The sequence below is a fragment of the Lacrimispora sp. genome, assembly GCF_031982545.1.
Lineage (GTDB): Bacteria > Bacillota > Clostridia > Lachnospirales > Lachnospiraceae > Lacrimispora.
On sequence record NZ_DALYXB010000004.1, the window covers coordinates 1 to 57,671 of the forward strand.

46 protein-coding genes and 1 pseudogene (1 of these 47 running past the window's edge) are annotated in these 57,671 nt (G+C 37.4%); 6 read left to right on the forward strand and 41 right to left on the reverse strand.

The window, feature by feature from the left end; translation table 11 throughout:
• Positions 1–343, forward strand: a 343-nt coding sequence (locus ABS301_RS07705; RefSeq protein WP_349671665.1) for a transposase, incomplete at its 5' end; no start/stop codon positions are given.
• A 170-nt stretch (positions 344–513) separates the two neighbouring features.
• On the opposite strand, the gene ABS301_RS07710 is transcribed toward ABS301_RS07705, so the two are convergent.
• Positions 514–1,905 (reverse strand): YveK family protein, encoded by a 1,392-nt coding sequence (locus ABS301_RS07710; protein ID WP_349671666.1) that lies wholly within the window; start codon positions 1,903–1,905, stop codon positions 514–516.
• A gap of 36 nt (positions 1,906–1,941) precedes the next feature.
• Positions 1,942–3,360: a sugar transferase gene (locus ABS301_RS07715; protein WP_349671667.1), complete on the reverse strand. Its 1,419-nt coding sequence runs from the start codon at positions 3,358–3,360 to the stop codon at positions 1,942–1,944.
• Positions 3,361–3,713: 353 nt separating this feature from the next.
• Here ABS301_RS07715 and ABS301_RS07720 point away from each other — a divergent pair.
• Positions 3,714–4,056: pseudogene (locus ABS301_RS07720) on the forward strand (transposase); the annotation flags it as partial.
• Between the two features lie 107 nt (positions 4,057–4,163).
• On the opposite strand, the gene ABS301_RS07725 reads toward ABS301_RS07720, so the two are convergent.
• From ABS301_RS07725 to gmd, 13 genes are all read right to left on the reverse strand, one after another.
• Positions 4,164–4,988, reverse strand: a complete 825-nt coding sequence (locus tag ABS301_RS07725; RefSeq protein ID WP_349671668.1) for an HAD-IIA family hydrolase — start codon at positions 4,986–4,988, stop codon at positions 4,164–4,166.
• A gap of 28 nt (positions 4,989–5,016) precedes the next feature.
• On the reverse strand, positions 5,017–5,724 hold the full coding sequence (locus tag ABS301_RS07730) for a phosphocholine cytidylyltransferase family protein (protein ID WP_349671669.1): 708 nt from the start codon (positions 5,722–5,724) through the stop codon (positions 5,017–5,019).
• Position 5,725: 1 nt separating this feature from the next.
• Complete coding sequence (locus ABS301_RS07735) at positions 5,726–6,754, reverse strand: iron-containing alcohol dehydrogenase family protein (protein WP_349671670.1); 1,029 nt, start codon at positions 6,752–6,754, stop codon at positions 5,726–5,728.
• Between the two features lie 37 nt (positions 6,755–6,791).
• The gene (locus ABS301_RS07740) at positions 6,792–8,249 is read right to left on the reverse strand and encodes a lipopolysaccharide biosynthesis protein (RefSeq protein WP_349671671.1); all 1,458 of its coding nucleotides are present in this window, start codon (positions 8,247–8,249) and stop codon (positions 6,792–6,794) included.
• Positions 8,246–9,409, reverse strand: a complete 1,164-nt coding sequence (locus ABS301_RS07745; RefSeq protein WP_349671672.1) for a CDP-glycerol glycerophosphotransferase family protein — start codon at positions 9,407–9,409, stop codon at positions 8,246–8,248. Before ABS301_RS07745 ends, ABS301_RS07740 begins: the two co-directional genes overlap by 4 nt.
• Positions 9,410–9,475: 66 nt before the next feature.
• Entirely contained in the window at positions 9,476–10,765 is a 1,290-nt protein-coding gene (locus ABS301_RS07750) for an O-antigen ligase family protein (RefSeq protein WP_349671673.1), read from the reverse strand.
• A 100-nt stretch (positions 10,766–10,865) separates the two neighbouring features.
• Positions 10,866–11,729, reverse strand: coding sequence for a glycosyltransferase (locus ABS301_RS07755; protein WP_349671674.1), 864 nt, complete (start codon positions 11,727–11,729; stop codon positions 10,866–10,868).
• A 101-nt stretch (positions 11,730–11,830) separates the two neighbouring features.
• Positions 11,831–13,171, reverse strand: coding sequence for a glycosyltransferase (locus ABS301_RS07760; RefSeq protein ID WP_349671675.1), 1,341 nt, complete (start codon positions 13,169–13,171; stop codon positions 11,831–11,833).
• A 32-nt stretch (positions 13,172–13,203) separates the two neighbouring features.
• Positions 13,204–14,367 (reverse strand): beta 1-4 rhamnosyltransferase Cps2T, encoded by a 1,164-nt coding sequence (cps2T, locus tag ABS301_RS07765; protein ID WP_349671676.1) that lies wholly within the window; start codon positions 14,365–14,367, stop codon positions 13,204–13,206.
• 701 nt (positions 14,368–15,068) lie between these two features.
• Positions 15,069–16,838: a phospho-sugar mutase gene (locus ABS301_RS07770; RefSeq protein ID WP_349671677.1), complete on the reverse strand. Its 1,770-nt coding sequence runs from the start codon at positions 16,836–16,838 to the stop codon at positions 15,069–15,071.
• Between the two features lie 20 nt (positions 16,839–16,858).
• On the reverse strand, positions 16,859–18,193 hold the full coding sequence (locus tag ABS301_RS07775) for a sugar phosphate nucleotidyltransferase (RefSeq protein ID WP_349671678.1): 1,335 nt from the start codon (positions 18,191–18,193) through the stop codon (positions 16,859–16,861).
• A gap of 11 nt (positions 18,194–18,204) precedes the next feature.
• The gene (locus ABS301_RS07780; RefSeq protein WP_349671679.1) at positions 18,205–19,146 is read right to left on the reverse strand and encodes a GDP-L-fucose synthase family protein; all 942 of its coding nucleotides are present in this window, start codon (positions 19,144–19,146) and stop codon (positions 18,205–18,207) included.
• A gap of 33 nt (positions 19,147–19,179) precedes the next feature.
• Positions 19,180–20,199 carry a GDP-mannose 4,6-dehydratase gene (gene gmd, locus ABS301_RS07785; RefSeq protein WP_349671680.1) on the reverse strand — a complete coding sequence of 340 codons (1,020 nt, stop codon included), beginning with the start codon at positions 20,197–20,199 and terminating at the stop codon, positions 19,180–19,182.
• Between the two features lie 216 nt (positions 20,200–20,415).
• Between gmd and ABS301_RS07790 the strand changes: the two genes are divergently transcribed.
• The gene (locus tag ABS301_RS07790; protein WP_349671681.1) at positions 20,416–21,291 is read left to right on the forward strand and encodes a helix-turn-helix transcriptional regulator; all 876 of its coding nucleotides are present in this window, start codon (positions 20,416–20,418) and stop codon (positions 21,289–21,291) included.
• Here the strand turns inward: ABS301_RS07790 and ABS301_RS07795 are convergent.
• From ABS301_RS07795 to ABS301_RS07830, 8 genes are all read right to left on the reverse strand, one after another.
• On the reverse strand, positions 21,274–22,401 hold the full coding sequence (locus ABS301_RS07795) for a hypothetical protein (protein WP_349671682.1): 1,128 nt from the start codon (positions 22,399–22,401) through the stop codon (positions 21,274–21,276). The genes ABS301_RS07790 and ABS301_RS07795 overlap by 18 nt on opposite strands.
• Before the next feature lie 7 nt (positions 22,402–22,408).
• Positions 22,409–23,932: a lipopolysaccharide biosynthesis protein gene (locus ABS301_RS07800; RefSeq protein ID WP_349671683.1), complete on the reverse strand. Its 1,524-nt coding sequence runs from the start codon at positions 23,930–23,932 to the stop codon at positions 22,409–22,411.
• A gap of 14 nt (positions 23,933–23,946) precedes the next feature.
• Positions 23,947–25,044 (reverse strand): glycosyltransferase family 4 protein, encoded by a 1,098-nt coding sequence (locus ABS301_RS07805; RefSeq protein WP_349671684.1) that lies wholly within the window; start codon positions 25,042–25,044, stop codon positions 23,947–23,949.
• Complete coding sequence (locus tag ABS301_RS07810; RefSeq protein ID WP_349671685.1) at positions 25,041–26,138, reverse strand: glycosyltransferase family 4 protein; 1,098 nt, start codon at positions 26,136–26,138, stop codon at positions 25,041–25,043. Before ABS301_RS07810 ends, ABS301_RS07805 begins: the two co-directional genes overlap by 4 nt.
• A gap of 14 nt (positions 26,139–26,152) precedes the next feature.
• Positions 26,153–26,920 carry a glycosyltransferase family 2 protein gene (locus tag ABS301_RS07815; RefSeq protein ID WP_349671686.1) on the reverse strand — a complete coding sequence of 256 codons (768 nt, stop codon included), beginning with the start codon at positions 26,918–26,920 and terminating at the stop codon, positions 26,153–26,155.
• Positions 26,898–28,283: a sugar transferase gene (locus tag ABS301_RS07820; protein WP_349671687.1), complete on the reverse strand. Its 1,386-nt coding sequence runs from the start codon at positions 28,281–28,283 to the stop codon at positions 26,898–26,900. Before ABS301_RS07820 ends, ABS301_RS07815 begins: the two co-directional genes overlap by 23 nt.
• On the reverse strand, positions 28,283–29,860 hold the full coding sequence (locus tag ABS301_RS07825; protein ID WP_349671688.1) for an O-antigen ligase family protein: 1,578 nt from the start codon (positions 29,858–29,860) through the stop codon (positions 28,283–28,285). The genes ABS301_RS07820 and ABS301_RS07825 overlap by 1 nt, the downstream gene beginning before the upstream one ends.
• Positions 29,861–30,030: 170 nt before the next feature.
• Positions 30,031–31,719, reverse strand: coding sequence for a cell wall-binding protein (locus ABS301_RS07830; protein WP_349671689.1), 1,689 nt, complete (start codon positions 31,717–31,719; stop codon positions 30,031–30,033).
• A 468-nt stretch (positions 31,720–32,187) separates the two neighbouring features.
• Here ABS301_RS07830 and ABS301_RS07835 point away from each other — a divergent pair, with 468 nt between their 5' ends.
• From ABS301_RS07835 to ABS301_RS07845, 3 genes are all read left to right on the forward strand, one after another.
• Positions 32,188–34,014: a phosphotransferase gene (locus ABS301_RS07835; protein ID WP_349671690.1), complete on the forward strand. Its 1,827-nt coding sequence runs from the start codon at positions 32,188–32,190 to the stop codon at positions 34,012–34,014.
• A 118-nt stretch (positions 34,015–34,132) separates the two neighbouring features.
• Positions 34,133–35,224, forward strand: a complete 1,092-nt coding sequence (locus tag ABS301_RS07840; RefSeq protein ID WP_349671691.1) for a PspC-like choline-binding domain-containing protein — start codon at positions 34,133–34,135, stop codon at positions 35,222–35,224.
• 129 nt (positions 35,225–35,353) lie between these two features.
• Positions 35,354–37,180: a GH25 family lysozyme gene (locus ABS301_RS07845; protein WP_349671692.1), complete on the forward strand. Its 1,827-nt coding sequence runs from the start codon at positions 35,354–35,356 to the stop codon at positions 37,178–37,180.
• A 68-nt stretch (positions 37,181–37,248) separates the two neighbouring features.
• Here ABS301_RS07845 and ABS301_RS07850 read toward each other — a convergent pair whose 3' ends face one another.
• The 18 genes from ABS301_RS07850 to ABS301_RS07935 all read right to left on the reverse strand — a co-directional run.
• Positions 37,249–38,157 (reverse strand): Rpn family recombination-promoting nuclease/putative transposase, encoded by a 909-nt coding sequence (locus ABS301_RS07850; RefSeq protein WP_349671693.1) that lies wholly within the window; start codon positions 38,155–38,157, stop codon positions 37,249–37,251.
• A 64-nt stretch (positions 38,158–38,221) separates the two neighbouring features.
• On the reverse strand, positions 38,222–39,154 hold the full coding sequence (locus ABS301_RS07855) for a glycosyltransferase family 2 protein (RefSeq protein WP_349671694.1): 933 nt from the start codon (positions 39,152–39,154) through the stop codon (positions 38,222–38,224).
• A 15-nt stretch (positions 39,155–39,169) separates the two neighbouring features.
• Positions 39,170–40,546, reverse strand: a complete 1,377-nt coding sequence (locus ABS301_RS07860; RefSeq protein ID WP_502877958.1) for a hypothetical protein — start codon at positions 40,544–40,546, stop codon at positions 39,170–39,172.
• A gap of 17 nt (positions 40,547–40,563) precedes the next feature.
• Positions 40,564–42,396: a putative glycosyltransferase family protein gene (locus tag ABS301_RS07865; RefSeq protein ID WP_349671696.1), complete on the reverse strand. Its 1,833-nt coding sequence runs from the start codon at positions 42,394–42,396 to the stop codon at positions 40,564–40,566.
• Positions 42,397–42,420: 24 nt separating this feature from the next.
• Positions 42,421–43,056 carry a D-sedoheptulose-7-phosphate isomerase gene (locus ABS301_RS07870; RefSeq protein WP_349671979.1) on the reverse strand — a complete coding sequence of 212 codons (636 nt, stop codon included), beginning with the start codon at positions 43,054–43,056 and terminating at the stop codon, positions 42,421–42,423.
• 5 nt (positions 43,057–43,061) lie between these two features.
• Positions 43,062–43,640, reverse strand: a complete 579-nt coding sequence (gmhB, locus tag ABS301_RS07875) for a D-glycero-beta-D-manno-heptose 1,7-bisphosphate 7-phosphatase (protein WP_349671697.1) — start codon at positions 43,638–43,640, stop codon at positions 43,062–43,064.
• A 36-nt stretch (positions 43,641–43,676) separates the two neighbouring features.
• Positions 43,677–44,750, reverse strand: a complete 1,074-nt coding sequence (locus ABS301_RS07880) for a GHMP family kinase ATP-binding protein (protein WP_104434365.1) — start codon at positions 44,748–44,750, stop codon at positions 43,677–43,679.
• Positions 44,747–45,454, reverse strand: a complete 708-nt coding sequence (locus ABS301_RS07885) for a nucleotidyltransferase family protein (RefSeq protein ID WP_349671698.1) — start codon at positions 45,452–45,454, stop codon at positions 44,747–44,749. Before ABS301_RS07885 ends, ABS301_RS07880 begins: the two co-directional genes overlap by 4 nt.
• A 24-nt stretch (positions 45,455–45,478) precedes the next feature.
• Positions 45,479–48,592, reverse strand: a complete 3,114-nt coding sequence (locus tag ABS301_RS07890; RefSeq protein WP_349671699.1) for a glycosyltransferase — start codon at positions 48,590–48,592, stop codon at positions 45,479–45,481.
• Entirely contained in the window at positions 48,579–49,361 is a 783-nt protein-coding gene (locus ABS301_RS07895) for a class I SAM-dependent methyltransferase (RefSeq protein ID WP_349671700.1), read from the reverse strand. Before ABS301_RS07895 ends, ABS301_RS07890 begins: the two co-directional genes overlap by 14 nt.
• 13 nt (positions 49,362–49,374) lie before the next feature.
• Positions 49,375–50,712, reverse strand: a complete 1,338-nt coding sequence (locus ABS301_RS07900) for an ABC transporter ATP-binding protein (protein WP_349671701.1) — start codon at positions 50,710–50,712, stop codon at positions 49,375–49,377.
• A gap of 21 nt (positions 50,713–50,733) precedes the next feature.
• A complete protein-coding gene (locus tag ABS301_RS07905; RefSeq protein WP_349671702.1) occupies positions 50,734–51,546 on the reverse strand; it encodes an ABC transporter permease in 813 nt (270 codons plus the stop codon).
• A 15-nt stretch (positions 51,547–51,561) separates the two neighbouring features.
• On the reverse strand, positions 51,562–52,116 hold the full coding sequence (gene rfbC / locus ABS301_RS07910) for a dTDP-4-dehydrorhamnose 3,5-epimerase (protein WP_349671703.1): 555 nt from the start codon (positions 52,114–52,116) through the stop codon (positions 51,562–51,564).
• A gap of 206 nt (positions 52,117–52,322) precedes the next feature.
• Entirely contained in the window at positions 52,323–53,333 is a 1,011-nt protein-coding gene (locus tag ABS301_RS07915) for a hypothetical protein (RefSeq protein ID WP_502877956.1), read from the reverse strand.
• A 174-nt stretch (positions 53,334–53,507) separates the two neighbouring features.
• A complete protein-coding gene (gene mmsB, locus ABS301_RS07920; protein ID WP_349671704.1) occupies positions 53,508–54,683 on the reverse strand; it encodes a multiple monosaccharide ABC transporter permease in 1,176 nt (391 codons plus the stop codon).
• Positions 54,673–56,277 (reverse strand): multiple monosaccharide ABC transporter ATP-binding protein, encoded by a 1,605-nt coding sequence (gene mmsA / locus ABS301_RS07925; protein ID WP_349671705.1) that lies wholly within the window; start codon positions 56,275–56,277, stop codon positions 54,673–54,675. Before mmsA ends, mmsB begins: the two co-directional genes overlap by 11 nt.
• Positions 56,278–56,355: 78 nt before the next feature.
• Entirely contained in the window at positions 56,356–57,519 is a 1,164-nt protein-coding gene (chvE, locus tag ABS301_RS07930; RefSeq protein WP_349671706.1) for a multiple monosaccharide ABC transporter substrate-binding protein, read from the reverse strand.
• A gap of 144 nt (positions 57,520–57,663) precedes the next feature.
• Positions 57,664–57,671: the final stretch of a substrate-binding domain-containing protein gene (locus ABS301_RS07935; protein ID WP_349671707.1), read on the reverse strand. The gene runs 1,045 nt beyond the window's last position; only the last 8 of its 1,053 coding nucleotides appear in the window; its start codon lies beyond the right edge, outside the window; its stop codon occupies positions 57,664–57,666.

Consider the following 57,671-nt stretch of genomic DNA (forward strand, 5'->3'; position numbering starts at 1 on the left):
TGTTATAACTGATCCTGTTTTTATTTTTAAAGGCACTCTTTTATTAAGCGCTTACGCTAAAAAGGTCGAAGATGGAATCGAGGAAACCCTAACATATATGGATTTTCCCAGCCAACACTGGACTAGAATCCGCACTAACAATACCATTGAACGTCTGAACCGGGAAATCAAACGTAGGACCCGTGCTATTGGCGCTTTTCCTGATGGGCAAAGTGCTTTAATGCTTGTATGTGCCAGACTGCGACACGTAGCTGGAACCCAATGGGGTGCCAAGCGCTACATGAATATGGAGCATCTGAAAGAATTGGATCTCCAGAATCAGTCTGATATCATAGCCGGCTGACTACCGGCTACCTAACGGCTAAAATACAATTTGCGAAAAAATCTTGACACTATCGACACTATCATCATGATATGGCTGTCACCATCAAACTGAGGTGTGGACAAATAGAAATAGCGGAGAAGAGGACGCTATAACGTCTGCTCTTCTCCGCCATCAATATAAAAGATTTTTTATTTACTGGAATGCATAACAATATATCCCAAAACTTCCTTTTTCATATTACGAACTAATTCTATTTCTTTTTCAATTTCTCTTAACTTTGTTTGTTTACGTAATTCTACGAATATAACAGTATCATACTGTTGTAGGTTTCGCAGAGATACAGCACTATGAAGAATATCAATTCCAAATCCAAGTTTTATTTCTGATAATCTCTGTTGAAGTTTTTCAGTCAGATCAGCAAGTCGGGCTTCCTCAACCATTCCTGTCAGAAATATTGATTCTCCCTTATTTATCATACCAAGAATATTGGCTGAAATAATATCAACAATCGTCTCATTTGATATTATTTCTCTTCCTTCCAGCCTATCCAGCCACATATCAATTCCAGAAAGTGCCCTCTTTACTCTAGTTTGCGCGAAACCACCCAAATGCTTAAGACCAAAACGATTCTTTAGATCTTCATCTGTATTTATTTTACCATTCATGACATATGCAATGCATACACAGAAAACAACAAGAAATGCACCGACAAAACAGCCTAATATTCCGTACTTCACGCCTTCTTTTATAATTGACATTCTGGATAATGCTACTGGCTCAGCGGGTTCTTCCAATCCCTTTAAAGCTTTTTCTGTATCTTCCAACTTTTTATTTGTAGCAGTTAAATCCTCCACCTTCAGCTTTTGGTAATCTGCTAATGTCTGATCAGTCATCAACCCGACGTTCTGATTCATTATGCTTAAATTATGCTGCCCAAGATGTTCTTGTATATCAGGATACATAGATTTGAGATTTTTCAAAATTACATCCAGTATTTTACCTGCTCCTTCTTTATCTGTATATGTTACGCTTACATTTAACATATTACTGTCGTAATCTGTTGTAACAGTAATCAATTCCTTTAAGTAAATGAGCTCAATTCCCATTTCTCTGGAAATATCCTCTAAAAATCCGCCCTGTTGTATTGCTGAAGCATATGCTTTAACCACACCGTCTGCATAATCTACAGATGTAACTGTAATGCCAGAATTTTCAGGTATCTCTGACATTTTTACAAACACATCCACGGAAGCAGTTCCCTTATTATAAGGATCTACTTTAAGCAGTACTGACTTTTCCTTATACTCTTCTTGATTAGTAATGCTTGCATTAATACTTTCTATGTCACTCTCATATCCTTTTTTTGATTGCTTGTATTTCATCTGATCCGTTATATACTGTTCCTTTAATTCGGCAACATATTCTTCATTATTTTGATTCAATAACTCTTTTATACATTTATACCCACCCAGAAATACTGAAAATATGAATGCAAAAAGTACAATCAATCGCCACTTTTTGAATACTGCAAACATAAGATCCCTTAAATCAATTTCCTGTTCGTATATTTTGTTGTCCATTGTTCTCTCCTCTAAGATGTAATGTTGTATTGTACTTTAATGAGATCCTTTTCCTGTTAAAACAACCCAAACTGTCAATATTATTATTTTAATATCCTGTAAAATGGACCAATTATCTATATACTGCATATCAAGCTTAACCACCTCATCAAAATCTTTGATATCACTACGACCGCTGATCTGCCATAAGCCGGTAAGCCCAGGTGTCATACTCAGACGGCATTTATGCTTCGCCTCATAACGTTCAAATTCGTCAACTGTAGGCGGTCTTGTCCCTACAAGGCTCATATCGCCTCTTAAAACATTCCAGAATTGTGGCAGTTCATCTATACTTGTATTTCGCAGGAATCTTCCAACCCGAGTGATTCTGGGATCGTCTTCCATTTTAAACATAAGACCTTTCACCTCATTCTTTTTCATAAGGTCTTTTTTTCTTTGTTCTGCATCCTGATACATAGAGCGGAATTTATAAAAAGTGAATTTTCTACCATTTTTCCCAACTCGCGTCTGCCCAAAGAAAACAGGTCCTGGTGAATCAAGTTTGATGGCAGGAGCAACAATAACTGTAGCTATTCCAAGTATAATCATTCCAATTAGACCACCTGTAATATCCAACATTCGTTTTGCCAATATCTGCCTATTTGAAAATATATTTCTGGCAAAAGTAACTACAGCATATTTTCCAACTCTGTTTAACACTTTTTTACCACTTGATGGAATATTGAAAATATCTATATTCAAATCAACAATGACACCCATATTTTCAAGTTCCGTTATCCATTCTTTAAGTATAGGTTCGTGCATTATATTATTATCATTTATAAAAACTTCATCAACGTTATGATGAACTACATAATCAAGAAGTGATGTTCTGTCTGCTACAACTGGCAATCCACATACTGCTTCACCTATCTGGTATTTATCTGTCAGTACTACACCTACCAAAATACGATTCCATTCATTGTATCCAAGCAGATTTCCAAGCACAGTATCAACCTGAGTCGATGTTGATACTAATAAAAGTCGGTTGCTGTATTTACTTGTTTTATAAATCCGGGTCATATATTGCTTAAATAAAATTCTAAATATAAATGTAAGAACAACATTGGCTACAATAAAGTAACCAAATACCAATCGTGATAAATCACCAGTTCTGTGAAATAAAAATAAAATTAATATCCATAATATAGTAAATATAGACTGACTACTGATAAGAGACACTAATTCATCAAAATATCCTCTTCTAAAAAAATGGTAATTAATGTCTGTAAAGAAGTTTATCAACACATATAATAAAGTAATAAGTGATATCTGCCAAATTTGGTCTATATGACTAAATCTACCATAAAAAAAACCATATCGTAAACCAAACGCTATTCCACTACTGATCCAAATGGCTATAATATCAATTAATAATAAAAGAAATTTCTCCAATGACTTTCTCTTTTGGTACATATTTTTGCTCCTATTCCATACTACACACTTACATCATCAATAAATGGTACAAATCTATATCTATTTTAGCAGATACGTAGATAATGAACAATTAAGAATTTCATAATTTTTTATAGTAATAACTATGCATTTATGATAATTGCATAGTTATTCTTTTATAGCAAGTTTTTCAGTAATTGCTACATAAAGTAGGTATTACTCTTTATGATTTTTTTACCTCTAAAAAAGTCAAATAGTACTATCCTTCTAGCTATAAGGTTTTTGCATTGCTTCTAACCAAGAATCCAGCTTTTCAGGATTCTATAAAACTTCATTTCATTTTTGTAGTCCATCATCTTAGCCATAACTATTCCCATTACAGCATGAACTTTCAAACCACAGATGGTAGGGTTAAATTAAAGACGCCAAAGTTAAAGGGCGTACCGTTTGAAACTGCCATTATTGAGCGCTATAACCATAGAGAATACTCTGTTGAAGAAACTCTCATTGAAATGTATCTCTCAAGTGTTTCTGTCCGCCGCGTTGAGGTTATTTCGGAGGCATTATTGGTAACTAAAGTTTCACTAGGAACAACAAGTAGTTTAAATAAAAAAGCTTAATAAACACATTGAAACGTGGAGAAGTCGCAAGCTCACCGGCTCTTTTCCATATATCTTTGTGGCTAGTGTTTACTTAAAGAGCAGCTGGGGAGGCAAGGGAAATTAAATGACACTACAGTAGATTATGTAGTACTTATAATTAAGAAATTAAATATATTATTTTCATTTCCTTGGTTAAAACATAGTGTTTTAGGTCTATATATTTTAATTACGCATTATTCCATAAATTTCTTTTATAGATTGGAATGTAAAGGTTGGCTTTATGTTTCCTTCCCTTATTTCTTTAATAGATGCCTCCCCAGTAAGAACACAAATTGTAGTGACATTCGCATTAATTCCACTTGCAATATCTGTATATAGTCTATCTCCAATTACAACCGTTTCTTCTGTACTATATTTTAATTTATTTCGAACAATATTAACCATGGTGGGTTCAGGCTTACCAATATATAATGGCTTCTTTCCTGTAGCTTGTTCATACATCAAGCAAATAGATCCGCAATCTGGAATAAAGCCAAAACTTACAGGACATGCAAAATCTGGATTTGTAGCTATATATGGTATATCTTTTTGTAACATCTTACATGTGTTCCATATCTTTAATGATGTCAGTTCCGTATCAAATCCAACTAATATAATTTCTGCATTATCTGAATACTCCGTCTCAACTTCCATACCCGCCTCAATTAACTCTTTAATTAATGATTCTGTCCCTTGACAATACAATTTTTTATTAGGAAAATTTTCTTTTAAGAAAAAAATAGTAGCCTGCGAAGAAGTAAAAAAGTTATCTTCATCTGCATTTATACCTAAACGTTTTACTTTTAGTATGTAATCCTTTACAGATTTTGATGAATTATTGGTAATAAAAACATATTTTCCTCCAATGTTATGAATTTCATTAAGTAGCTCTAGCGTACCATCAAAAAGCTTATCCTCTTTATAAATTGTTCCATCCATATCTAAAAGAAATAATTTTTTCTTTTTAAGTATTAATGCATCTTTTCCCAAAAAATCTGTACTTTTCATACAATAAGTATCCATTATTCTCCACCCATTATTTTTTAAATAATTTTTCTGCTAAAGCCAAATCATTATGATTATCAATCTCTAGCCAACGTCCTGCAAGAGGACAGGCCATAAATACAACTTCACTTAAAATATCATTTAACGCAATTTCACTCCACAATTTCAGTTCTTTCCGTACATCAATATATTCTGAGCACTTTTTGAAAAATGCACTTGCTCCTTCCGCAGAAAATTTATACACATCTATAGAAACTCCTAAGGCTTCCTCAGATGGAATGTTCTTTGATATTTTTACAAGATGCCCATCCACCTCAACAACTTTCATAGATTCCTCAAGATAAGTTCCAATATCTGTCACAATAGCATTCGGTGCTCCAAATTTTATTAATTCAGTAATGATAGATGCATCATAAAAAACATCTGCATTCATCATCAGGAAGCCTTCACCATTCATAGCATCTCGGCCAAGGTATGCAGAATACATATTATTCGTAGTTTCATAGTATTCACTACAAATAATCTTAATCTCAGGATATTTAGAATGTACCGCCCCTTCAAGAATTTCCGCCTTATATCCGGTAATAATGGTAATATCTGTCACTCCATTTTCTTGCAAATTTTCAATCTGTTTCATTAAAATCGGCTTACCGTTTACTGGAACCATAGATTTTGGACAATAGTTAGTTATTGGTGCTAGTCTTGAACCTAATCCTGCTGCTAAAATCATTGCTTTCATACTATAATTCCTCCTCTAATTCTTTATATATTTTTTTTAACTTTTCTCTCGATAATTCAATTTCATGCATATAAGTATATCGATTATTTCTCATTTTTATTGAATTTTGCATGCAGAAAATAAATGTTTCTTCATCAATATTTAGTGTTTTTGGATTAACATTAACATCAAATCGTTTCAAATAATTAATCACATCATCTTGAGAACGACCAATTAACTTAAGTACAGCAACAGTTCCCAACGCAACTTGAAGTCCATGTAGATTTTTCTTTCTACTATAATAATCAAGTGCATGACTAAACAGATGCTCAGAACCACTTACGGGTCTACTGCTGCCTGCAAATTCCATAGCAATTCCAGATAAAATAATTGAATTTACAAGCACCTCAATAAATTCTTTACATATTGAATTATACTGAGTTTTCATTAATGCATCTAACGAAGTAGTAGACATCATGTAAGCGTATCCATTCATTTCATCTTTTCCTCTTTTACAAGCAAAATCCCAGTCTAATAATGCCATATAATTTGAAATCGTATCACCAATTCCTGCTTTTACTAACTGAATCGGACCGTTTGCGATTATATCTGTATCAACAAGTAACATCATCGGCGTTGAACAGCCTAAACTCTTTGGTTTATCATCCTTTCGCTTCAGCACAGCAATAGGAGATGCAATGCCATCATTGGCCACCGTAGTAGGAATTGAAAGAAATGGACGCTTAGATATGTATGACGCATATTTGCATACATCTAATACCTTTCCACCGCCCATACCAATAATACAGTCAACATCCGTAGCAATTACCCTTTCTGCAATGGACATAGCATATGATATCGTGTTGTAATCAACAAATTCAACTTTAAGTTTTCCGATATTTCGTATTTGTTCTTTAACAATTTCCCCGTATAATCCATCTACTATAGGATCAGAAACGTAGAGGATTTTCCTAAAATAATTATTCGTTGACAAGACCTCCCCAACAGTGTTAATAGTTCCTGATCCAACTTTCAAAATTTTTGTTTGCAAAATATTACGCCTTCTTTCAGCAATATATTAAAAAAGATTATGTCATAGTTTTTATTTCTTTCACTTTTTCGATTATCTCTTTTCTCCAATGAATAAAGCTAATTATCAAAATTAAAAGACTGCAATAACGAATTACGGTATATTTATATAAAAAAGTCATACATAACATAATCACTAGTATCACTAAAGATAATAAGAATATTAATCGCTCATTGTAAATCCCTTTCATAGTTGTCTTTTGCATTATAATTTTCTTATAAAATAAATAATGCATTAAACTGTACAATATATAGCATACAAGTGTAGTATACCCTGCTGCATAATAACCATAAATACGTATAAAAATACTATTAAGTATTATGTTAATGACCGCAGATAAACATGAGGATATGGCTACAAATTTCGTCTTTTCATAATAAAATTCTATATTTCCAAATAATGTATATAAAAACATAAAAAATACTGAAGCGGCAATTGGAGGCATTACCCATATGGCATCACTATATTCTTCACTTGCGAAAACTGAAATAATCTCCGGGCAAAAAATCATTGCAAGTATACAAAGGATTGCTACTAATAACAGTAAAAATTCTGAACTTTTACGAATCCTCTGATAACTATTTCGTTTTAACTCTTTGAAAGAATATGGTATAAAAGAACTATTTATAGCATTAGTAATAACAGTCATCATCATCGCTACGGTATAAGCAACACTATATATAGCAGCCTCACTCTTACCAACCATACTTGCAATCATAAGTCTATCAGCTTGGTTTAATATTGTTCCTGATAAATAATGCGGAATTAATGGTAAACTAAAAACCAAAGCATATTTCCAATATTTTCTTAGATAAAATCTCCTCCCTTTTACCATTATGTAAATATAACAAATTATTCCAACACAGCTTTGAACAATCAGAAATGATAAAATTCTTGCCTCAGCTTTATGAGAAGATATGAGAACTAATATAATACCAAGCAAAGGACTAATAATAGCTATTATAATCGTAACCCCGACTAATGGCCGATAATTATAACTATATCTTTGAAAAGCAGCCCAATATTGAAAAGCAGTGTCAAAAAGCAATTGCACAAATAAAGCGCCTAAGAGTAAAGGCGTTAGATCTAATAAATCACTCCACCAATTAATATTTATTGCAAAGACAATAAATATTAATACGGTGATAACTGTAGATAAGCCCAGCAATGTCGATGTATAACGATTTTTATCATTAGGGAATTTAGTTACACCATTATTATAAACCCCCATATACATATTAAGTGTTGCAAAGATAGCAATAATTTGATACCATGATTGATATATTGTATATACGCCATACTGATCTGTTGTTAATAACCGTGTAAAAATAGGTGTTGTTAATAAAACAATTCCCTTTTGCATAATACTACAAATTGTAAACCAAATCGAAGCTCTGACAGGCAAAGGTATATTATATTCTTTATTATTTTTTAGTATATTAAATAAAGATCTCATTTATCAAACCCCAAAATAAAATCAATTATCTTAGTACCTACTATATTTTGACAAGATTTATCATAAAATACATTACATACCCGTTTTCGTTCATCAGCATAAATATCAACACCTTGCTCAATAATAACTCTCAAATACTCCATTAATTGCATAAAACCACCAGCTTTATATCCAGGCGTTACATCATCATAACTAAAATACATCTCTCTATCATTAATTAGATAGTCTTGTAAATCATAATCATAAAAAATAATTGGTCTATTAATTAAAAGATAGTCTATATAACAACTCGAATAATCTGTAATTAGGATGTCTGCAGAGCTAAGTAATTCTTGTGAATCAAAATCTTGTTGAGTAACATCACTTATTGTTTCATAATCCTCCAATTCTTCTACTTCATTTGCATGGTAGTAATGTTTTTTAATTAAAAAGACATAATTATTTGCCTTACAAAAAGCATCAAGTTTCTGCATTTCAAAAACTTTATTACATTCTATCTTGCTATTCCCAGAATTTCTATGAGTTGGCATATACAGAATAATTTTCTTTTCGTTAGCTAATTTCGTATGTAAATCATCTCCTAACGTTTTATCAAAAAACATATCGTTTCTAGGTTGACCCAAGATAGGCACATGTTTCACATCCTTTCTGAAACAACTTAGATAAATTTGCTGTACAGTTGTACTAGTAGATGTAATAAATGTATTTCTAAGTGGAATTTTTCTAAGAATCCCCCCCACATAACCACGCTCATATAGCGATTTTTTATTAAATGCAATCTTATCATCATACATTATTTTTTTCAGAGGAACACCATGCCAAAGATTTATAACCACTGCATTGCCAACTGCTGAAAAATAACAATCTTCAATTCCCGTACTGACAAAGAAAAATTTAGCTTTTTTCTGAAGACATATTGCTTCTTCAGAATCAACAATATATGCCTCATACTTTTTTTGACGTAACTCATTTACTATCTGAATATTTCTGCTGACCCATACTGAACGTATGTTTTTTAGTCTAGAGGCTTCTAAAAACAAATATTTAGAATTATCTGCAAACTTATCTCCAAACCATGAGCCAAAAATCCATAAATTCTTATCTCTTTTTCCAAACATACTTTTATATAAGTCAATATATTTTTCAACTTTATTATTCATATATATCAGCACAAACCTAGTGCTTACCTCCAGACCATTATTAATCCTATAAATATAATTTAAGCTCTATAAATCATCTATAATATGATTTTTAAATCTTGCCATATTTCGTTTAGTGTAAATTTTACAATACGCTATCCCACAGAAAATAAAAAATAAACTTGTACATTCTATTTCTTGTACATAGGGTATATTAAAATAGGCTATAAGCGTAAAAATAATGAGGCATAAACTAAGTTCAGATGATTTTTTATCAATCTTTCTGTTTTTTATAGCTCCAACAGCAAGGAATATATAATCATACAAAAAAAATGCAGCCCCAATAACTCCATATTCAAAAGCCATTAATAAAAAAGAGGATTCTACAAGATTTGAATTGCCATAATTCAGTGCTCTTGGTCCATTCTCACCAAGGCCTAAACCACTTGGATTATTACGAATTAATTTAATAGCATTTTCAATTGTAGAATAATGGCTAACTATAGATGTATCAGTTCCACTAAACGAACTCATAAGAATATGGATTAATGCATTTCTAATTGAGTTTGATGCAAAAAGTGCGATTAAAGCAGTGAAAAATAATGTAAGAATAATATTCATTCTTCTAACAATGAATTTCTTTAATTGTTTTCTTCCCGAAACAATTAACGCTATGCCAATGGCTAACCATGAAGATCGAGAAAAAGTCAATATAATAGTTATAATAAGAAGACACATAAATACGTTGTATACCTGTCTACTAACATTAATATAATCTTTTACAAACAAAAATAATATAAAAATACTGCACAAATAAAATGCACAAATATTAGCAGATGAAAATGTAGAAACTACTCGCTGTATATTTCTCCCTAATATATGACCGCTATAATTAGATAGATAATATGCTGCCTGAAGAGAACCATTTTTACCATATCCTAGTCTAATCAGAAATGAAGGACCTAATATATATGCTTGTACAAGTCCATAAGCACAAATAATAATAGTATTATACATTACTTTTATCCCAATCTTCTGAATTTCATGTTTACTCAAGTATAAATTTTTAACAGTATGAAATAACAATATTGGTATTAAATAAACTCTAGCTATATTAATAGCTTTAAATTTATCGGGAGCGATTGCTATATAAAAAAAATTCCACAAAACAAATAAAAGGTCAATAATCAACGAGCTATCATATCTGATTCTTTTTGATTTAACCAGTCCCAAAGTTATAATTAAAATCATTATAATGTCACGCCACAATTTGAAGATAGAAATGTTTTTGAATAGTACTGCAAAAAGTATATAATGATACGGCATTAACAGTATTAGGACTCCTAATAAAATTACTTGCATTTTTCTGATGCTCACCTATCGTACTCCTTTTTTTACCATGTTTTATATTTATTCTTCAATCTTACAAATCTAAATTTCTTCTGAGTCACTATATGAGATATAAAATAAGTTAACACTAAATAAATTCTAAGAATTCTTTATTCATCATGATTTTTTTTAATAGTATACAGCTATGTGCATTCCACTTATAATAAAATTGCCTATTTTTTTTACCTTTTCCCCACATTGCCTGTGTTGATGACCCTTCCTTATGAAAAACCGACACTTCCTTGATATATTGCATATTCAATCTATTTCGTTCCACAATATATTTTAAAATATTTTCTTCACCATACATAAATGTTTTGTTATATAAGCCATCATATCTTTTAATGTATTGGTTTCCGAAAAACATACATGCTCCATGTAATTGAAAATCCCCTAAATCAGTATCACTATCAAATCTGTGAATTCCACTACTAAAAATTTTTTTTAAAATTAAATCAAAGTTAAAATAACTTGTAATATATAAAATCATTAATTTAACAATTTTTTTCTGTACTTCCCTCTTTGTACAAAAAAGTCTTGGCACTGGGTTTTGATTTAAGTTGTCCATTAAAGAAATTATCTTCGGACCTGCGACATCAAAATGAGTTTTTTCATAATTTTCCACTAATATATCTATAAAATTTTCTTGTTTAAAAATCAAATCATTATTTGCAAGTATAATTAACTCAGCTTTCAAATCATATTTTGCATATTTATAACCTATATTATTGCCCTTTGCAAAACCCAAATTTTCCTTTGAATATAAAAAGTGAATTTGACTATATGAGCTATATATTTCAGCTAATTCAATTAATTTTCCTCGTTTTGATCCATTATCAACAACTACTACATCAACGTAGTCTCTACTAAGATAATTCAACAAAGAGTTTAAACAATCCATTGTGTCACTTACAGTTTCATAATGTAAGACAACAAAAACAATTTTAATCATAACTTACCTCCTCTTTTCTTACATTATCAAGCAACGATTTTTACAAAGTTATTTTTTGATTGCAAATTCCTATAACATTACTTCCTGAAATTATCAGCATATTAATTAATATAAAGGTTCTCATTTTCATCTAAAAACTGATCCCAAGTCTTAACCGTTACATTTTCTCTTATATTATTAACTAAATTATTAATTATCTCATCATTTAAAGATGAGATAGTATCTTTTAGAGATTGTACCGATCCAGCTTGCACAACAATTCCTCCATTTCCAATTATATCCTTGGCCCCAATATTATTACTGATAATAACTGGAACTCCATAACTAATCGCCTCCAGTACTGTAAATCCAAATGTTTCATACCAAACACTAGGGGCAAGTACCAAATCAGTTTCAGCTAAAATCTGGGGCAATTCATTATAATTATAACCATTTTCTTTTATTTTCATATATGGGGACGGATTTTGAACTTGGTCAAACAGCTTTAGTTCAAAAGAATGATTTCCATTTTCCCACAATTCATCTAGTGCCGTTTTCATCACCGTAAATCCTTTAAATGCCTTAGTCGGTGCCAAGCATGTTAAACGTAAAATATGTGATTTAGTCTTTTTACTTCTTCTATTATCTGAAATATCTTTATGTGTAATCGAAATTATTTTACTGTCTTTCGGTATTAAGAACCTCTCAAAAACATCCTTGGTTAATGTCGAATTATAATGAATAACGTCAATATGAGTTAGAATATCAATGTAGTATAGTCTAAGTTTTTGATAATTCTCTGCCTGATTTTTAATTTTATCATTATCTTTTTTTTCTAGCAATTCTTTTTCAGAAAAAAACTTCTTTCTATGATTTCTTCTAAGTTTCTTTACCAAGACAAAATCTTTTAGTTTGCGGTATAATGGAGATTGCATTACCCTGATTTTCTTTAATGATAATGCGCTTTCATTACAAGCAATACAGTCAAAACAATTATTATCATTTTCGCAAGCACAACCATTTTTATACAAAGTAACCTTTGAACAAATACCAAAATAATCATGTGTAGTAAATACTGTCTTAATATTAAGTTTATTTGCTGCATAGACAAATTCTCTATATAGTCCCATCAAAGTGTGTATATGAATAACATCTGGACTGATTTTTTTTAGAAATTCTACAAATATATTTTCATCACATGATTGCATATAGGCATCAAATTTCACTATTCCTTCATCAAGTGATACTGGAAGCGGATTAATCAACTCAAAATTTATAATTTTATTAACGCTTTTATTTTGTTGAATGGATATATTTTTTGTTAATTTTTTCATCGTACCCGGCCATAATGCTATTACAATATTGCCTCTCTCAATTTGCGCATTCATCAAATCCATGCTATATTTTGTAAGTCCTCCCGTACGATACGGTGGAAAACCCAAAAAATAATGTAAAATTTTCATAATTTTTTCACAACCTTACCTGCCATACATTATTATTTCATGAACTTAAGAAATACTTTTTCATATTTACTCACTATATATTTCCAACTATAAGCTTCCACAATCCGTTTTTTTGCTTTTTTTCCAAATTCTGCTATCTCATCAATTTTCATCTGTTCAACTTCGTCTACTAAAGTTGATAAATTTCCGCTCTTCTTGTTCCAATAAAGTGCAGCATCTTCGCCAACCTCTTTGTTGAATCCAACATCAAGGAGTAAATTTAAGTTAGTGCTACCAAGCGCTTCGAGTAGACTCGGGTTGGTTCCACCAACCTCATGCCCATGAAGGTAACCATAAGCATTTTCACGAACTTTCTTCAGTAATTCCTGATCATAAACTGTGCCTACAAATTTAATACGCTTATCATTTTTAAAGTGTAATTTCTTCTCCAACTCTTCTAAAAATGCATCATTTACTGTCGTGATTATCACAAAATCTTTTTTACTTTCCGATTTCATAAATTCTCGTATCATCGTCTCAAAGTTATTTTCTGGAACAAACCTTCCGACTACTAGGTAGTATGATTTTTTCGATAAGCCCTTTTTCTGGTACCAATCCTTCAGATTCTGATCCTCATCAGATAAAATGCTCTTCTTTGTCTCTGCTCCATAAGCTATAAATGTTGTATTCGGATTATACTTTTTATAGCTCTCATGAATATATTTCTCAATATTCATGCTATCACAAATGATTAAATCTGCATGTTTTATCATCATTTGCTCAGAAATCTTCCAATACTTTCGAACTAGAGCTGACCACTTTGCCCTTAAAAATTCGTGTCCATCGGGGTTCAAATAAACCTGTCCCCCTAAATTATGTATAGTACTTTGAAAATAAGCAGCAAACGGCCCAATCCTACAAGCCAAGATATAAACAATTGGATTCTTAATTCGATTTTTTTTAATATGTTTGCAACACTTATTAAGTGCTACAACATCATAATAAATAGCCTGTGCTGCACCTATATTAGGAACCTTGACCTTAAAGCAACGAGCATTATGGTATACAAACTCTCCATTTTCAGTACTTTTACATGCCACATGATATTTAATATCTACATTATTTTGATGATATTCCGTTAGCTTATCTACAAACGTCTCATATCCACCGTAATTACCAGGTATACCCTTTGAGCCAATTATATATATGTGCTGCATTATATATCTCCTCTTTTTATCAAAACTTAAATATATCTTTATATCCACTACCTTTTGCACTCTATCTGTATTTTATTTATAGTGGCCAGCACATCTCATTAAAATCTTTGTTAGATTTAAGAATAATGTATATAATGACCATCTCTATATTTAATCACATAAGAATCAGACTTTATTATCCAGTTACAGTATTATAATTTATTTATCATTTAATATAGTATCATTTTTCATTACAAACTTCAATAAATTAATATAACCTTAAGATGTATAATTTTATACTTTATGTAATATTATGTTAATTACTATTCACAATGAATAAAAGTTAAATCAACTTAGCTATAACAAAAATTTAGTAAGCAACAGCATTGAGTAAGCCCTAAATACCTTACTGGATTATAAAGTAGATGAGCCTTTAATATTCAAAAATCCAAGCATTCCCATGACTGTCAGATGCGAATTAATATATCCTCTGGCAGTCATTGAGTATTATAGCCAAACCGCCCGGCTAGGTTGTTATTTCCAAACAGTACTCTTATTCCCTTTCCTAATATGTAATCATAAACATCCTGATATAACGCCAGTTTCTTATGTTGCCAAGCAATTCACATCATTATAATTTGGGAATTTATTTGTAAGCATATAAAAATGAATAAGTAATCCAACAATAAAACACAATAAAAAGCTACTTATGCATTATTATACTAATTCACCCCAATAATTTTTTCTATTAAAGCTATTATTACTCTCTCAACACCTATAGCCGCATTAAAACTAGAAGATAAAACAGAGCTATATACTTTAATCTTATTTTCCGTACCAGAAGGACGCACAATGATAGAGCAACTATTATCAAAGTTCAGCTTTAACATATTAGTTTTTGGTACTTTTGTAAGCAATTCAGAGGTTGAACTCTTTTCATACCTACGCTTTAATAGGTAATCCTCTGCCGATATAACGTTAAATTCAAACATGTTGATCTTAGTTTCTAATAAGTTTTCAATAATGGATGTACCAATTTTTTTCATAATAATTTCCATACACTGAAAGCCATCTAATCCTTCAAATGTATACGTATGAAGTGTATTTAGGTGGAACCCATGTTTTCCATATATATCAGCCAAGACGGACAAAAGATTCTTTTCCATCTTTTTATAATACGCAGCCATCTCACAAATTAATAGACTGCCTCCAACTCCATCCTTATCTCGCACATAACTACCACTTAAATATCCAAGGCTTTCCTCAAATCCAAAAACAAAATTATCTTTTTCCCCTATCTGTTCCATAATACCAATCTGCTCTCCTATAAATTTGAAACCAGTCAGTAGATTAATAGTCTGAACTCCATAATATTCTGCAATACGTTCCGCAAGATCCGTTGACACTATGCTCTTCATGAACACAGGCTTTTCAGGCATCGTTCCGTTTTCTATTCTTCTCTTACATATATAGTCCAGTAAAAGCACGCCTATCTCATTCCCAGATAATCTGACATAAGATTTGTTCTCATCTTCTACTGCAACTCCCACCCGGTCACAATCAGGATCAGTTGCAATGATAATATCCGCAGATACTTTTTTTGCATACCGAATGCCCATTTCCATTGATTCAGGCTCTTCTGGATTTGGTATTGGGCACGTTGTAAAATTACCATCTGGAAATTTTTGCTCAGGTACAACAAAAATTTTTTTAAATCCGCGTTCCTCCAGACAACGAACCACCGGTATTAAGCCAGTACCATTTAATGGAGAATAAACAATGGATATTTCTTTGTCAATGGCATCGACATCTTTCTTTACTAGTGATTGTTGTCTTACTGCTTTCATGAACCCATCAATGATATCATTCGAGATAAAAGTAATTAACCCTAACTTCACCTCCATTTCAAACGGTAATTCCTTTGATTCTCCAAAATAGTATGAAGCTTCTATTTCTACCATTATATCTTTTGCAACTTGTACAGTAATTTGACAACCATCACTTCCATAAACTTTGTATCCATTATATTCTGCCGGATTATGACTGGCTGTTATCATAATCCCAGCAGAGCAATTTAATTCCCTTACTGCCCAGGAAAGTAATGGCGTGGGCTGTAAAACTGGATAAATATAAACTCGAATACCACATGATGCAAAAATTTCTGCAGCTTTCCTGGAAAATTCTTCACTAAGATTCCTACTATCGTAACTAATAGCTACAGACCTGTTTTCCTCAGTAAAATGCTTCTTAATGTAAGCAGCCACTCCACGGGAAGCTCTGGCAACCGTAAACAAATTCATTCGGTTTGTACCTACTCCCATGATTCCTCTTAAACCACCTGTTCCAAATTCCAGGTTTTTATAAAATGCATCAGTCACTTTCTTCTTATCATGTTTCATTTCTTTAAGCTGTACCATAAGTTCTGGAATATTTCCCATATTTTTCTCCCAATGGTCAAGCTCTTTCTGGATTTCCTCTTGTTTTCGAAACATATTTTTTCTCCACTACCAAATTAAATTTGTCCAGTTTCCACTTCCAAATTATATTTTTTCTTATCCTGAACGCTCAATTCTTTTCCTATCTGTACCTCTATCAATTGCACTAGTGTCTCTGCTATGATGGTATGCTTACAACCCACAGGTAACGTTATAACTGCTCCTGTTCGAACCTTACGGTTTGCTCCATCGATAATTACCATGGCCTCTCCCCTGACAATAGTCCAGACTTCCTTTCTCCGTTCGTGACTATGATAATTCATACTATGACCGGGATTTAAAGTCACTTTAATAGTCAGGCTTTCCTCTTCCACATCAATAATATGAAAGCTTCCCCATGATTTCTCGGCAAACCGAACGGTTTGATCAAAACCGTCTACAAATGGTTTTATATAACTGGACTGATCCTTAGTTGTTACAAGAATACCTTCTCCGCTAACAGAGACAATCATATTTTTTAAACCCATACACAAAACAGGAATATTCAGTTCATTGACAACGCACGTTTCTTCACAGGTCTCGTTTAATACAGCTTTTCCAATTATAGGATCTGACATTTCCTCTGTCAGAGTATTCCAGGTTCCCAGATCTTTCCACTGTCCAGAAAACCGCATGACCTGGATATCCGTTTCCTTCTCTACAACAGCATAATCAAAACTGATCTTTTGTAGACTTTCATAATTTGCATATAAATCCTCATAATTATTAAAATCTATGATTTCATGAGCTTTCTTTAATATATAGCCTAATTGGAAGGCAAAAACCCCACCATTCCACAATGCTCCCATTTTCATATAATCTTTTGCTGTTTTCAAATCCGGCTTTTCTTTAAACGTTTTTACTTTACTTACCACTCTGGCAGATGTTTCAGGTATAATATACCCATATTTTTCTGAAGGGTAGGTTGGTTCTATTCCCATAAGCGTAAGATTTGCTTCTCTTTCTTTTGCAAGTTTTTCTAATTCTTTGATTGAATCAAAGTAATCCACATCAACATATGGGTCTACCGGGCATACAATAACAATTTCCTCTTTTTTGATTTTCTGCATGTCATAAAGATAGGAAGCTGCCAATACAATAGCTGGAAAAGTATCTCTTCTGGTTGGTTCTACACAAATATTAACCTTATCCCCCAACTGATTATGTAACGTACTTACTTGTGATTTGCTGGTTGCAATTGTAATATTGGCCTGCTTATCAACCATTGCTATCTGACGGTATATCCTTTGCACCATGGATTCATAAGTACCGTCCTCTTTTTTAAACAGTTTGATAAACTGTTTGGATCGTATGTCATTAGATAGAGGCCATAACCGCTTTCCACTTCCTCCTGATAATAAAATGATATTCATATGCACCTCTTTTATCTTTCTGTTCTCATAGGGTTATGGATAAAATCTTGATACGTAAGCGGGATCCCTTCCTCCAATTCAGTAGTATAATGCCAGCCAAGTTTTTCAAGCTTGGATACATCAAGTAATTTCCTTGGTGTTCCATCTGGTTTAGTCTCATCCCACTTGATTCCCCCTGTATAACCGACAGCTTTTGCCACTAATTCCGTCAGATCCTTAATTGTCAATTCCTTCCCAGTCCCCACATTAACAGTTTCGTTACCACTGTAATGATTCATCAAATACACACAGGCATCCGCCAAATCATCCACATAAAGGAATTCCCGCAAAGGCTTACCAGTCCCCCAGCATGTGACTTCCCGCATTCCACGCGCTTTAGCTTCATGAAATCGTCGAATGAGTGCGGGCAGCACATGACTATGGATTGGATGATAATTGTCATTAGGTCCATATAGGTTGGTTGGCATGACTGATATATAATCCGTGCCATATTGTTTATTTAGAAATTCACAATATTTTAATCCACTGATCTTTGCCAGGGCATACGCCTCATTAGTCTTCTCCAATTCTCCGGTAAGAAGACAGTTTTCCGGAATTGGTTGAGGCGCCATACGAGGATAGATACAGCTGGATCCCAGAAATAATAGCTTCTTACATCCATTCTGCCATGCCGAATGGATAACATTCATTTCGAGGATCATATTTTCATACAGAAAATCAGCCAAAGCTTCACTATTGGCCATAATTCCACCTACTTTAGCTGCTCCCAAGAATACATATTCTGGCTTTTCTTCTGCAAAAAATTTTTCAACTTCATTCTGTCTGCTTAGATCTAATTCATTATGAGTTCGTATAATTAAATTATCATAGCCATTCCTTTTAAGGGCACGGCAGATAGCACTGCCTACCATACCTCTATGCCCTGCTACATAAATCTTTCCATTCTTCTCCATTTTATTACTCCATTCAATCTATCTATCAGTAAATTAGTCAGCTCTCATATCATGATTAACCATAATCTTGACCAGCTCCTCAAATGAGGTCTTCATAGGATTCCAGCCCAGAACGGTTCTGGCCTTTGTCGGGTTTCCTAAAAGATTCACTACATCTGTAGGGCGATAAAACTCTTCTGAAACTTCTATAAGAATTTTCCCTGATTCTTTATCTATTCCTTTTTCCTCTAGTCCCTTTCCAATAAATTCTAATTCTATTCCTGCATAATGAAATGCCAACCGACAAAATTCTCTTACCGAATGCTGCTCGCCGGTAGCAATAACAAAATCTTCCGGTGTACCATGTTGTAAAATAAGCCACATGCATTCCACATAATCCTTTGCATAGCCCCAGTCTCTAAGGGAAGACAGATTTCCCAAATAAAGCTTCTCTTGCTTTCCCCTGGCAATGCGGGAAGCGGCCAGAGTTATCTTACGTGTAACAAAAGTTTCGCCACGACGCTCTGACTCATGATTAAATAAAATTCCACTTGCTGCAAACATCCCATACGCTTCTCTGTATTCCTTAACAATCCAATAGCCATATTGTTTTGCTACCGCATATGGGCTATATGGATGGAATGGGGTTGTCTCACTTTGAGGAACCTCTTCCACTTTTCCGTATAGTTCAGAGGTAGAGGCCTGATAGATACGACATAATTTTTCTAATCCGCTTATTCTAACAGCTTCTAAGATACGAAGAACACCAGTTGCGACTACATCGGCAGTATATTCTGGCACATCAAAACTTACACCTACATGGCTCTGAGCTGCAAGATTGTAGATTTCATCTGGTTTAATCATGCCAATCAGACGTACCAAGCACATGGAGTCACTTAAGTCTCCATAATGCAGATGCATTCTATGATTATTTACAAGATGATCAATACGTTCCCGTCTTTCCACAGATGACCTACGAACCATGCCATGAACTTCATAACCTTTATCTAATAAGAACTCCGCCAGATAACTGCCGTCCTGTCCAGTTACTCCCGTTATGAATGCCGTTTTCATACATCTACCTCCAACAATGCTTTTTCTTTATTATAAATGAATTAGCGCTTATTTATAAGAGTCTCTTTTGACTATAATTAGAACTATATTGACATTTTATTAAATACGTATTCCTGAAATTTCCAATAAATATTTAATAAAAAGCAGAACTATATTGACTTGCATTTTTTTTTAGTGCGTATTAAAATAATAGCAAACAGATTAGGAGGGAAATTTATGAACGAACAAATATATCACGGCAAATTGGTAAACTCTAACAGGATTCTATATACTGCCTCAAGGTTTGCAAAAGAGCATTTAGTTTATTTGCAGGAAGTCGGTGAACTACATGCCTTAAAGCAGCACATCAGCCGCCGTGAACAGCTTAATAGCTTTCTATTTTTTATTATTTTAGATGGAGAAGGAACTTTACAGGTTGAAAATGAAATATATTCCATTGGGAAAGGATACTGTGTATTTATTGATTGCCAAAACCCATATAGCCATAAATCCTCAAAAGAACACCCCTGGCACTTATTCTGGGTTCATTTTTATGGTCCCACAATGGAAGGTATCTACAAAAAATACATGATTCGAGGAGGCCAACCCTGTTACCAAACTGATGATATGGAGGCGTATAGAACTATATTGCAGACGATCTATCAGACAGCAAAACTTGATAGTCACGTGAGAGATATGATTATTTTCGAGAAATTAGCTGCACTTCTTACAATGACCATGATTGAAAGCCATAGGAACGAAACTTACATCGAAAGAAATACATTAGCGAAAACCAGACTGCTTAACATAAAAAGCTACTTGGATGCACATTATACGGAGAAAATCTCATTAAGCAACTTAGAGCAAAAATTTTATATAAATAAATATTATTTAACAAGGATTTTTAAAGAGAATTTTGGAATTTCTATTAATAGCTATTTAATTCAAAAGCGTATTACACAAGCCAAATACGAATTACGTTTCACCGATAAAACAATAGAAGAAATCGGTCATACCTGTGGTATGGCCGATGCCAGCTACTTCAACCGGGTTTTTAAAAAAATCGAAGGAATCAGTCCCCGAGAATTTCGTAAGTTATGGAGCAGAAGTTGAATTCTCCTTTTTCATGTTACCAAACAAAATAACTGACATAAAGAGCAATAACGGATTCCATGTTACATTAATAGGAGAATATTCCATAAATGCATAAATAGCTAAGACAACCATAACAAGAAGAAGAATATAATTTTCAACCTCCCAGTATTTGTAACACATAAAGGTATAGGATAAAATCCACAAAATCATCACAAATATTCCATAACTAAGTAATACATTGATATATGCATTATCAATATAGTAATTCCAACTTTTTACAACGACATGCCCAAACCAACTCAAACCATTATCATTAAGCGCTTTTGAGGAAAACAGTATACGATTGGTTACAAGATCATTTAATTTATCTATATACCATATATGTCCGGAATACATTATCGAAAAAAAGTAGCTAAAAACAGCAATTCCAAGAGGAACTAAATTCAAAGGAAAAAAAAACACTTTTTTAACTTTCTCCTGTTTTATTATACTACACAAAACCAGCATTACACATAACAACAAATAAATCAGCAGACCTGTACGGCTTAAGAATACTTTATATGCAAGCAACATCGCAACGCTCATCACGACATAATGATACCATCGCATTCGTTCGTGCCAGACGGCAACTCCCATAATTGATATCATTAATATATGGCTATAAGCACTATTAGGGTGGGAAAAGCCATAATCGTTAATCGAATACGTTATACCGTTCTTAGAAAGCTGGTGAATCTCACCTGGCACTTTCCCCAATAATACCAGACTTATAGTCAATCCCATTCCTATAATATATACAAACACAGTATACTTAATCACTTTGTTAACGCTGACATCTTTACATCCAAATATAGACAATGCAGTTAAAAGTAATGCCTTTTCTCTTGTTCTTGAAAAGACATATCCCAATAGAGCCATCGTAGTGATAATAAAGAACAACTCTTTTTTATTATAATCTGTAATAAAAAATTTTAATAGTAAAAACAGTAACGCCCCAGCAAATACAAGGCGATATGATGTTTGTGCTGAGGATATCCCCATAGCCACACAACCGGCCAAAGGTAAAAAGTAAAGCATATAAAATATTTCTCCATACGGCTTTAATTTTTTTCTAAGCGCTTTTATCATGCTTCAGCTATCCTTTCTTAAAAACAAGTTTGAAGACGATATTCCAAAAATATTTCATCTCCTTGCTTCGTCTGTATAAAACCCATAATAAAAAATGAAATGCAACCGTTGAGACTACACCTGCCAGAATAATTTTCCCTATAAGACTGGTCATAATTATTTTCGCTAAACATCCTTCTACAATTCCCATACACGTGACAACAAACAGTAAATGCTGTACCGTCTGCCAGATATATTGATTCCAATTCATATGAAGCAGAGGTTCGCAGACATATTTAGGGAAGCTGTAAAAGTATATAACACCAGCGCTGATAATCGTCCCCAGGAATACCCCTTTCACACCTATGTACTGAGCTAAAACAATTGATATCACACCATTAAGTCCAGCTTCAATTAATGGCATAAAACGATCCTCATGATATATTCCAGCTGCATCTTTAAACGTTACAACAGAGGCTCTCATTCCTTCCTGATAAAAATTAACAATAAGAAAAAACAAGGTGACTTGCGAAAAAAGATACCGCTCCCCCACCCATAAGGTGATAAATGGCTGAATAGATGTATATAATACTACGGAAGTATAACCAAAAAACCAAAAGTTTAAAAAATCAATTCTCCGATAAACTTCGTATCTTTGTTTATGATCACTATCCAGCAAAAAATTGCCCACACTGGAAGTCAATGTCTCAAATACCTTATTAAGAAGAGCTGTAATACCTCCCAAAAGCAAGTGATAATTGGTATATAAGCTCATTTGAAAAATTCCTAATACGCCTGTAATTACCAAACTGTCACTACCCGTGACAAAAAGTTTCCCAAGTCGATGAAACAGCAAAGCTTTAACTTTTATTACAATATCGCTTCTAATCTCTGCCGCCAAAGGCAGCACCTCTTTTTTGTTAGTAAAAGGATAACGCTTTCTAATGTATATAGTAATAGTAATATTCTCAATCGTTTTAGATATGGTCTTAAGAAGTAAAAATGCAATAAAACTCTTAAAATAAATAAGAGCCAATATCTGAGCAACATTCTGAATCATATAAAAGACAAAATGTACACCATCTAAAACATAATTCATCTGATAAGCATATAAAAGGGACTTTTTATAAGATAGAAAATAGGATATCAGACAGTCAGCCATGAATAGAGCAAAAATCAAATACAAATTTTCATGTACTGTTACTGTTCCAACTAAACCAGGTATAAAAAACGCAACAACAATACCAATTAGCAAGATAACAAAAGATATTACTACATAACTATTTCTATAAAAGCGAAGTAATGAACAAATGACATCACGATCCGATGCAGCTGCAGGTCTATATAAATGATAGATGATTGCACTTCCAATACCCAGATCAGTTAAAGACATCATAGAAATAATACTGGTAAACAAACCATTAACACCGTTATAATCAGATCCCAGAGTAGACAGCAGTATTTTTTGTACTAAAAATGCAGTAAGTAAAATGATTACATTTGTCATTAACGTGACAGAAACATTTAATAAGGACCGTTTTGTCCTTTGCATATCAAGTACCTCCTTCACTGTTTCTTCCAGTCTTTTAATATGCTCATATGATATTTTGTCATATTTTCAATCGTATAGTCCTTAATTTTATCAAATGCCCTCTGCCCCATACGGGTACGAAGTAAATCATCCTTTAACAATAATTCCATTTTAACAGCCATGTCTTCCACATCTTCCGGATTAATTAGATAGCCGCAGGCTCCATCTTCTATTAGTTCGAGAGAAGCATTAGCCTTTAAAGACGCTACACATGGCAGACCGTAAGACATAGCCTCATTTAGTACCAATCCCCATATATCCTCTATGGTAGGAAAAACAAATACATCAGCCGCCATATAATATTTTTTAAGTTTTTCCTTTTCCAAAAAATCAATAAAGTGGACATTTACAGCATTATACTCTTCCTTAAGCTTTAAATATTGCTCCGTCGGCCGACCTCCAATCACCAGAATGCCATATTCTTTAGCTATTTTTCCAGCAGCTTTAATAAGGAATTCAAATCCCTTTCTTGGGATGAACTGTCCGACCGTAATTACTATCTTCTTTTCCATTATACCCAATTGATGTTTTATTTGACTTTTTTCTTCTTCAGTCAACATGCATATGTCATTTTCTTTTATTGAAGTAAAGGGGTAATGATAGATGTGATCTTTTTGCGCACCATAATGCAGTAAATAATCATCTGTTTTTTCACCCGTACTAAGCCAACCAGAAGCCCGACCAATGAAGTGTTTTTTTATATTATAACGCAATTTATTATCACATTTGATAAATCCACCATCGGCATTTAAAAGGAATGGTATCCTGCACATCCTCATATATTCTATAGCAATCATGTAAGTAGGAGAAGAATAACCACCAAGTATAATGGCATGATAGTCTTTTTTTAAAAATCGAATAACCCCAGGGCAAATACTTGCATCGCTGCCTATTAACTTCCCTTCTAAAAATATAGACCTAAAATACTTAAAATCATCAACTTTCCACCGCATATCTCTATTCCCAGCATGCTTCCGCTCAAATAGCACCGTTAACGCACAACATTTTCCCAGTTCATTAAAAAAATCCACTCGATAAGGAGACGGAATGTTCGTTATATATAGTATTCTCATAGAACTTCCTCAAACACTTTATACAATTGGGCTGCAATAGTACTTTTATCATAACGATCAATGATATCCGACATATTTACAGGTTTCACTTCGCTCATTAATACTTCTAAAATCTTTTCGGCCAGAATCCGGTCGTCGCTTGCAGGTTCATAATAAATTGCCTGATTCAATGTTACTTCTGGTAAAGATGTGGCTTTTGATGATATCGTAGGAATTCCTCTTCCCATTGCTTCGATAGGTGTCATACCAAACCCCTCATACAATGACGTAGTAACATATAGGCTAGCATTGGTATATAACCAGTTGATTTCCTCACTTTTAACATAGTCTGTGAATCGTATACGATCAGATAAGTTCTTTTCTCTTAGATAGTCCAAAATGGATTCCATGCCATTTCCTTTGCAGCCAACTATAACCAGCTGATGAGGGATTCGATTACATATATGTTCAAATGCCTTAACAAGGGTAATCATATTCTTATGCTTTTGAATAGATGAAACACTAAGAATATATGGAGATTTAATACCAGATGGAGTCTGAGCATCTCTATATTCAAAATCAACTGGATCATATACTGTTATTATTTTATTTCCACATTGTTTCTCATAATACTGCTGTAAAGTTCCCTTTACATAATTAGAAATAGCTATAATTTTGTTAGCTCTTTTCAGGGAATGAGAATATCCAAAGTCTAAATACAATCTTTTTAGTCTACTGAAATATTCCGGAAAGAATTTAAACTGAATATCATGAGGGTTTACAATAACCGGAATTTTAAGTTTTAAATAATATCCTGTTGTATATGTTGGATAATATAACACGTCCACTTTATATTGATCAATCAAATGAGGTAGCTCAAAAGTCTGAAACCAAGTAGTCCTTACTTTATGGCTGGATTTACTTTGATATTGAATAAAACGACATTCTGGAAATAACATTCCATAATCATCATAAATATCTTCATGTATAAAAAAAATAAAATCTTTAATTACTCCATTTTTTATCCAGCCTCTAGTAAGGTTCTTGATACAAGACTCCGTTCCTCCGTTTGTATGGTCTGGACGTATAAACGACAAATCTACCGCTACTGTCATATTGCTCTCCCTCGCTAGGCCGCTAAATATTTTACAATTTCCATTATTATGCATTCAATAAAATACAACCTGCTATAACCATTATCCCGGTAAATTCGATATCTTTCTCTAAAACGACGATAAGCTGCTTTTACACTTTTTTGATTGCTTACACCACCAAAGTAAAAATTAGCCAGCACTTTATTGCATACTACAACCTTACGCCCGCTTTTTCTGATTCTAAGAACAAGATCCCAATCATCATAAATTCCTTTACAAGCATAATGAAAATTCTGATATGTGGCTCTTGTTATAAATGTAGTGGGATGATTCCAGTCACGAGTTGTAATATAGTTTTGCAGTTTAGCCTTTTTTATCATAGTCTTATTCTTACGCCAAATCCGTAAATCCGAATAAAAAATATCGAACTGATATCTTTCAAAGTAATCCACCATGTAGCTTACCGCTTCCGGTTCATACCAATCACCGCTATTAATCAAGCCAATAATTTCTCCCGTTGCAAGAGAAATGCCTTTGTTCATAGCATCATAAATCCCTTGATCCGTTTCAGAAACTACTCGGAATTCATATCCCCTTTTCAGAAGTTCTTCTTCATATGAACATACAATTTTCATAGTTGCATCAGTCGATTTTCCATCTACAATAATGTACTCTATATTACTATAATCCTGCTTTAAAACAGACTCCATTGTTTTTGCTATTACTGTTTCGCTGTTATAGCATACTGTTATGATAGAAACTTTGCACTCATTCATCATATTATATCTCTTCTTTCGACTCACGGATTTGTTTCTCCATCGTACATGAAGTCTCTTCATCAAATCCTTCCGTACTATCTTTTATCAAAAGGATTTTGACAGTTTTAAATAATATTTCAATATCAAGTAATAAAGAATAGTTTTCGATGTACATCAAATCCAGCTTTAATTTATCATACGCCGTTGTGTTATACTTCCCGTATACCTGTGCATAACCAGTTAATCCACCTTTTACTTTCAGGCGGTACATAAACTCTGGAATCTCTTTACTATACTCCTGCACATGTTCTACACGTTCTGGACGAGGCCCTACTAAGCTCATTTGTCCCATAAGAATATTAAACAGCTGTGGAAGTTCATCAATCCTCAGTTTTCGTATAACATTGCCCACAGGTGTAATTCTAGAGTCATTTTCTTTTGCTGGTATAACACTTCCATTTTTTTCAGCATCTACTATCATGCTTCTAAATTTATATATTTTAAAAATTTTTCCATTTATTGTACAACGTTTCTGAACAAATATAATAGGACCATGATCACAACATTTAATCGCCAAAGCGGTAATAAGCATCACAGGCGATAAAACAAAAATAGCTACAATAGAAACAAAGATATCCATAACTCTTTTTAGAAACAGTTGTTCTATCGTAAGTGTAGTGCTTCGAGACAGAAATAACGGCGTATCAAACATATGCAGGCATTCTGAGTTTTTAAGCAAGATATCAGATAGTTTCGGAATCGTATAAGTCCGAATGGACCTGCCATAACAGTATTTTAATATTTTATTCCTTTTTTCAGTAGATATATCGCCAATAATAACTCCATTATACAAGTTTATCTTATTGATAATCTCATCTAAGTTTTCTTGTATATTTATTGTTTCCACGACAACAAACCGATCTGTACGGTTATTCAGTTTATCAATAAATGCACTAATCGGTCTATCGCCATAAATAAGTAGCACTTTCCTGGGCGGATAAATGTTCTGATATATTTTTGTTATTATATTACTCCACAAAGTTATTAATACTAACTCTACTACCGTAAGAAGCAACAACGGCAAAACGGTATGAAAGGATTTTATAACTAATGTTCCAATTATATACATAACAGTATTGGTGAAAAAGCTAACCAAAAAATGCGAATATACAAGATTTGATGCTTTTGTAACACCAACATTAAAACCACCATAGATATAACCAAATATGATTAATACTATTCCATATACTCCAAACAGCATCCAATTACCCAGGCGATAATATGGTATTTGCATTAAGTGATTATAAAATGTACACCAAACATAATAATACATTAACATCTCGGCTATAAACAAGGCTAAACAGGCGGTTATACGTACCAGGCGTTTATATTGTTCCAGATTATTCATTAATGATGATTCTCCTTAGGGATACCAGATAAATCCAACTTATTTTCAGCAAGTCCAGAAGCTAATAAAACAAAAACAATTGGCGTAACTATAGGAACACTGATATTCACAACTGCTTGGACGGAATAACATAAAACAGCAAATATTATAGGCATGGCATAAGAATTTTCACTGGATTTACATATTAAGCTTCGAATAGAGGATGCTAAAAATACCAGGTAGGATATAAGACTTAATGGACCCATCGTTATAAAATACTGCAAATACTCATTATGGGCGCTGTCGTACATTTCATTATATTTCAATTTCATCTCGTTATAATCGAAATAATGAGTCATAATACCATACGTATCAGGACCATAACCAAAGATTTTATGAATAGGAGAAAATTTTTTATAATTCTCTATTGCAATTCTCCAGTTAAAGCCTCTATGTGTTCCCCAGTCATCATTAAATAATAAGTATTGTGTTATTGATCCATATCTATCAGTGTTCATTAATATATTTATATCGTAAATCATAAATGTTGTTATTCCTACTACAATTAACATAAATGCTAGCCAGCTATACTTCCATAATACCCCCATATTATCATTTTTGTTTTTAGACTTATATTGGAATGCGTATGTTATAACAATAATACATAGCATAAATATCAAAAACAGCCTTAATCCAGCAACTGTAACATGGTCTATAATCCCTTGCATCTCTAATACCTTATCCGGCATAGCTTTATTAATAATAATGATCATATATATTACACTAAAAAATGTTGTTATAATAACCAGATATCTTTTAAAACCTCTTTTACTCCCAAACAAATATAACGGTAGGAAACCAAATAAAGTTAATAACGACAAGTATGAATTATCACTTAGCCCCATTATTATTGCAAAAAAGCTACATGTCATGCAAAAATAGAATAAAACCATTCTCGATCTTGTTTGTTCCATTGAGAACATTAACGTTGAAACAGCCATTATTAAGGCGACATAGGAAGTATATGAATTTACATTTCCAATAGTCGACATAAACATATTATATTGATTAGGGGCTATATTAACTTTAAATCCAAGAATATCTAATTTAAAATAATCTGTAATTCCGAAACAACAAGCTAAAGTACCTGAAATAAGAAATAAATATAAAATCCATTTTTTAAATTGCAAATACTTTATAATAAGCAAGATACTAATACCATATAGGGTTAGTGTAAATAGTCCTGTATATCTCCCCTCATTCCCCCAAAATGATTCATAGAAAAAATCAGATTGAATATTTGAGATTAGAGCTATTAACATAAAGAATATTATACTTAATTCTGGTATAGTTAATTTTTCAAACTTACTAAAATGCATTGGCTTGTTGCTCTTATTCAAGAAAGCATCTACTGTATTACTAACAATTATAAAACCTATGTACGATAAGGTTACCAAATAATAAATTTGATATTTAAATATCAGCATATCAAAATAATAATCATGATAAACTAATGGAAATATGCTTAATATGATACATACATAAATTATTGATGCCATATTATTTCTTTTTAATTTATTTATTGAAAAGTTTTCCATTTTACCATCTCCTATAATTATACTTTGTTTAGTATAACATTTTGTAACTAATTAAGCAACTTGACATCATTAATATTATATTGACAAAACTTTAATTTTTATCCATAATATCCATTTTCTGCATAACAAAAAGGCGGAATTCCTAAGAACTCCGCCTTTTGAATATTTAATTAGTCTTCTACATATACAGTCTTGATAGTCTCATCTTTTACAGAATAGCATGTGTCATTACCATCTTTAGCTTTGGTCTTATTCTTCTGAACAGTACCAGTAGTATTAACCAGTTTGTATTTTACATTACCTAAAGGTTTGATGTTGTAATATTCTGTATAATCTTTAACTAATTTAGTAGCATCAGGCTCAAGAATCTTCTCAGTCTTTGCATCAGCAAGGAACTTATCTGTTGTTAACAGTGTATAAGTAGTCTTACCTGTAACTCTGCTATCAATCTTAACAACAGCATACTTATCATCTTTATCAGCCTTTAACAGCATACCAGCAACATAGTACTTGCTACTATCTTCGCCAGTCTTGCCAGCACCCTTAAAGCTGCCAGATTTGTTGAATAAGAATTCATTGGAGTCTCCATCAATGTCAACTGTCTGCTTACCAGTCTTCATAGATCCGTCATTACCATCACCAAAGTAATATACACGTAAACCGTCTGTAGCGATTTTACTTGCATTATCCTTGAAATGATCCTCTGTATCGATTGCATAGTCAGCATCGTCATCGTCATAGATAGTCTTAACTGTTTTGCCATCTGTATCAACAACTAATAAACCATCTTTCATTCTGCCATAGTTGTCAAACATGTATTTCTTACCGTTGATAGTTTTGATTTCATTTGTTACGATGTCACCATCTCCATCTGCATAATACCAGTAGGAAGAATCATCATCGTATTTGCCCTTCTGTAAATTCTCATCAGGAACAACTTTGAACCAGCCTTTAGTTACTCTTGCGCCATCTTCTACAGAATTGAAGAATTTGAAGCTAGAAGAGTAAGAAGCAATACCCTGTTTGTTAGCTGTATCACCTTTTCCTGCAGAAGAGGTTGTAGGTGTTGCATCAAAAATTACCCACTCAGCATTCATACGTCCATCTAAATCGAAGCTGTATTTCTTGCCATTAATTCCCTTGCCGTCTTTGTCTACGATCTTCTTACCATTGCTCTGGAAATAGAACCAACGACTCTGATTCTCATCATCAAATACATTGTCGCTAGAATAACCAGTTTTTGCGCTAGATTCTTCATAATCTTCATCAACGATATCGATCATTTTCCAGCCAACTGTCTGAGCACCGTCGTTCTCGTCGCCTAAGTAATATAAGCCGCCTTCAGAAGATTTCCAAGCTGTATCGCCTGTAACTCTCTCGCCGTCTTTGTTTACCCAGCCATACAGCATCTTGCCTTCGTCATCGAAAATATATTTCTTTCCGTTAACAGTCTTGAAAGATGCAGTTGTGCTGTTGGTTGAGCTCTTATATGCTTTACCATTGGATCCAAAGTAATACCAGTGATTAGCTGGGTCATCTTCGTTATCTCCATCATAATCTTCATTCTCAATGGAAACCCACTTGTTGGTTACCATGGAACCGTTATCATCTACATAGTAGTAGTTGTCATTGTATTCAACAATAACATCGGTAGCCATCTCGCCATCTTCATTTAAGTAGAACCAGTTGTCACCAGATTTTTCCCACTTCTCTGTTTCTTTGTCTCCGCTCTTGTCATAGTACACCCATGTACCATTTTCTTCCTGCCAGCCAGTAGCTGCGAAAGAGGACATGGAAGCGCCTAATGCCAGCAGTGCTGCTGTAGATAAAACAGCAACTAATTTAGTCTGCTTTCTCATAATTAATGCACTCTCCTTTTTTCTTTTTGAAATACTTTCTGAAATTCCTAATAGCATTACGAGGTAATTATACTTCCTATAATGGAAATTATCAATACTTTTTTTACTTTTTTTGCATATTTTGCATATTCAAAAAAATATTAACAATTCCGGAAGAAGCTATCAATTCCTCCATCACATGGAACATTATAATACATTTTTTGTAAAAATGCTATAACATTTATCTGTTCAATTTCTTACAGAATTATTACAGAATGGCATTTTTTAGGATAAATTGTTTTTTAAAAATACACAAGCTCAATTTGAAGCTAAAATCCTTGTTTTATCTGCATTTTCTACAATTTCTGCAACGTTAAACATCTATTGATTTTTACCAGTTCAATGGTATAATGTTCATATAAATTTACACTATTATAATTTTGAACATCAGATTATACCCAATTTAATATATGTGGAGGTTATATTACTATGAATCGTAATGTTATTATCTGCCGTCTGATTCTGGAAAATCCGGCAGTCACACAAAGAGAGATATCACAGGAACTTATGGTTTCACTTGGTACCGCAAACAGTCTGGTTAAGGACTGTATAGAAAAAGGATTAATCGCACCTGGTAAGTTAAATGAATCCTACGAACTGCTTCCTGCCGGAAAAGCTCTTCTGAATGAACATAAAGTTGATGGCGCTGTAATCATTGCCGCCGGCTTCGGATCCCGTTTTGTTCCGCTGACCTTTGAAACGCCAAAAGGACTTTTAGAAGTATTCGGTGAGCGCATGATCGAACGCCAGATCCGTCAGCTTCACGAATCCGGAATCTATGACATCACAATCGTCGTCGGATACCTGAAAGAGAAATTCGAGTATCTTATAGATAAATATAAGGTTAAGCTTCTTTATAATCCTGAATACTCGAAAAAAAATACTCTGGCCACCATTTACCACGCCAGGGAATTATTCAAAAACAGAAATATGTACCTCCTTTCCTCTGACAACTGGATGCGCCATAATATGTATCACGCCTACGAAGGAGGCGCCTGGTACTCCTCCTCTTATATGGAAGGAGAAACTTCTGAATGGTGTTTTGATTATAATAAGAAGGGACGCATTTTAAATGTAATAGTTGGCGGGCAGGACAAATGGGTGATGTACGGCCCCGTCTTTTTCTCCAAGTCCTTCTCAGACCAGTTTCTGCCTGTATTGGAAGCTTATTATGAACTTCCCGGAACTGAGCAGTTTTATTGGGAAAATGTCTTAATGGAGATGCTCTCAGGTGAGACCGCAAAACGACTTCCTGAATTTTCTGAGGCAGGACGTGAAATCGAGCTGTATATCAACCGGAGACCAGCTGACGAGGTTTATGAATTTGAAAATCTGGAAGAACTGCGCCGGTTCGATATCAAGTATCAGCACCGTTCTGATAATGAAGCTCTGGAACTGGTTTCCAAGGTTTTCTCTGTCCCAGAATCTGAAATCACAGAGATCAGATGTTTAAAAGCGGGTATGACCAACAAATCCTTTCTGTTTAAGATCAAAGACCGCCATTACATCTGCAGGATCCCCGGCCCCGGTACGGAGCTGCTGATTAACAGGCAACAGGAAAAGGCAGTTTATGATGCGTTATCTCAATATGATATTACAGAAAAAGTTATCTATTTTAATGGTGAGACAGGGTATAAAATTGCAGAATATTATGAAGGTGCTCACAATGCCAATCCCAATAGCCTTGAGGAAATCGAACGCTGTATGGCTCTTGTAAGGGAATTTCATAAATCGGGAATTGAGGTTTCTCACACCTTTGATTTCCAGGAACGGATTGATTTTTATGAAAACCTCTGCAGAAAATACGGAGCAATTCCCTTTGAGGATTATTCAGATGTCCATGGCCAGATGTGTGAGCTGCTAAATAAATTAGAGAAACTGGGACATAAAAAAGTTCTGTCTCATCTGGATACGGTAGTGGACAACTTCTTAATGCTTCCCAATGGAACGGTTCGTCTGATCGACTGGGAGTATGCCGGCATGTGTGATCCGCTTGTTGATATATCCATGTGTGCAATCTATTCCTATTATAATGAAGATGAAACTGACCGGCTGATTGAAATATATCTGAAGCGGACTCCAACCACGGAAGAACGCTATACGGTTTATGCTTACATGGCCCTGGGTGGCTTTTTATGGAGCCTCTGGGCTATTTATAAAGCATTTCTGGGAGAGGAATTTGGCGAATACACCATAATCATGTATCGATATGCAAAAACATACTATAAGAAATGTATGGAGCTTCCGAATATTTGACATTTTTGGAAATTTGTCTGCAAATCGTAATAAAATGTTTAGGTATTATGATTTGCACTATGTTATAATGTCTCTATGTGTAATATAGAAATAGCTGGAACAGGAGGAAGAGAACGGTATGCGATACGGAAAGAAAACAGCGGCTTTGCTGCTTGCAGGACTTATAGGAACCGCAGCTTTGATACCGGCTAATACAGCCTGGGCTGCGACGGGTTGGGTTAAGGAAGGTTCTCAGTGGAAATACTTTGATGCGGATGGATCCGTTCATAAAGGCTGGGTTAAAACATCTGATGGTACGTTTTATTATCTTGATTTAACTACCGGTATCATGGCTACCGGTTGGAAACAGATTAACGGAAACTGGTATTATTTCCATTCCAATGGTTCAATGGCTACCAAGTGGATTAAAGACAATGGAAAGTATTATTATCTTATGGACGATACCGGAGTCCTTGTAAAAGGCTGGCTGAAGATTGGCAACGGTTACTACTATATGAAGGGCGACGGAGCCATGGCTACCGGCTGGAGAGATATGGATAACGGCTGGTTCTATTTTAAGGAAGACGGCACCTGCACCATCGGATGGGGACAGGTTGGCAATGACTGGTTTTATTTCGGTTCTGACGGAAAGATGGTGACCGGATGGAAACAGATTGACAATGCTTATTATTACCTGAATGCTGATTCCAAGTCAGTATTAGGAAAGATGATGACCGGATGGCTCAGTGACGGTACCAATAAGTACTATATGGATACCAGCAATGGAAAGATGGCGCATGGTTGGAAACAGATTGAAGGAGCCTACTATTATTTTGGCGATTCAGGACATATGACTACCGGATGGATTCAGCTTTCAGACGTTTATTATTACCTGGATCCTTCAACTGGAAAGATGGCTGCGAATACTACACTCACAATAGATGGAAAGAGCTATAGCTTCGGTTCCAACGGAGCGTATCAAAACGGCTCTTCCGGAACACCGACGGGATCTTCTAATAGTAATACTCCCGGTGGTACCGACAACAACAGCAGCGCCCCAGGAAGCTCTTCTACATCGAATTCCACAGGACCAGGCGGATCAACCACAGGAGCGGACAATTTAAGCAGCCCTCCCACCAGTCAGTCTAATGACACACCGGGTGGAACCTCCAATTCTTCCGGCAGTGGTACCTATCAGTTATCACCTGGATTAACCAGCGGACCAGGTTGATCATTGACCGTATTTATTCTGTGTGGGTATCTGCACTTTTCCGCAGATGCCTACACTTATTTTTTTGATTTTTATGTACATAGAGATAATGGTTTTAAAAACACTTAAGCAACAAAGGAGGATATTACATTGAGACACACGAAAATCAGCATGCGTTTTGCCACAGCTGCACTCAGCGTTTTGATCGGCATGTCTGCCGGGTTTTACCCGGTTATGAATTCTCAGGCGGCGCCCTATGAACGGGTTAATGGTTACTATCAGTTAAAAGACGGCACAGTCATAAATGAAGCAATTGCCAGAGGAATAGATGTATCCCGATGGCAGGGAAATGTGGACTGGACAGCAGTTGCTGCCAATGATGTCAGTTTCGTAATGCTTGGAACCCGATCCAAAGGGGTGACTGATCCTAATTTTCACACAAATGTACAGGGTGCCTCAGCGGCAGGTCTGAAGGTTGGTGCCTATATCTATTCCCTGGCTACCACCCCCGATATGGCAAGAGCAGAGGCAGATTTTGTCCTGGATCTTGTTAAAGATTACCCTATTTCTTTTCCTATTGCATTTGATGCAGAAGACAGTTCCACACTGGGTACTCTTCCGCCTTATCAGGTAAGCCAGATTATCAATGCGTTCTGTGACCGTATAGAAGAAGCCGGGTACCATCCCCTTGTTTACGCTAACGATTACTGGCTGTCAAATAAGATTGATTTATCCCAAATGAAATATGATATCTGGGTTGCCCGCTATGAGGCAAAGCATACGTTCCAGAATCCGGTTATGTGGCAGGTCACCAGCACCGGACAGATTCAGGGAATTAACGGAAATGTAGATATTGACTTTCTGTATCAGGACTTAACACCGAAGCTTCCAGGTAATCTCTGGAGAAAAATCGGAGACAAGACTTACTATTACCAGAATTACGCCATGCAAAAGAACACCTGGATCAATGATGGAACAGGCTGGTTTTATATGAACAATGAAGGACAGTATTCTACCGGATGGTTTGAAAAGGATGGACAGCGTTACTATCTTGATGATACAAACGGACGTATGTTTACCGGATGGAAACAGCTTTCTGATAAATGGTATTTCTTTAATGCAGGCGGCTCTATGAACACCGGTTGGCTTCTGGACAACGGTGCTAAATATTACCTGAATTCTGACGGCTCCATGGCCACCGGATGGGTTGATTTAAATGGGCAGCATTACTACATGAGCGACACATCTGGTCAGATGAAGACCGGATGGCTGGATCTGAACGGGAAGCGGTATTTCTTACAGGACAGCGGTGTTATGTCAACAGGTTGGCTTGATTGGAATAACAAACGTTATTATTTAAATAATGACGGTTCCATGGTAACAGGCTGGCATACAGACGGAATGACAAAGTATTACATGGCAGAAGACGGCAGTGCCACTTCTGGATGGAAGCAGTTAGATAACAGCTGGTATTACTTTAATACCAATGGCAGCATGAACACCGGATGGGTCAATGCAGACGGAAGCTGGTATTACATGGAGAGCGATGGTAAGATGCATTCTGGTTGGCTTGATGACCGTGGCGCTAAGTATTATTTAAGCAACTCATCTGGTAAGATGACCGTTGGCTGGAGACAGGTAGACGGCAGCTGGTATTATTTCGGAGATAGCGGGGCTATGGCTTCGGGTATGATAACCGTTAATGGCAAACAGTATTATGTAAATCCGTCTGATGGTAAGATGAAAGTATCTGAAACATTTGCGGTTGATGGCGTTTCCTATACTGCTGATGCAAGCGGTGTCTGCACTTTAACTCCTGCTGAGACTACTCAGGAGACTACTGGTGAAACGCAATCTGCTTCACCCGATACAACACAACAAAATAATTCTACTGAGTCAGGTAATACGAACTCAGGTAATTCAGCAACTGTAAGCGAAACTGCTCCGGGCAAAGAGATTGGGCCTGGAATACATTAAATGATGATATAGGAAAAGGCCTGGGAATTGGAAAAATCCCAGGCCTCTCTTATTCTTTGATTTTATGTTCATTTGGATAATTTATAGATTAAGTAAAGTTGCTCACGAAATTCTGTATCAGTAATGGACCTTTGCAAGTCCGTCAGCTTCCCTTCCAGCAACAAAATTTCAGTAAGGCGTGCAAATCGGTTTTCACCTTCCAGTCTACCTTCCAGTCTACCTTCCAGTCTACCTTCCAATCTTCCTTCCAGAATTCCTTGTCGCATTCCTTCTCTACGTCCTTCAGCTAATCCCTGTTCCTTCCCTTCTGCCAGAAGTTCATCAAACTTGGTCATCAGAGTCATATAAATCAACCTCCATTCTTCATTTCTGCGTCCTTCTTCCACACCAATGATTGCCTTCTTAACCAACTCACCGTTATCCCGTGTCTTAAATCTGCCAGGAGACATCAGAAATAATAGAAATTCTTTTAATTCATCTCGGATTACACCGTGAGTCCCCTGGGCATTGACAAATACTTTGTAAGCCCCATCATTCAGTGCTATTGCCTGCAACTCTGTACAACTGTTCTGGAAACTGTAAATATACTGTCCATATCCAAAGGGATCAAAGGTACAGAGAAATATAATGTAGCTATCACCCAATTCCCGATACATCTGACCTTTCTGAAGCATGGCAGTATCCATCTGACTTTGGTAATATCTGCTTCTTTGGGGTAGATCTCTTTTGTTTGACGTCTGAAGTTCTACATCAAAACTTTTGTTGCCGCTCTTAGCAAATATATCAAGTCTTACACCCTTAGAAAATGCATAGGTATCAATGGTTTCCTGAGAACTGATAAAATCAATTCTGTCTATGGGGAAATTCAATATGGTTTCCAATAGCTGTCTGCACAATTCCCTATTGCTGCGCATCACATAGGAAAACATAAAATCGTCCGTAAGATCAAGTTTCTCATACGGTTTATACTTTGTCATTCGTTTCCTTTCCCTCTCCAGGGAACAATTCCTAAGATCATTATATCATTCTGGGAAAAAGGAATCAATGAATGTTTTTCGTCTCTTCAACAATATAAATCGGCCTGTCCTTTAGTTCTGCAAACAGGATCGCAATATAATTTCCTATAATTCCAACGATCAAGAACAGGACTGCGAACATAAAGCACACAAGAACGATAATGGTTGCATACCCGCTGGGCGTTCCCACTCTTGCCCAACTCCATATGGTATAAATCATCATGATAATTCCCAGAATACCGGCACCGCAGCCAGCATAAATACCAAGTTTCAGAGGGAGATTGGAAAAACACATAATGGTATTTACAGAAAATGCGATTAATTTCTTTATACTATACTTGCTTTCACCTGCGACCCTCGTTCTGGCTTCATATTCGATTGTAGTCCTGGGGTAGCCGATATTTTGTACGTATCCTCTTAAAAAACGGACTTTTTCTCTGTAGTTGTCTTTCAGCACCTTTGCTGCTTTTCCCGATACTGCAAAAAAATCGGAAGCATTAGGCTCAAATTTCACATCAGAAAGCACATTGATCAGACGGTAAAACGCAGAGGAAGCAATATTTTTAAACCAGCCTGCGGATTCATTTCTGGTACGGACCATGTTAATTACATCGAAGCCCTCTTCCAATTTCTTCACAATTTCAGGTAAATATTCCGGAGGGTGCTGTAAATCAGCATCCATACATACAATTCCATCCCCCTGACTATAATCCAGACCTGCAATCATGGCTGCTTCATGGCCAAAATTTCTGGAAAAGCTTATTACTTTTACCTTTTCATCTGACTGGGCCAGTCGGGTAAGTACAGAAAGGGTCTGGTCCTGGCTTCCGTCATTTACAAAGATAAGTTCATATTTCCAGCTTAGTTTTTTCAAAATGCTGGCGGTTTCCTCATAGAACCGGTCAAGAGCCAGTTCTTCATTATAACAGGATACAACCACCGATAATGTCTTATTCATATATTTGCTCCTTAGCTACTGGTTACCCTCTCGAAATACACTGTAACCATTTTCTTTTAATATAGTCAGTGCACTTCTCACTTTCTGTCCGCTGTCCTCTCTGCTGAGTCGGTATTCGAAATTAACGCGAAGCTCATCGTCAGTCAGTTCTTCAAACTTCAAAGCCATTTCAGCCCGTTTTTCATAAGCATTAAGTCTATGGGGGGCTTTTTTTATTTCAATATAATTGGTATAACCATTTCCTGCTAAAAATACAAAACAGGCAATTCCAGCCACCAGTTTCACAGCCGAACCAATCCGGTATCTCTTCTTTCTGAAAAGCAGTGCAAAGGTAAGTATAATACCAAGTATGCCAGTCTGAAACTGGAGGGCATACCTGGAGCTGAGACCGTAGTTCTCCAGAAGAAAGATCCATCTGGACAGTACGATCAGCACATGATTCAATCCCCCCGATATAATTAACAGAACCGGTAAAATCGTTTCTTCATAAAGGCGGTAATACCAGTTATACCACAGTGCCAGCAAATAGAATGCAATCACCAGAAGACCCAGGAACAGGAATGGACCATTGGTACGAAAGATCTCTTCCGCCCTCTCTCCTTCAATTACCATGGAGGAAAATGATTTGACAAAAAATCGGACAAAAAATCCGGGAGTGTCCATAAGCTGTGTAAGGAGTGAAACAGTCGCAGGTGCCGCATGGTCTTCTACCGCATAACTGTTGCTCCACAGATACAAAAGAAAGGGAGTCAGGGCACTAAGTCCGTAAATGACTGGCCAGCTTCCCTGTTTTTTCCGTTGATGAAAGAACAGCATGACGCAGGATAAAAGCACGGTAACGGAATAGATAGCACAATACGGCCCTGCCACAAGAAGGGTTGTTGCAAACGGGATTACAATCAGGCAGATCCGGTCGTAAACCCGGTCACTCCCATTCCATACCCGATCGAAAACTTCATAATGCCAGTAAAAAAGGGCAAATGACAGAAAGTGGGCAAATCCGCTTCCGTTATTTAACATCTCCCATTTATTCAGGCTGAACAGTACAACCATGAGCACCAGAAACCAGCCAAAAGATAGCTTTTTTCGGACGCAGTAGGCAGTAATGGGGACCCCGGAAAGTCCCAGTGCCAGTACGCCCAGTACCCGGTCAAACATAATGTTGTAATTAAAAAAGGTAACATTTATAATTCTTGCCACATAATTCACCGGAATCCGAGTCAGGATATCCGGTACAAAAAAGTGTCCTGGATCAAACACATCAGGAAGATAGCTGTTTACCAGACGGACATAGTCTGAATAAATCCCGTCGCAGCTTGCCGAAAAGATGTACCAGAGGCAGAATATGGTTCCCAGAAGAGGGACTGTGTAGTAAAGGTATTTTTGCTTCATCATTTCACCTCTGTCTCTTAATCGGCTGTAATTTCGGCTACTACAGCAAGATGCTTATCGCTCCGCTGCTCGGATGCTGCCTGGTAAAAAAAGTTACTTTCAAACCTTAATTCTGATATTTTATATGCAGGGACATCGATCTGCGCAGTCGCAGTGCTGGAATCAATGGAAACAACTGTTTTTTCTTTCCCTTCGACTGTAACAGTAATGTGTTCCAGTCCGGTTATTACTCCGGGATAATAGAATTTCAGTTTTATTTTCCCCTCTTTGCCTGCCATGATTCTGATCTTTGCGTCTTCATCAAGCCAGCCGTCTTCGTAACTGCCGTAAACCCGCTGAAATTTCAGATCTTTTACAAATGCAGTCACATCCTGGAACGCATTATGCTCCGGATCCTCACGCAGGATCAGCATGTTGGGAGTAACCAGGCCAATATCTCTGATGGAATCAATAAATATGACTTCCGTTCCTTCCGCCAGACGCTTGCTGTCAAAGGTCTTAAAAAAAGTGCGGGCTGTAAAATCACTCATTTCATAGGTATTGCCGATAATATAGATCTTTTTGCCGAATATATTGTTCCCATACTTTCCATAGGTCTCTTCAGCCAGAGAATTGTATCGCAGCTGAGAGGACCAGTAGTAAAGATTATGATATTCTCCCCGGTAAAAGCTTTCAACAGGAAGCATCAAAAGCCCGTAAAGCACAAAAAGACCGCAATATAAAAGAGGTTTTGCAGTCAGTATCTGTCCCTCTTTCAGCGGTACTGTTTCTCCGCATAGATACGCGGCGAACAGCCATGCGGCAGTCATGGAAACATAGATCCATCTGGTTTCCACACGGATGGTAACACTTGAAGATCCAATGCACAGGGCTATGAAAACAACAAATAATGTAATAATCGGCAGCCGTACTTTTAATTTCTCTCTGTCTTTAAATAACACGATTAGAAATCCTGCAATCATGATCACAAGAGATAAATTGGCAAGTATTACAAGAACCCGTACCCAGGAGGGGGACTGGCTCCAGCTTAAACCGCTTAAATAATCAGGACCTGCATTGACTCCAAATATATAAAGCACCTGGTCGAATGCATATCGGATGCTTTGAGATACACTGAATGTGTCGGCTACTGTAGTTCCTCCGGTTCCCGCGGGAGAAATGCTTCCAATGGTGAGGAAACGGATAAACTGAACTGCCAGAAATGCTCCGGCTACGCTAAGCCAATAGGTAACTTTTTTTTCCTTTTTCATTAGGAATGCAATGAAAAACAACGGAAGAAGAACCATATAACGCTCATGAACAAAACAAACGCTGAAATACAGCCCTACTGCTGTCCAGATATACCGATCGTTCTGCTCTTCTCCAGATAAATACTGGTACAAAGAGTAGAGTATTCCGATTGCCATCCAAAGAGCCATGCTTTCCATAAGACCGTACACCTGACTGATCTGGTAGTAAGACATTCTGGAAAGAAGATATAAAATTCCGCAGCCAAGTCCAACAAACCAACGATGGGAAAGACGTTTCCCAAAACGGTATATGGTATACGCAATACAGCTGTTTAGCAAAATATTAAAGGGCACGAACCATTCCGTATGACTTCCGAGAACCATCATTTCCAGCCACGCTGCAAGATAATAAACAAAGCGGAACCGGGTACTTCCAAGCGGAATTACAAACTGCCGAAAGGTTTGTTCCCCATAACAGGACCATAAATAGAGATCATCCATATAAAGCCCATTTATTTTAATGCCTCTGTTAATGAAAAAGGCAAAGGAAATCAAAAGCAGAGCTGCAATGACTTCGTTTTTCCATAACGCTTCCTTACCCATCCATTGTCTCTCTTCCATATTTTCCTCCTTTTCCTGTAAATATTAGAAAAACCGTTCTTCCAGCATCAGACATAATGCATGATATACTGGCAGATGAAGCTCCTGGATTTTAAAGGTTTCTTTTTCTGGCACCACGATGGATACGTCAGCTGTCTCTTTTAACTCACCGCCGTCTCTTCCTGTCAGACCAATGGTTTTCATACCGATGGCCCTGGCTGCCGTCATGGCATACATAATATTTTTTGAATTTCCCGATGTGGAAATGCCAAGAAGAACATCTCCCTCTTTCCCGTAGCCGTATGTCTGCTGGGCATAGATAAGAGTTCCGTCTACATCATTTAAATAAGCAGTGGAGAGTCCCGGGTGGCCTGTTAAGGCAATGGCTGGAAGTCCTCCCTGAAGTTTATCCGCAAGTTCCCTGCCGCGAACCGGATCTGCTTTAGAAAGCTTTTCTGCAAATTCGGCTGATACTGCTCTGGGTTTTACAAAGCCCTTCATCAATTCTCCGACGATGTGTTCCGCATCTGCGCAGCTTCCACCATTTCCGGCAATTAAAAGCTTTCCTCCGTTTTTATAACAGTTCTCAAGAATCTCATAAGCTTCCTTTATGTCATCCTTAATACTGGTTAATACCGGATAACGTGTAAGAAGCTCCTCCAAATAATTCATGGGTTCCATCAAGCTCACACTCCTTCTCTTTTTAAGATCCATTCTGCTGCCGATGTCATATTTTCTGCATAAGCATCGAATGTTTCCATTTTTTCTGCTTCCGCCAGACCGTTGTTTAATTCTTTCCCATACCCGGTACCTACAAGAATAGATTTTACGCCATATCTGCGCCCCGCCTCTGTATCCAGAAGCTTGTCTCCAATCATGTAGGAATGGGATTTATCCACCTTAAAGTACTTCTCCGCCATCTCAAACATTCCGATATCCGGTTTGCGGCAATGACAGAACTGTTTATATTCTCCAATTCCATGAACCGGATGATGAGGGCAGTAAAAATAGCGGTCTATCTCTGCTCCGTCTTTTGCAAGAAGACGGTTCATGTATTCATGCAGCTGTTCTACATCTGACTCGCTGTAATATCCTCTGGCGACTCCCGCCTGATTGGTCACAACAACCAGACGAAAACCCTGTTCCTTTAATCGTCTTAATGCAGCAGAGACACCGGGAAGAATCACTAAATCCGAAGGTTTGTGTAAATATTCCACTTCTTCATTGATTGTCCCATCCCGATCTAAAAAAACTATTTTATCCATTCTTATCCCTTCCTCTGCTGCCTGTTTTTCCACTCTTTATTTTAAATTAAAATGATACTGTCCGCCGGGTATGGAAACCTTAACGTCCTGATAATCCCATCTTGCTTCATCCGTAATCCAGCTTTGAGCGCCTCGTAACTCAAAGTTCCAGTCAGTCAGCTGACCTCCCGCTGCTTCCATCCTTGCAGCCACTTTATGGCGTACATTATAGGGACAGTAAACAAGTAAAAATCCGCCGCCGCCGGCTCCAAGAAGCTTTCCGCCCAGTGCACCAGCTTTTAAGGCCTCTTCATAGAGTTCATCAATCTGCGGGGTGGTGATCTTGCTGCTCATTCTCTTTTTGCTTTTCCAGCCATAATCCAGAAGCTTGCCAAAGCTGTATAAGTTGCCCTTTAAAAGTTCATCCTTCATGGCATAAGCAAGGGCCTTCACTTCACACATCGCCTCAAATGGATCCTTTTTCTCATAGTTAGAGACCTGATCCTTGATTATGTTGGCAGATACATGAACGTTTCCTGTATAGCAAAGCAGAAGGTTATACTGTAATTCATGAATGATTTCCTTTTTAATTCTAAGCGGATTCACTACCACGTTGTTGCGTCCGTGGAATTCTATAAAATTAAAACCTCCGAAGGTTGCGGCATACTGATCCTGATATCCGCCGTCTATCTTTAAGTCCTCTCTCTCCACCTGATAAGCAAGATCAGCCATGGCGTAGCTGTCAAGCTCAACGCCCTTCCATCTTGCCATGGCAGTTAATAGCGCTACCATCACAGTAGAGGAGGTTCCAAGACCAGATCCGGGAGGCGCGTCACACTGTAAGTAAACTTCGCAGCCCTGTTTGATGTCCATTGCTTTTAAGGCAGCTGTAACAAGGTCCAGCCGTCCATCGTATACATAATTTTCTTTTGTGTTATACTTGACTGTCATGTCAAAATCCAGGGAATGGACGATGATCTGGTCATCTTGTCTCGGAACAATGGAGCAGTATGCATATTTGTTGATAGTACTGCCGATTATGGCTCCTCCCTGCTCGATACAGAAGGGAGCAACGTCTGTTCCTCCTCCTCCAAAGCTGACACGCAGAGGGGCACGTCCTCTGATTATCATATGATCACCCTTCCTTCCTTTACGTCTTCCATGAAACGGTAATAATCTTCCGGGATTCCGATATCTATGAAATACCCGTGGTTTACCAGACCGCCAAGCTTTCTTCCCTCCAAAAGCCACTGGGGAATCATATCATGCTCAAGAGATACCTTTCCTTCCGGAATAGTATCTAAAAGAGCTCGTTTTATTAAATAAAATCCTCCGTTGATGGTACCTTCTTTGGACTCCTCCACCTTTTCGTCAAAGGCAGTCAGACGGCCGTTTTTTAAAACTGCCTGTCCATAGCGGGATACATCAGGAACTTTCCGAAGTACAAGAGCCATATCAAGGTCCTTCTCCTCCATCAGTTCCGTAAAGCTGCTGCAGTCGATCTGATAGAAGGTATCTGCGTTTAAGGCGAAAAACATCTCTTCTGTCACCTGTCTACCGGCATTCTTTATGGCTCCTGCCGTTCCTAACAGTTCCTCCTCGTAAGCATAAGAAACACGGATTCCCCACTGGGATCCATCTCCAAAATAATCTTCTACCATAGAACCTTTATATCCTACTGCAAAGATAATCTCTGTCACGCCATACCGGATAAGCTGTTTCACCACATATTCCATAAAAGGCTTCTCTTCTATCAGCGCCATAGGCTTTGGCCGGTCACTTACTACGGATCGCAGTCTGGTACCAAGCCCGCCTGCCAGCAAAACTGCCTGCATCTTAACGTCCTCCCTTGTTATATATTAAAAATCCTCTCCCACTACGCTCCAGGCCGCATCAATGCTGTGATACGTCCGAATGTAGTTCTGTGTATTCTGGCTCATCTGCCTTAAGCTGTCCGGATCATTGTAAAGAGCAATTACTTCCTCTGCAAATGTTCCCGGTTCATCTCTTACTACCATCACCTGATCTGCCTCTGGAATTCCTTCGGCTCCGATGGAAGTGGTTACAACAGGAGCTCCATAATAAAGTGCTTCAATTACTTTTCCCTTTACACCTGCCCCGTATCGAAGTGGAACCACCACGATCCGGCAGCTGGCATAAAGATTTGCCAGTTCTTCTTCCGTAACAAAACCTTTTACAATAATTCCGTTATCCGGCTGCTCCAGTGCTTTGATCTCGCCGGTAACCTTGGAACCTACAATGTAGAAATTAACCGGCATCTGCTCTCTGATTAATGGGAATATCTCTCTTGCAAACCACAATACCGCATCTGCATTAGGCGGATGGGCAAAGCCGCCCACAAACAGCAGGCCTTCCCTCTTTTCAAAGTCATTGGGGATTTGATTTAAAAACCGGTCAAATACGTAAGCTACAATTGCTTTTACAGGAACAGAAGGCTCAATTTCATGAATGGCTTCCCGCTCAACATAAGACGGGTAATAGGAAACTGCCGCTTTTTTCATCAGGCGCAGCTCCATAGATCTCCAGTATTCGGAAGCTTCCCGTTTCTTAGGATCTCCAGTAAGCTCGTATTCTCTGCCTTCCCGAAGGAAATGAAGGTCATGTCCGTAATAAATCAGCTTCATGCTGGTATTTTCCCGGAGAAAGTCAATGTATTTCTGAGCGATATGGGGGCGGTTTAAATAAGCTGCCTTTATATCGTCTCCATGGGTTTTTAACCAGTCCCAGATACCTGCCTGATATTCCCTGCCGTAAAGAATCTCGATTCCCATCTGCTGTAATGCGGTGGAATAAGGCTCTTCATGAAGGAAATTGTCACCCAGGAACTTGACCACATATCCTTTATCAATAAACATCTTTAAATACTGGAACGTGGTTTTGGAGCCGGCATCCCGGTCATAGGTAGGTACATAATGATCCACTACCAGGATGATATCCTTTCCCTGGCTTCTTTCTCTGGCACGGAATGGGTCAGGGTTACCGTTATTCTCGCTCTGACAGCTAAACTCAGCCGCCCATTTTTCTTTCAGCTTTTTACTGTTTTCTACCTGATAGCGTTTTAAACCAGAACCATTAACATCGGTTCCGTTTGAAATGCCTTCAAAATGAATGACTTTGGAAAGAGGCTGATAAACCACCCGGCAGCCGGCTTTTCGCACTTCAAAAGCAAGATCGGAATCTTCACAATAAGCCGGTGCAAAGCGTTCATCGAAGCCACCGATTCGTTTCCACAAATCATTGGAAAGAAGGATTGCAGCACCAGAAATATAATCTACGTCTTTTACATAATTGTATTCAGGTTTCTCCGGATCATCCAGGCGTCCGTAATTCCAGCCAGAACCGTCGCTCCATAAAATTCCCCCAGCCTCCTGAAGCCGTCCGTCAGGATAAACCAGTTTAGAGCCCACCATTCCGATGGAGGGGTCCGACTCGATTAGATTAACCAGACTGTCCAGCCAGCCGTCGGTTACCTGAGTATCATTGTTTAAAAACATGATATACTTTCCTCTTGCCGACTTTGCCGCCTGATTGCAGTTTCTTAAAAATCCCTGGTTGGTTTCATTGCGGCAGATCACCACATTCTCTGTGAACCTGGACAGCTCTGCCGTCGCATCCGTCGATACATCATCTGCGATGATTATCTCATAATCCACATTTTTTGTATGCTCCAGTATGGACAGGAGGCAGGCATAAGTATAATGGATCTGGTTGTAAACCGGTATAACAATGGATACCATGGGATGTCCTTCTTTTACAAAACGAAGTTTTCCATGGGTCCGATATGCCTCACCGATTTTCATGTCACCTTCCATGAGATTCCTTCCCTCATCTGTTGTATAGAGAGAAATGGATTTTATAGGGTGAAGAATGGTTTCCTTTATATAAAACAGGACTTTCCGCTTCTTAGTGCCTTCAGGGAATTTCTCATTAAAGATTCTTTTCAGCCTGCGCAGTACCTTATAGGAGAAGGATTCATGCTTTCTTAACTGTTCAATAATCCCCTGCATGGTTTCACAGTCTTTTCTAAGGGATGCAATAATCATGTCCTGATTGGCAACATGGTTATCCGTTAAGCGCTTTTCCTCCTGCTGTTTTGTAATGGTCAGATCCTTTTCCTTTAGTTCAGCCTTCATCTGGGCAATCTGATCCTTCGTATCATCAATCATCTGAGATACCTCGAACATGCTGTCCGGCAGGGCAAATGTCTCATGCATGTAGTTTAAGAGATAGATCTGCTGGTTCTCACCATGAACATATTCCTGAAAATGGCGTTCCATCTCTTCATATATACCAATCAGTTCCCCGTCTACTCCCTGCTCCTGCATAAACACTTCCATTGATTCATAGTTCAGGATGCTTTTATACTGCTCATAAAAATAATAAAGCACCCGAAATTTTATGAAGTTAACGGGAACTGGAAAAGAGAATACCCATTCATAATCCAGACAGTAAGGACCGTCTTCAGTCATCATGATATTCTCAAAAAGGCAGTCTATATTGGAATGTTTAAATGCCCAGTCTCTTCTAATCTGTTCTGCAAAATCCGGAAGCACACCGAATACTTCTTCGAACTCCGGCGTCATATGGAACGGCGTCATGTAATCATCATGTACCTTTAAAATCATGGAGATGCCGTCTTCCAAAGAGGCTTCCGAAACTTTCCCATTTACGATCTGCTGGCCAAGAATCTCAGCATACGTCTCTCCTTTTAGGAATGCAAACCGGGCGGTTGTTCCATCTGGGCTTACCGTTACGTCTGCTACATGTAACCCCTGATTTTGTTCCGTTAAATTATTGTATTTTTCTTCAAAGGAACGGATATGAGGGATTCCCTCAGCCGTCAGGGCAGTCTTCTCCACATAAGGCAGTCCATTTTCTTCCACCAGACTGGTGCGTATCTGAAAAGCTTCTCTTCTTGTTTTATTATATTTTACAAAATTAATTTTCTTCATGACGGCTCCAAATGGTTAAAAATGAATTGGCAAATGTCTCAAACTGTTTTCCTTCACATACTTCATCAAACATCTTACCTAAATCGAAACGTAAGTACTTGGGATAATCATAGGCAAGAATGGCATGGGTTAAATCTCCCTTACCGGGAAGATATCCATCGGAGTATAATGTTACAGGAAGGCGGTAATCGGGCATGGGATAGTAAAATTGCACAGTCCCCTCGTTCCCTTCACTCCCGCATAAAAATTCCTTTAACTCGGTTCTGGATAGGCAAAACTGCTCCGCCTTTGCACCAGCCTGATACTTTAAGCCCAGACGGTTTGGAATTGCAGTAATCAGCATTCCGTCGGGCTTTAAAAGTTCTTTGGCCTTTTGAATCATGTCCTGATACGGTTCGCAAAGAGAACCTGCAATAACGATATAGTCAAAACCCTCTTCACTGGTAAAAGAGTCAAAATCATTGTTTACGTAGTGGATATTGTTTTGTTTCTGATTGCGAAGGCGGTTGAACGATAAATTGTTGTGGCAGGGGTCTAATACGGTTACTGCTTTCACCCGTCTGCTGTATAAGCCTGTTAACGCGCCGTAGTCAGATCCTACCTGCAAAAGTGTTGCGTCTGGTTTAAATTCAAACCAGTCCAGCAGATTTTCTCTAATCTCCGATAAGGCATATAAATAATCCAGCCTGGGATTTTCCTGCAGCAGCTTTTTGATATCTCCATTATAATTCTGATACAGCTTTTTAAGTTCAGGGCTGATATCATTCATGCATTATTCCTCCTTACCTTTCTGCACGCATAAGTGTTAAGCTTACATCCGGTTCCATATCGTAAACACCAACCGTATTCTTGTTGGATATAACGGTGATGTTCACAATATCATACAGACGGTGGTAAACCACATGCTCCCCGTTCTCAAATCCGGTACAGCTCATGGACAGTAAATATTCTCCACCCTGAAGAGTCATCTTCTGGGTAAATTCCACGACGTATTCATCACCTTTTTTAACAGATTTTACATCAGAGGACTCAAACATGGTATTGGTTCCGGTCAGATCAGCCCCACGCTTGTCCTTGATGGTATAAGTAAAAATCGGTGTTTCGATTTCTCCATGGAAATGAATCCGTTCCTTTATGGTAAAACGCTCTCCTTTTAACAGAAGATTAGTAATATTTCCTCTCTCATCAAGAAGGCCAAAATCTATGATCTCTGCCCTCTTATCCCCATATTCTGTGCGGTTTGGATTGATGGTCAGCTTATCCTTCATCATTCCGCCTGCTGCCGCCCTGCTTTTTTCCGCAATTGCCTGGTCGCCGGAAAAATCATTCAGCCCGTTGTCTGCAACTTCCAGTTCTTCATTCAGATCATCCATCTGGTTTGCCAGAATCTTTTTATAAAGATCCACCATTTTTCCCGGCTCACCTTCTGCGATGAAATTGCCTTTATTCAGTACGACTACACGGTCACAATACTTGATGATAGCGCCCATATCATGGGTAACCATGAGAATGGTGGTGCCATTTTTACGGATTTCCTCCATACGGCGATAGCATTTCGCCTGGAAGAAAACATCTCCTACGGAAAGTGCCTCATCAACGATGAGAATCTCCGGTTCTACATTAATGGCAAGGGCAAATGCAAGGCGGACAAACATACCGCTGGAATAGGTCTTTACCGGCTGATAGACAAAATCTCCGATGTCGGCAAAATCCAGGATGTCCTGCAGTTTTCCATCCATCTCTTTTCTGGAAAATCCCATCATGGTACCGTTCATATAGATGTTTTCAATTCCAGTATAATCCATGTTGAATCCTGCTCCTAGTTCCAAAAGAGCAGAGATCACCCCGTTTACCTGCACATCTCCGGTAGTCGGGGTCAGAACTCCGGTAATAATCTTTAAAATTGTGGATTTTCCAGAACCGTTGGTACCGATAATACCTACGGTCTGTCCTTTTTCCACATCAAAAGAAATTCCGTTTAAGGCATAAAAATCACGGTGGTAATTTTTATGAGTCGGGCTCATGGCCTCTTTTAACCGGTCAATGGGTTTTTCATATAATTTATATATTTTGGTTACATTATTAACAGTCAATGCTTTGTTATTCGATTCTACGGACATTGAATCCTCCATGGTAACTGCCTACAGCACATCGGAAAAGTGTGGGCGCAGCTTTTTAAATACTTTCAGTCCTATTAAAAACAGGACAATAGTGACAAACCAGAAATAAAGACCAAGAGTTGGCCGTTCAGTAACCCAGTTCCCATATAACATGCTGTCACGGTATCCAGCAACAATATAATAAACCGGATTTATTTTCAGCACGCTGGGGAGCCACTCAGGAGCATTCTTAAACATCTCCGGAGCCCACATAATCGGCACCATCCACATACCAAACTGCAGGCAGATACCCACAATCTGTGCCATATCCTTGAAAAATACATTGATGGCACTGGTAAAATAGGTAATAGCCAGAGACAACATGGAGGCAGCAAAGGTATAGTAAATGATCTGAAACCAGCTGGCCTTTGGCAAAAAGCCATAGCATAAAAATACTACAAACATAATAATAGCAAATATTCCATGTACCATCAGACAAGATAACATCTTAATAAATGGAAGGATTTCGACACGGAAAACTACCTTTTTTACCAGATAATTATATTCCTGCAGACAGTTAGTACCCATGTTTAAAACCTCACTCATAAAAAACCACGGTACAATGCCTGGTATTAACCACAGTACATAGGGATATACCGCGATTGGTGGCACACTTTTAAATCCCAACTGGAAAACAAAAAAATAAACAAGTATCGTGGCAATCGGCTGCAGAAACATCCATGCAATTCCGAAATAAGAGCCTACAAACCGCTTCTTAAAATCTGCTTTTGATAGATCCAAAATCAGTTTTCTTTTTATATAGATTTCTTTTAATAAGGAAACCAGATAATTCATGGTTTTCTCCTCTCGTTAAAATTTAAACGTATCCCGGATTCCGTTCCACTTCTTGTCTTTATCGGAAATAGTAAGCTCCATTCCTTCTAAAATGGGCCATTCAATACCGATTTCGGGATCACTCCAAAGAATTCCGCCTTCGTCGCCCGGATGATAAAAGTCCGTACATTTATAAGCAAATTCTGCTTCATCAGACAAAACTAAAAATCCATGTGCAAAGCCTTCTGAAATATAGAACTGCTTTTTGTTTTCTGCAGACAGCTCCACACCGAACCATTTACCATAAGTTTTGGAAGAAGATCTTAAATCAACTGCCACATCAAAAACAGTTCCTCTCACTGCTCGGACCAGCTTTCCCTGGGGAAACTGTTTCTGAAAATGCAGTCCTCTAAGCACACCTTTTACGGACATGGACTGATTATCCTGTACAAAATTCATGGTCAGTCCTGCTTCGTGAAAATCATTCTGGTTATAGGTTTCCACAAAATATCCTCTGGAATCTGGAAATACGGTTGGTTCAATGACATAAAGCCCTTCTATCTCGCATGCTGTTACTTTTATCTTTCCCATATTTTTATGCTCCTTTACATATCAAAACATTCTTTTACTTGTAGCATTCTACCACAACTCAGCCAAGATTTCTATATATAGGAAAATTTTTATTGGTTTCTGCCCGGTTATCGTCTCATTTAGACAAAGATGCCGCCTGGCTGATGATTTATCAGCCAGACGGCAACGCTTATTATTTCTTAACTGTAACAATTATCCGATCAGATTCACGCACCGGTCCACGCACCATCGGTTCCTACATAATACCCATCCGGTGTTTTAGCACTGGTATACATGGCACCGTTGTCTCCACAGTAATACCATTTTGCATTCCACAACACCCAGCCTGTTACCATATATCCATATTCATTGAAATAGTACCAATATCCGTTAATATACTGCCAGTTACTAACTGTATAGCTTTTGTCTGCATTACAGTACCACCAGCCCGTGTCATCCTTTAACCATGCACCGGTGCTTGCTGAAGCTCCAGGACCGGAAGAATTGCTGGTGCTGACAGAACTGCTGGTACTGATCTCCTGCGCTTCCGAAGAAGTCACATACCAGGAATCCGATTCTTCCCAGCTTCCTTTATTGGAAGAATTATAGACGCCTCTTACCTTGAAGGTATAATAGCCGCTGGAAGTAATATAACTGGAAAAATTATAACTGGAACTTGTGGTTGTAAGTACGGAAGTCACAGTACTGCTTCCTCTGTAAAGCCTGATTTCATATTTTTTCGCATCCTCCGCTTCATCCCAGCTTGCCGTTCCAGTGGATTCATTCCACGATAAGTCACTGGCATCGAGAGAATAACTGTTACTGCTGTCATCGTCCAGCGCGTCAAGAGTGATATAGACAATCAGTTCGGAACTGCTGCTCCTGCTTACAGAGGTAACTGTACCATCAGATCCGCTGATGCTTACGCTGCTTTTGGAGAATCCACTGGCAAAATAGTAATCATCATCGGCCTCCAGATAAACCTTCAGTTTTGGCTTATCTCCATCGTCCCACTCATCATCAGGCGTATTGGTTACAGTGGTTTCTTCCACACTGTATTTACTGGAACTGGTAGTAACCGTTACATCACTTGCACTGCTTCCTGTTTCTATGTCTGAATCAATGGCCAGCGAGACACTGCCGATGCTGGTTTGAGTCGATGCCATAGAAGAAAGCGGATATAAGGTCATAAAAACTGCGGAACCCAGTATAGCCATAGTCTTTTTATATTGAATCATGTCTGTTACCTCCTGCAATTTTAATCCGGGCCCAAGATACCAGCCAACGGTTTGTTCTTGTTTTCTCCATAACAATTTATCACCACATGCTTAAATCTGTCTTAAATATTACAGAGAATTCCAGAAACAGTATTTTATGCAGAGACAACCGGTTCCTTTTCTTGAGCTATAGGTTTACTGCTTCACAATAAATGATTTCCTCTTACTTACCACATCAAATATGACTGCCGCCAAAAGAACGGTTCCTTTCACCACTTTCTGAAGGTTCTGATCTACACCCATAATACTCATACCCAGGTTTAAAACACCCATTAGCGTGGCACCAACAATAACACCTGGCACAGTTCCTGTTCCGCCGTATGCAGAAGCTCCGCCGATGAAACAGGCTCCGATGGCATCCATTTCATAGTTATTTCCTGCTGTGGGATTGGCAGAATTTAAACGCGCCAGAGTGACCATGCCTGCTACGGCTGCCAGAAGACCCATATTTAAATATGCTAGGAAATACACCTTATTGGTATCGATACCAGAAAGTCTGGTTGCCTTTTCATTTCCGCCCACTGCATAGAAATAACGTCCTGTGGTTGTTTTGGAAGATATGTAGCTGTAAATGCCGATGATTACCACAACCCAGATAAGAGCATTGGGGATTCCTTTGTAGAGAGACAGCTTATACATGAAGAAAAGTATCACTGCAGTCATCAATACCATTTTAATAATCATACTGTTTAAGGGATCTACCCGGTATCCCTTTTTCAGTTTTCTTTTTCTGGTGATCAGCTCTGATGCAATAAAGATGCAGCAGGCTGCAATTCCCACAAGGAAGCAGGTGAGGTTAAAGCCCTTCATGCCAAATACATCAGGAACATAGGTATTAAACAGATTTAAAAAGCTGTCCGGTACGGGAGACAGGGTCATTCCCTGAAGGACGACGTTTGAAAGTCCGCGGAAGATGAGCATTCCTGCCAGAGTTACGATAAATGGCGGGATCCGTACGTAAGCAATCCAGAAACCCTGCCAGGCTCCAGCCAGCATGCCGATAATGATCATGGACAAAAGGGAAAGATAAGGATTCATTCCCATCTTAATCATCATGCTTCCGCCAATGGCTCCTACGAAGCAGACCACAGATCCAACCGATAAGTCAATGTTGCCGCCTGTCAGAATACAGAAGAGCATTCCGGTTGCCAGAATAAACACATATGCATTTTGTGCGATTAAGTTGTTTACGTTCTGGGCAAGAAGCATTTTCCCTCCTGTATTTACCGTAAACAAGATTACGACTACTGCCAGAACGATTACCATCGTATATTTTTTTAGTGCTTCTGACATTTTTAATTTATTCTCCATCTTCTACTCTCCCTTCCTCTTCCATGCCCATGTTATCCGGGGTTAAAGGTATTCCCGAAGGATGCTTATCTGATTTTAAAATGCATGACATGATTTTTTCCTGTGTGGCCTCCTGGGAGCTCATCTCTCCAACAATACGCCCCTCGTTCATGATATAAATGCGGTCAGACATACCAAGAATTTCCGGCAGCTCTGAGGATATCATGACAATGGATTTTCCGGCTGCAGCCAGGCGGTTTATGATGCAGTAGATTTCATATTTGGCACCTACATCAATTCCTCTGGTTGGCTCATCTAAAATCATAATATCCGGCTCTGCAAACATCCATTTGGATAAAAGAACCTTTTGCTGGTTTCCTCCGCTTAAGTTACCTACGGTCTGTTCCACGGAAGGGCACTTGGTCTTCAGCTTATTGATATAATCTTCAGCAGCCAGAACTTCCTTGTCTTTGTCAATAATGGTTCTGAAGCTGACTGCACGGAGATTGGCAAGGGTGGTGTTGATTCGAATGGGATTTCCAAGAATCAGACCATTGCCTTTCCGGTCTTCAGTCACGTAAGCCAGCTTATGCCGTATGGCATCCCGTACGGAACGAAGATGGACTTCCTGACCGTGAATCTTTAACGTACCGGAAATATCTGATCCATAGCTTTTTCCAAAAAGACTCATGGCAAGTTCTGTTCTTCCTGCCCCCATCAGGCCGCAGATTCCCACAACTTCTCCTTTTTTTACATAGAAGGATACGTCGTTTACTAACTTACGCTCTGAATAAAGGGGGTGGCTGGCATTCCAGTGTTCCACTTCCATGGATTTTTCACCGATTTGAATGTCCGTACGCTTGGGGAAACGGTCTACCAGTTCTCTTCCGACCATTCCTTTTATGATCCGGTCTTCTGTTACATTATCAGTCTTCCTGTTCAGTGTTTCTATGGTTGAGCCATCGCGGATAATGGTAATTTTATCTGCTACATAGGCAATTTCATTCAGTTTATGAGATATGATGATAGAAGTCATACCCTCTGCTTTGAATTTTTTCAAAAGATCCAGAAGTGCTTTTGAATCATCTTCATTTAAGGAAGCCGTCGGTTCATCAAGAATCAGCAGTTTTGCCTTTTTTGCAAGTGCCTTTGCTATTTCTACCAGCTGTTGCTTTCCTACTCCGATATCCTTAATAAGCGTATGGGAGGATTCGGAAAGTCCTACTGTTTTTAAATACTGATCAGCCTCCCCAAAAGTTTCATTCCAGTCGATTGCGAATTTCTTTCCTTTTTCATTTCCAAGATACATGTTTTCGGCAATTGTCATATAGGGAACCAGTGCCAGTTCCTGATGAATAATGACAATTCCCTTTTTTTCACTGTCACTGATATGACTGAATTTACAAATCTCTCCGTTATAAATGATATCTCCTTCGTAAGAACCGTAGGGATAGATACCGCTGAGTACATTCATCAGAGTGGATTTCCCCGCTCCATTTTCACCCACCAGAGCATGGATCTCCCCTTCTTCCACCTGAAGGTTTACTAAATCCAGGGCTTTCACACCCGGAAACGTCTTGGTGATGTTTTTCATTTCCAAAAGTATATTTGCCAAGAATATCCCTCCCTCTTTATATATTCAGAGGACGGCTTTCATTGATAAAAGCCGTCCCCTATAAGGAAATCCGCCTGATTACTTTAACTGATCCTCGGTATAATAACCGGAGGTGATCAGCATTTCTTTATAGTTGTCAACGGTAACAACCACTGGATCGCAAAGATAGGTTGGAATGATTCCGGTTCCGTTGTCATAGGACTTACTGTCATTGATCTCAGCTTTGCCGCCCTGCATAACGGAATCTACCATCTTAACTACCTGGGTAGCCAGAGTTCTGGTATCCTTAAATACGCTCATGGCCTGTTTTCCCTGGATCATGTTCTTTACGTTTGCAATATCGCAGTCCTGGCCTGTGATAATCGGATATTTTCCGGTGTAAGAAGAAGCAAGTGCATTCTCAACACCAAGAGCGGTGGAATCGTTGGAGCAGAGAACTGCGTCAAGTACGGTTCCGTCTGAATAGTTGCCTGCGATAATGGTATCCATACGGTTCTGAGCTTTCTCAGAATCCCATTTCTCGGTTGCAACCTGCTCAAATGCTGTCTGGCCGGATTTAACAACCAGTCTGCCGTTGTCTACATATTTCTTTAAAACATCCATAGCTCCTCCGAAGAAGAACTTGCAGTTATTATCAGCAGGATCTCCTGTGAAGAATTCGATATTCTTCGGATCGCCGGCTTTGTCAAGTCCAAGAGATTTCTCTAAATATTCGCCCTGCTTCTGGCCTACTTTGTAGTTATCAAAGGTAGCGTAATAGGTAACTGCATCTGAGTTCATGATCAGACGGTCATAAGCGATAACCGGAATTCCCATGGATTTTGCCTGGGAAAGTGGTTCTCCTAAAGAACTTCCATCGATGGAAGCAATAACTAACATTTTACAGCCATTGGAGATCATGTTTTCAATCTGGGAAACCTGAGTCTGAACATCGTTGCTGGCATACTGTAAATCTACCTTATAGCCTGCAGCTTCCAGTTCTTTCTTCATGTTGGAGCCATCCTGATTCCATCTTTGTAAATCCTTGGTCGGCATGGCAACACCGATTAAAACTCCGTCTTTCTTTTCTGTTTTTGTTGCTGCAGCAGTGGTTTCTGCTGCTTTGGTTGTCTCAGCAGCTGCTGCCGTAGTCGTAGTCTCTGGAGCTTTCGTTTCCGGTGCCTTGCTTCCCCCGCTGCACCCAGCCAGCATTCCTGCCGTCATGGCAAGAGTCATTACGACTGCTAAAAGTTTTCTTTTCATTGATAAATCCTCCTCCAATACTTGTTTTTGATATGCCTATTTTAGCATGGAAGAATCAGGACTTGTTTGCTAACCGTTAGCACGGATTCATCCACATAAAAAAAGTCCTGGGTGAACAGGACTTTTTTATCTGGCAAAAAAATGCTACTGCT

Excerpts from the sequence above, each read along its gene's own strand:
- ABS301_RS07710 (WP_349671666.1), bottom strand. The coding sequence starts at position 1,905 with ATGGACAACAAAATATACGAACAGGAAATTGATTTAAGGGATCTTATG.
- ABS301_RS07715 (WP_349671667.1), bottom strand. The coding sequence starts at position 3,360 with ATGTACCAAAAGAGAAAGTCATTGGAGAAATTTCTTTTATTATTAATT.
- ABS301_RS07725 (WP_349671668.1), bottom strand. The coding sequence starts at position 4,988 with ATGAAAAGTACAGATTTTTTGGGAAAAGATGCATTAATACTTAAAAAG.
- ABS301_RS07730 (WP_349671669.1), bottom strand. The coding sequence starts at position 5,724 with ATGAAAGCAATGATTTTAGCAGCAGGATTAGGTTCAAGACTAGCACCA.
- ABS301_RS07740 (WP_349671671.1), bottom strand. The coding sequence starts at position 8,249 with ATGAGATCTTTATTTAATATACTAAAAAATAATAAAGAATATAATATA.
- ABS301_RS07745 (WP_349671672.1), bottom strand. The coding sequence starts at position 9,409 with ATGAATAATAAAGTTGAAAAATATATTGACTTATATAAAAGTATGTTT.
- ABS301_RS07755 (WP_349671674.1), bottom strand. The coding sequence starts at position 11,729 with ATGATTAAAATTGTTTTTGTTGTCTTACATTATGAAACTGTAAGTGAC.
- ABS301_RS07760 (WP_349671675.1), bottom strand. The coding sequence starts at position 13,171 with ATGAAAATTTTACATTATTTTTTGGGTTTTCCACCGTATCGTACGGGA.
- cps2T (WP_349671676.1), bottom strand. The coding sequence starts at position 14,367 with ATGCAGCACATATATATAATTGGCTCAAAGGGTATACCTGGTAATTAC.
- ABS301_RS07770 (WP_349671677.1), bottom strand. The coding sequence starts at position 16,838 with ATGTTTCGAAAACAAGAGGAAATCCAGAAAGAGCTTGACCATTGGGAG.
- ABS301_RS07775 (WP_349671678.1), bottom strand. The coding sequence starts at position 18,193 with ATGAATATCATTTTATTATCAGGAGGAAGTGGAAAGCGGTTATGGCCT.
- ABS301_RS07780 (WP_349671679.1), bottom strand. The coding sequence starts at position 19,146 with ATGGAGAAGAATGGAAAGATTTATGTAGCAGGGCATAGAGGTATGGTA.
- gmd (WP_349671680.1), bottom strand. The coding sequence starts at position 20,199 with ATGAAAACGGCATTCATAACGGGAGTAACTGGACAGGACGGCAGTTAT.
- ABS301_RS07790 (WP_349671681.1), top strand. The coding sequence starts at position 20,416 with ATGAACGAACAAATATATCACGGCAAATTGGTAAACTCTAACAGGATT.
- ABS301_RS07795 (WP_349671682.1), bottom strand. The coding sequence starts at position 22,401 with ATGATAAAAGCGCTTAGAAAAAAATTAAAGCCGTATGGAGAAATATTT.
- ABS301_RS07800 (WP_349671683.1), bottom strand. The coding sequence starts at position 23,932 with ATGCAAAGGACAAAACGGTCCTTATTAAATGTTTCTGTCACGTTAATG.
- ABS301_RS07805 (WP_349671684.1), bottom strand. The coding sequence starts at position 25,044 with ATGAGAATACTATATATAACGAACATTCCGTCTCCTTATCGAGTGGAT.
- ABS301_RS07810 (WP_349671685.1), bottom strand. The coding sequence starts at position 26,138 with ATGACAGTAGCGGTAGATTTGTCGTTTATACGTCCAGACCATACAAAC.
- ABS301_RS07820 (WP_349671687.1), bottom strand. The coding sequence starts at position 28,283 with ATGAATAATCTGGAACAATATAAACGCCTGGTACGTATAACCGCCTGT.
- ABS301_RS07825 (WP_349671688.1), bottom strand. The coding sequence starts at position 29,860 with ATGGAAAACTTTTCAATAAATAAATTAAAAAGAAATAATATGGCATCA.
- ABS301_RS07830 (WP_349671689.1), bottom strand. The coding sequence starts at position 31,719 with ATGAGAAAGCAGACTAAATTAGTTGCTGTTTTATCTACAGCAGCACTG.
- ABS301_RS07835 (WP_349671690.1), top strand. The coding sequence starts at position 32,188 with ATGAATCGTAATGTTATTATCTGCCGTCTGATTCTGGAAAATCCGGCA.
- ABS301_RS07840 (WP_349671691.1), top strand. The coding sequence starts at position 34,133 with ATGCGATACGGAAAGAAAACAGCGGCTTTGCTGCTTGCAGGACTTATA.
- ABS301_RS07850 (WP_349671693.1), bottom strand. The coding sequence starts at position 38,157 with ATGACAAAGTATAAACCGTATGAGAAACTTGATCTTACGGACGATTTT.
- ABS301_RS07855 (WP_349671694.1), bottom strand. The coding sequence starts at position 39,154 with ATGAATAAGACATTATCGGTGGTTGTATCCTGTTATAATGAAGAACTG.
- ABS301_RS07860 (WP_502877958.1), bottom strand. The coding sequence starts at position 40,546 with ATGAAGCAAAAATACCTTTACTACACAGTCCCTCTTCTGGGAACCATA.
- ABS301_RS07865 (WP_349671696.1), bottom strand. The coding sequence starts at position 42,396 with ATGGAAGAGAGACAATGGATGGGTAAGGAAGCGTTATGGAAAAACGAA.
- ABS301_RS07870 (WP_349671979.1), bottom strand. The coding sequence starts at position 43,056 with ATGGAACCCATGAATTATTTGGAGGAGCTTCTTACACGTTATCCGGTA.
- gmhB (WP_349671697.1), bottom strand. The coding sequence starts at position 43,640 with ATGGATAAAATAGTTTTTTTAGATCGGGATGGGACAATCAATGAAGAA.
- ABS301_RS07880 (WP_104434365.1), bottom strand. The coding sequence starts at position 44,750 with ATGATAATCAGAGGACGTGCCCCTCTGCGTGTCAGCTTTGGAGGAGGA.
- ABS301_RS07885 (WP_349671698.1), bottom strand. The coding sequence starts at position 45,454 with ATGCAGGCAGTTTTGCTGGCAGGCGGGCTTGGTACCAGACTGCGATCC.
- ABS301_RS07890 (WP_349671699.1), bottom strand. The coding sequence starts at position 48,592 with ATGAAGAAAATTAATTTTGTAAAATATAATAAAACAAGAAGAGAAGCT.
- ABS301_RS07895 (WP_349671700.1), bottom strand. The coding sequence starts at position 49,361 with ATGAATGATATCAGCCCTGAACTTAAAAAGCTGTATCAGAATTATAAT.
- ABS301_RS07900 (WP_349671701.1), bottom strand. The coding sequence starts at position 50,712 with ATGTCCGTAGAATCGAATAACAAAGCATTGACTGTTAATAATGTAACC.
- ABS301_RS07905 (WP_349671702.1), bottom strand. The coding sequence starts at position 51,546 with ATGAATTATCTGGTTTCCTTATTAAAAGAAATCTATATAAAAAGAAAA.
- rfbC (WP_349671703.1), bottom strand. The coding sequence starts at position 52,116 with ATGGGAAAGATAAAAGTAACAGCATGCGAGATAGAAGGGCTTTATGTC.
- ABS301_RS07915 (WP_502877956.1), bottom strand. The coding sequence starts at position 53,333 with ATGATTCAATATAAAAAGACTATGGCTATACTGGGTTCCGCAGTTTTT.
- mmsB (WP_349671704.1), bottom strand. The coding sequence starts at position 54,683 with ATGGAGAATAAATTAAAAATGTCAGAAGCACTAAAAAAATATACGATG.
- chvE (WP_349671706.1), bottom strand. The coding sequence starts at position 57,519 with ATGAAAAGAAAACTTTTAGCAGTCGTAATGACTCTTGCCATGACGGCA.